Genomic DNA, 56,234 nt, shown 5'->3' with positions numbered 1-56,234 from the left:
AGGCACGCCCCTGGTCGGCCCTCGCGGACAGTGACTGCAAAATGGCGTTCTGAGCGTCCTGTTCCAGCCTCTGCAAGGGGCCGGGAGGAGGGCTTGGTTCTCCTGCCCGGACGATGACCGGCTGCCCGCCGCCCAACCTGTGGTCGAAGCCACCGAGTAGCGTTTCCAGCGTCTGTCCCGACATTTCGGCTCTGGCGGCGGTCGGATTGAGGTGGACAGCGATCGCGTTGACGGCGAGCATCGCGGACTGCATCACATAGAAATCCTTGCCCTCCGAGTCCTCGGTCTCGACGGACTCCGCCCACTCTTGGAACTCTTCGATGGCGTCGGCGAGTTCCCCTTCATCGGCTTCACCGGACAGAGAACTCCAGGCAAGTTCGAGGAACTGCGCGAACCATTCGCGGTCCGCGTCGTCCACCAATTCTTGATAGATGGCGCTGCCACGTTCTGCGCAAGCCGCCGCAAAGACGTTCAACGTGACCTCGTCGGCAGATTGAAGCGACTGGTAGACAGCTACGTTACGAGTCACAACGAGCACCTTCGCTATTTGGTCCAGAACAATGTGTAGGGCGAGTTCTGCGGCATGTGGCCTCGGATTCCCTCCCCGCCGATTTCGATCCCGCGCACGTCGATCTGTGGCAGGCATATGTCGTTGCAGAAGTTGCGCGAAGCCGCTCCATAGACCGCATGCTCGTTGGGCCCGAGCGAGTTGAGTATACCTTCCTCGGCATGGCCGGATGCCTGCACGAACTCCTCACCCGGCTTCAGCGTCCAACTCGAAGGCATCGGCCCTGATCCATTGATACCGATCCGCTTGACAAATTGCTTTGTCTCGGAGTTGAAAACACCGATCACCGCCGTCGTTCCCTTGACGTCGGCCATGAAGTAGTCGTTGCGGACGGACTGTAGTTCTTCGGCACGGTCCAGGGCCAGCAGCGCGTCATCTCTCGTGCCCGGACTGCAGGGACTAAGCCCCAGTGGGTCGATCCATGAGAACGGATTCCCCACGTACGCGAAAGGATTCGGCCCCGGAGTGAGCCCCAATGGATCGGATGTGACGTAGCGAGCAGTCTCCGGATCGTAGTACCGAAAGTAGTTGTAGTGGAGCCCGGATTCGGGGTCGTAGTATTGGCCCGGAAAGCGCAGCGGAGTATACGCGGTGCTGTCTGCCCGCCAGACTGTCTTTCCCCATACAGTGCTACGGGCATGCCAGGAAATCTCCCCGTTCTCGTCCACCAGCGCGGTGGGCGTACCGACCAGATCGGTGACGATGGCGAAGAAACGAGAATCGATCTCCTCCTGATCGACGCCGGCAGCGCATATCCGCTCCGTCTGGGACACCGGGCGTGTTCCCTGGTGCTCCCAGGTCAGGGTGACTGTGTTGGGGTCGTCTCCGACCGTGTACGACGTCTGCTCACAGAGGGTCGCACCGTCCCAGGTGAACGCCGTCCGCTCGACCGGGCCCTCGGCGTCGGGGCGGAAGAGCTGCTTGGCGATACGACGGCCAAGCGGGTCGTACACATAACGCCAGAGCGATCCGTCCGGGGTTCGCACCGAGAGCAACCGGTCCTCGGCATCCCAGTCGTACCGCCATGTGTCGGGCTTGCGGGACAGCCGGGTCCGTTGCTTCAGGACGACGCGCCCCTGTGCATCGTGCTCGTACCGGACGCGACCGGCCCGGGTGACGCGCGTTCCCTCGTACTCACGAAGCCCGGTCGCTTCATGACCGGGGTGCTGCGCAGGCCAGTCGGCCGAAACCTGATTGCCTGTCGCGTCGTAGGCATAGGTCTCGGACCAGTTGTGGGCGTCGACGCCCGTGATCCTTCCGGTCTCGTCCAGGTCGAAGCGGTGAGTGCCGGCCAGCAGATCGTCGACGCGCACGAGGACGTCATCGCTTCTGTATGTGTATGTATGCCGTTGGATGAGCCGGGCGTCGCCCGTCGTGATGGATTGATCCTTCAGGCGTCCCCGGGGATCAAATTCTCTGGTCATTGCGAGAAAATTACCGATGAAGCATGCTGTTTCCCTGCCCACGGCATCGTAGTCAAGACCGATTGACTTGTCGGCGACGTAAAGTTCAACCCGCCTACCCGCAGCATCATACAACCAGGAACTGCTGACACCGGATGGAGTGACACGGGAAACGCGACGGCCCAGCACATCGTAACCGTAAACCGTTGCACGACCATCCGCCGACTCGACAGCCAGGCGGCCAGCCGCATCATATTCACGCCTCAGTGTGACGTCGAACGTTTCAGCGGAGATCAATCTCCCTGCAGAATCGTACCCATAGCGAGTGACAGTCTCGTCAGCACACTTGGTGACCGTCTGCCCCAACTGGTTTCGTTCGAAGTGAACTTCCTGGCCCGCGGCGTTGGTACGCCTCACAAGACGGCCAGCCGGATCATGCGCGTAAGAGATGCAGGCCCCGTCGAAGTCCGTTTCAGAAATCAGCCGCCCGGCCGAGTCGTAGCGGTATTCCCAGCGACGCCCTTGAGGATTGGTCACTCCTGTGAGCCGCAAAGCGGAATCATAATCGAACTCGTAGCGGAAGCCACCAGGATCCGTGCGAGCACTCATCAAATCGAAGTGCGAGTATTCGTAAGCGCTCTGCGCGCCCTGGGCGTTCACATGACGCAGCAGATTGCCTTCACCGTCGTATTCCCATTGCTCTTCGGCATCACCGGAAACACGTCGAGCGAGTCGCCCCTCCAAGGTCCAGTACAAGAAGGTCGAATGTCCGAGTGGATCCGTCATCTCCACCGGCCGACCGAAGGCGTCGTTCTTCCGGGAATATGAATTACCCAGTGGATCCTCGATACGGACAGGAGATCCGACAGCACTGCATTCGATCCGTGTGACTTCGCCCAGACCGTTGGCGATACTTGTGGGCCGGCCTTGACGGTCGTAGGTGTAACTGGTTACGACGCCAGTGGGATCGACAACCGCTGTGCAGTTCCCTCTGTCGTCGTACTCCCGCAACCACGTGTTGCCGTCCGGGAGTACGACTGCGCTCGGCTTTCCGCACGCGTCGTACGTGTAATTTGTGGTCGACCCGTCAGGATGCGCAACAGAAGTCGGCCGGCCCCACTGGTTGTTGACGAAGCGAGTCTGATTGCCCAGCGCATCGGTGACCGAACTCAGATGGCCGTGCTCGTCGTACGAGGTGAACGTTCTGTTCCCGAGCGGGTCCTTCTCAGCGACCACGTCACACCTGCCGTCGACGACGAAGGTCGAGACCGATCCCTCAGCGTCGGTCCACATGGTCACCGAGTGACCCGGCCACGATTCGTCGGCACCGTTGTAGCTGAACGAACCGGTGAGGTGGCCGGCGACGCCGCCCTGGGATATGCATCGGTCCTGCTCGTCGTACGCATAGCTGTAGCGGCTGTTGTTGGTGTCCGTCCAGGAGCTGATTCGCAGGCGTTCGTCGTAGGTGAATCTCAGCGGCAACCCGGAAGAATTGGTGACATCGGTGAGGTTGCCGTCGGTGTAGGCGTACCGCTTGACCACTACGTCCGTGCCGTCGTCACCGGCGCCGACCAGGCTCAGAGAGGTGATCCGTCCCTCTTCGGTGGCGAAGCACAGGTGATAGCCCCCGCTGTGCCGGACGGAGAGAGGGGTGCCACGCCCGTCGTAGTCGAAGTCGATGGTGTGGGCGTTGCGATCGACGATACGGGTGAGGAGGGCTACGCCGTCGTTCAGGCGCGCGAAGTCACGTGTGAGTCCGGCAAGGGGCTCCTCGATCCTGTATCCGCCGTCGGCCAGACGCTTCAATGGCCATCGGGGTCCTGCGCTCGGGAATTGCTCGGCGTCCGTGTCCTGTGGATGGTCGTAGTGGAGCAGAAGCCCGTCTTCCGTGACGAAGACAATGCCGTCCTCGTCGGCCTCCAGGCGCTGATCGACGGTTGAGCTCCACGAGGGGCCGAACCACCAACCCGTGTGGTAGTCGGACGCGACGCGGCGCGAGAAGACAAGCGGCAGGATGCCGGGAAGTTCGATATCGGCCTGCCCCAGGAACATGGCGCCCGTAGCGACGTCCACAGGGTCGCCGCAGCCCTTGATCCTGCTCTTGAGACGGCTGAACGCCCCTTCCGCGCCTTCGGAGAGCATTCCGCGGGCGTTCTTGCCGAGCCCGCGGACGGCGAGGCTCATGGCCTTCATGCCGCCGCGGAGGTTCTTCATCTCCTTCAGCCCCTTGGCGAGTTTGCCGAGGCTGGTGATGCCCTTGCCGCCGGGTATGCAGTCCAGCGCGGCGAACGCCACATCCCACAGGGAAGCTTGGCCTTGGGAGTATTTGTAGAGGGTGTCCGCGAGTACCACGAGTGCGGCGACGAGGACGATCGCGCCGAGGATGGGCCCGCCGATGATCATCGCGATGATGCCGACGACGGCGACGACGACTTTGCAGACGGTGACGATGGTGTCCCAGTTGTCCTCGAACCAGTGGCCGACGTCCTGCCACCAGTGCCGGTTCGGGATCCCGGCGTCGGAGGCCTCGTCGATCTTCCGCTTCGCCTCACCGGCCGCGTCGTCGCGCATCTTCCGGGCGTCCTCGGCCATCTTCTTCGCGGCGTCGAGGGCGTTCTGCGCGGTGGTGACGTCCGACTGGGCCTGGGTGTGCGCGGACTTCGCGCTCTGCACGTCCCGGGTGGCGGCCCGCACCTTGCCCTCGTCGGGCTTGTCGGCGTCCGACTTGCTGCCGGTGGGGTCGTCCTTGTACTTGTCCGCTTCCTTCGTCGCCCGGGTGACCCACGAATCGGCGGAGGAGAGCCGGGACTTGGCCGAGGACAGATCGGACTGCGCCTCCTTCGCCTTGGCCAGGGCCTTGTCGGCCAGGGCCTGGGCGCGCTCCAGCTTGGGCCAGTAGTCCGCGAGGGCGTCACCGCACAGCTCGTAGGACTTCTTCAGCTTCTTCAGGTTCTTCGGGACGTCCTTGAACTGCTCCTTGAACACCTCCGCCGACTTGCCCGCCCACTGGAGCAGGGTGTCCTCGCCGGCCATGCCCTTGACCAGGCCGAGCGCGTCGGAGACGTCGTCGGCGAAGGAGTGCAGCTGCGTGGCGAGGGTACGGACACGCTGCGGGTCGCCCGGGGTCGGGTCCCGGTCGAGGTCGAGTGGATGCCAGTCCGCCGGCCGGTAACCCGCCATGATCCCGCAACCCCCGTCGCGTACGCCCCGTCAACAAACCTGTGCACACGCGAACTTACTAGGAACGGCCGTTCGAGGTGAAGCCCGGCGGGTCAGGCTCGCAACGCGATCGGAGGGTAGGCGAGAGCCTCTGCTTCAGTTCCTCCAGAAGCGCGGCGTGTTCCCGCTCGGGAGGCGCGCGTGCAGTCCTGGCCGTCCGTTCAGCGGTGGTGGCGTCCGCGCAGGGTCCGTCGGACGTCCTCGACCGCGTCCGTGCACCGCAGCCACCAGTACTCCAGCTTGTCCCGCACCGTCAGGTACACCCGTCGGCGCTTGAACCAGGGCGGCAGGTCCCCGTACGGCACGAAGGTCAGGGTGTCCCTGATGGGGTACTCGGCGACGCCGCCGAGGCCTTCGGACCGCAGGGCCGCGAAGAGTTCCGGGGTCAGGCGCCCGTTGAGCCGTGCGGCGTGGCCGGTCGCGACGAAGGCGTACACCCGCTCCCCCTGGTCCGGGAGTTTCATCGCCCTCACGATCCGGGGCGACGCCTCCTCCAGCGGGCAGTGGAACGCCAGCCCGATCACCGCCGTACCGAGATGGTCCTCGCCGCGTTCGAACGCGGCGTCCCACTCCGCGGGGTCGTCGAGCCCCAGCAGACCCTCGCCGGTCTGCCACGCCGTCTCCCACCCCACAGGCTCAGTCCGCGAACCGGAACGTCGACGTGATCGCGTCGAAGATGTCGAAGAAGGAGTCGGCGAGGTCGAGGACCTGGCTGCTGCCGGCGACCAGGGCGACCTTGCCCTCCTGGCCGGGGACCGGGATGAACGTCTGCATGAGGACCGCGCGGATCGTGCGGCCCAGGCTGTCCTCGGGGACCGGGATGTCCTCGATGCCGTGGGTGCGGGCGGCGGGGCCGACGCCGGGGATGTCGACGGTCGTCACCTTGCGCCAGGAGTCGCCCTCCCGGTGGGCCTCCTTGGGGGCGAGCTGGGCGGCGATGGCGGCGGGGTCGTTGGAGAGAGGGGCGCCGTCGCGCGTACGGCCGCCGACCAGCGACACCGTGACCGAGCCGGTGATCGGGGTGTCGCCCCCGAAGCTCTCCGCCATGCAGCCGCAGTACATCGCGCCCGACTTCCACGCGTCGGCCGCGGACTTGCGCAGAAAGCCGACGTACGTGTCCCGGTACTGCGCCAGCTCCGGGTGCTGGGCGATCCGCTCGTTCACCATCCGCCGGATCGAGTCGTCCCGCGACTCCGGCCGCACGTCGAACTCCCACCACGACTCCGGCACCTTGATCCGGAAACCGCCGCGTTCGATCGTGAGCGTCTCCATGTAGCGGGCCATGCTGTACGCCACCCCTCCCCCGATGATCTGATATACGGTGCGGCCCAGACTACGAGACGCGCGAACGGGGGACGGTCACGTGGGCAACGGCAAGAGCGATCTCGCCATACCGCTGAGCGAGCTTGAGGACTACGGCCGCAAGCTGCGCTCCATCAAGGAACGCCTCAACCACACCAAGAAGATGTTCGAGTCCTACAAGGACGACGTCGGCAGCGGCACGGTCTACGACGCCCTCGACGACTTCGAGTCCAACTGGCACGACGGCCGCGAGGACATCACCAAGCAGATCGATTCGCTCGCCGACATGTCCGACACCGTCGTCCGCGAGTTCAAGAAGCTGGACGACGACCTCGCGAAGAAGGCGAAGGACGCGGTCCGGCAGGAGGGCCCGCAGCAGCAACCGGGCGGCGGCGGGAACAAGGCGGAGTAGCCCGCCTTCTCCGGGGACAGCCTGACGGCATGCAGGACACCGCACTGCTCGTCATCGACATGCAGCGCGCCATGCTGAGGGACGCCCAAGACGGCGAGGCGTGCCTGGAGCAGGTCGCCCACCACAACGCGATCTTCTCGGTCATCCGGTACGCGGGGCGGTCGGTCACCGTGGCTCCGGCGGCGGAGGTCCGCTTCGACGCCTCACCGGCCGTCTGAACGGCCGGCGTCGGCCATGTTCCACGCCCGCGGCAGTTCACCGCCGCAGAAGACGCAGACGAAGTCGGCCTCCCGGACGATGTTGTGCTCCGCGCAGGCCGGGCAGCGGCGGAACACCACCTCGTGGGTGAAGGCGCCGGGGCCGCGGAGCGGGATGCCGTCGAGTGCGCGGGCCACGGCGGTCCACGACGTGACGTCGGGGCAGTAGCCCGTCGACTGGTTGCTGACCTCGCCGACCGCCCACTCCCCCGCCTCGCGTACGAAGGTGATCTCCCCGGCGCCGAGCACGGCCGCGCCGCCCGCGCAGGCCACGTGCTCGCTCCGGCGAGGGGCCAGTCGCAGCAGCCCGTCGAGACCGACGACGTACGTGAACGGCTCTGCCAGCTCCGCCGGTGCCTGCCGTCCGGCCCACGCCTCGAAGTCGGCCACGGAGGCGATCCGGGTGCCGGGGCCCGTGGATCGCCGTGCCGTGACGGCGAGTTCGGCCGGGCCGACATAGCGGTAGCCGCGCTCCGGCGGGCCGCCGCCGAGCAGCTCCTCCAGCGTCCGGTCGTACGACCGGAGCCCCGCCTTGACCTGGTCCTCAGTGGACGAGTCCGAGCGGAGCACCGAAGGCAGCCGGGCGACTCGCCACATGCGGTGGACGTGGTGCGGGGTGACCTTTCCGGCCGGGTCCGCCAGGTCGCAGGCGGCGGTGAGGATCTCGATGACCTGGGGTGCGCCGGTAGCAGCGTCCGTACCCGCGTCGAGGGCTACCCCCGCCAACATGTCCAGGAACTCGGTCAGTTGGAGGTCGGCCGCCATGCGGCACATGCGGCGTACGACCGACGGGGACGGGTCGTACAGGCTCTCGGTCCCCGTCACTCCGGCGGACCAGAGGACGAGGAGCGGCGCGGACAGGTCGTAGTCGCGGAAGTAGGCCATCTCGTCGGCGATCGCCGTCGCCTCGTCGCGGTCGAAGGCGCAGAGCGCGCAGACCGCGGCGAAGAGCCGGTCCCACTGCCGCCGCCTGCCCGCCAGGAACGCGCCGACCGAGACGTCGGCGAACGACCAGGTGCCGGTGGCGTTCAGCGCACCCACGGCCACGACCGCTCCGAGGGGTGCGAACAGCTCGCGGGCGTACCTCACTCGCCGGCGGCGGCTGCGTGGGAGAGGAAGGCCGCCCAGGTGGCGGGCGGGAAGGCGAGGTGGGGGCCGCGGGAGGGGGCCGCGGTGTTCTTGGAGTCGCGGACGTGGACGGTGGCGGGGCCGAGGGCGACTTCGACGCAGGAGTCGCCCTCGCTGCTGCTGCTGTAGCTGCTCTTGAACCACGTCAGACCGGAGGCGTCCTCGGCCGTGGTCTTGCGGATCATGTCTCCCCCAGCAGTTGTTCGATGAAGGCCGTCGACTCACGCGGCGTGAGCGCCTGCGCCCGGATGATGCCATACCGCAGTTCAAGGATACGGAGCTGCTTCGGATCGGACACCGGTCGGCCGTTGGCCACTGCCGGCGAACGCCCCACCGCCGAGCCGTCCTCGGACTTCAGCACCTCGATTCCGCCGGCCAGCCCCGCGTGCTCCTCACGGTCCATGGGCATCACCTGAAGCTCGACGTTCCGCAATTGCGCCGCCTCCAACAGGTGTTCCAGTTGCTGCCGGAGCACCGCGCGCCCGCCGAGCGGTCGCCGAAGCGTCCATTCCTCCAGGACGAAGCTGAGTTCGGGCGCCGGGTCCCGCTCGAAGACGGTCTTACGGGCCACGCGCGCGGCGATGAACCGCTCCACCTCGTCCCCGGTGTACGCCGGGCGACGCATCAGCAGCAGCCCGCGGGCGTATTCGGGGGTCTGCAACAACCCGTGGATGTTGAGCGGGTCGTAGAGCTGGAGCTCCACCGCCCTCGCCTCCAGCTGCGCCAGGTCACGCACCTTCTTGGGGTACCGGACCCGCCGTACGTCCTCCTTCATCGCCGAGAGCAGCCCGCCCGCCCCCAGCACCTCGTCCGCCCTGTCCAGGTACTCCGGCCGGGGAATCCGCTTCCCACCTTCGATTTTGTAGACCATGTCCTCCCCGTACCCGACCTCCACCCCGAACTCGGCGGCCCGCATCCCCACCGCCTCCCGCCGCAGCTTCAGCTGGCGCCCGACGGTCGCGATGACCGCGACGCCCCACTCGTCATCGGGATCCACCTCCCAACCCGGCTCGTCCGCCTCGCTCCTGAGCCGCCCCACCGCGCCGTCCACGCTCATCCCGCCACCCCTCCGTCGTACGACCGTGCCTCGACGACGCCCTACCCGTACGACCGCGTCCGACAGCCCGGACAACGCCGGACAAGCAGCGGACAGTGACCGTACGCAACGACTCCGTCACTGTTCACGGTAGGCGCAGGCGGCCACGCTGAGTGACGTGAACCAGGAAATCTCCACCCCCCTCGACTGCCCGATCCGCAACTTCAGCGTGCTGCTGTCACCCACACGCAGAGGAGCCCGGCTGGCACGGCTGCTGGCGACCGAGCAACTGCGGTCGTGGGGACTGCCGTCGGAGGATGCGGCGCACGTCGTCGCGGAACTCGCGGCCAACGCGGCGACGCACGGGCGGACGGCGGGCCGTGGTTTCCGGCTGTTGATGTACGTCGTCGGGAACACTCTCCGCATCGAGGTGACGGACACCTGCGAGGAGCGCCGCCCCTGCCTGCAACTCCCCTCCGGGGAGAACGAGAACGGTCGCGGACTGGTGATCGTCGAGGCCCTCGCCGACCGCTGGGGCGTCTCCCTCGGACCGCGCCCCCGCAAGACCGTCTGGGCCGAACTGACTGTCACGCGGTCCGCCGCGAGGCGGTGACGCCCGCCGCCAAGCAGCCGCGTCCGCTCCCCTTCCAGGACTGCGACGACCACGACACCCTCACCACCTGGCCGACCCGCGCCGCCACGGCCACCACCACGGCCGACCTCTTCGATCAGCCCAAGCAAAAGGACGGGTTAATTCCAGGTTTTTCGAGATGAACAATCTCCGGAAATGCGGTGAGCAGAAACCTGTGAATTTCCCTCGCTGATCATTTTCAAACCCTGTGACATTTCCAAACCCCGGCTTTACCATCGCCCAATGCGTATTTCCGAGGTCGAAGCCGCCAACGCCCGGATGCTGGCCCACGCGCCGTCGGTCAGGCCGGTTGCCACCGGGGACATCATCCGCGTGCACCGCAAGAAGTTCCCGTACCGGGGGTACGTGGAGATCGAGTCGCCGTACTGTCCGCCGTTTGTGATGTTCTGCGTGAACGACGATGCGGTGGCCATGGACACCCTGTGGAACGGCACGTTCGGCTACGAGCCCGGCACGCTCGCCGCCTGGTCGCGGCTGGCCGCGCAGAGCTCGACCATCGCGGACGTCGGCGCCCACGTCGGCTACTTCTCGATGATCGCCGCGCATGCCAACCCGAAGGCGAAGGTGCACTCCTTCGAGCCGGTCGACCAGATCCACGCCCGGCTCTCGGTGAACGTCCGCTCCAACGGCGTCCAGAACATCAAGCTCCACCAGGCCGGCGTCTCCAGCGAACCCGGGTGGGCCGACATCAGCGTCCGTTTCTCCGGGAACCTGCTCTCCACCGGCTCCACCCTGGAGCGCGGCGCCCCCGACGCCGAGCACAAGCGCATCCGGCTGCTCACCCTCGACGAGGTGTTCGCGGAGACCAAGCTGGACCTCGTCAAGATCGACGTGGAGGGGCACGAGATGTCGGTGCTGCACGGGGCCCGGCAGGTGCTGAAGCGGGACCGGCCGACCCTGGTGATGGAGGCCCTGGCCGACGCCTCCCTCGACGACCTCATCGCCGAGTTCGAGCCCCTCGGCTACGACGTCCACTGGATCGCCGAGCACGACGGTGCCCTGGTGCCCTGGAACGAACCCCGGCCGCGGCACACCCGCAACCTGCTCTTCGCGCCGCGGGACTGAGCCTCGCCGCACTGAGGCTGTCCCCACCCCCGGCCCACCCGTCTGCCGGATGGTCGGGGCCGGTCGGCGTCCGGCACCGTGAAGGACGGAAACGTCACTCGCGTGCAGGGGGAAGGACGCCATCGTGCGCAACACCGTCGGGACCACAGCAGCTCTCCTCGCCCTGGCCCTGGCCGCACCGGCCGCGGCGGCGGCACCGGCCACCCCGGCCGCCACGGCCACCGCGACCGCCAACGGGCTGTGGCGCATGGACGGGTACGGGACCGTGCTCGCCATCGACGGGCGGGGGGCGCAGGAGTACCAGACGACCGCCGTCAGCTGCCTGAAGGGGTACTTCGCCACGGCGGCCCGGACACCGGGGACGTACGACGTCGAAGGTGCCGTGCTCACCGTGCGGCCCGCCCCGGACGGGGCACACGCCCGCTTCGGGGCCGACGTCGCCGTGGGACACCGGCAGCTGCGCCGGATCGGCTCCCTGCCCGCCGCCTGCACCCGCCCGCCCGCGGCCGACGACCCTCGCGCCGCCTTCGACGTCTTCTGGCAGTCGTTCGAGGAGAACTACCCCTTCTTCGCCGCCAAGGGGATCGACTGGCACGCCGTACGCGACCGCTACCGGCCCCTGGTCCACCAGGACACCACCCGGGCCCGGCTCTTCGACATCTTCAGCCGCATGATCACCCCGCTGCACGACGCGCACGTCCTCGTCCTGGACGGCGACCGCCACTACGGCGTGCCCAGGCCCGGCACCGTCGTCCCCACCGAGGAACTCAACGACAAGGTCAAGAAGTTCGTCGTCGCACGCGACCTCGCCCAGGCCGTCCACCGGCAGGACTTCGCCGGCGGCCTCATCACGTACGCCGACCTGAAGCAGCGGGGGCTCGGCTACCTCCGGATCGCGAGCTTCGACGGGTACGACCGCGACGACCCCTCGTACACCGCCCAGCTCGCCGAACTCGACCGGGCGCTCGACACCGTCCTCACCCCCGCCCGCACCCGCGCCCTCCGCGGCCTGGTCATCGACCTCCGCCTCAACGGCGGCGGCTCCGACGCCCTCGGCATCCGCATCGCCGAACGCCTCACGGACACGCCGTACGTCGCCTACGCCAAGCGCGCCCGCAACGACCCGGGGGACGCGACCGCGCACACCCGCCCCGAGCCGATCCCGGTCACGCCGTACCACGGCCCCCGCTACACCGGCCCGGTCGCCCTCCTCACCGGCGGCTCCACCGTCAGCGCCGGCGAGACCTTCACCCAGGCCCTGATCGACCGGCCGGGGCGTACGGTCCGGATCGGGCAGGCGACCCAGGGCGTCTTCTCGGACGTCATGACCCGCGCCCTCCCCAACGGCATGGCGGTCTGGCTCCCGAACGAGGAGTACCTGACCCGGACCGGCACGACCTTCGACGGGACCGGGATCCCGCCGCAGATCACCGAACCGGTCTTCACGGACGAGGAGTTCACGAAGGGACGGGACTCGGCGTTCGACCGGGCCGTGGAGCTGCTGCGGTCCGCCCGCTGATCAGCTCGCGGCTACAGCCGCCGGCTCTCCGGCGGCCCCAGATACGTCGGCGTCAGCCCGCCCGTGTCGAGGACCAGCCGCTGGACCACCACCGTGGGGTCCACCGACCAGAACGTCAGGCGGTGGACCCCGGAGGACGCCAGGGTGTGGCGGGTCGCCGTCCGGTTGACGTGGTCGGAGGTGTTGCGGGCCCACACCGAATTGAGCAGGCCGTCGTCCGCGCCGGCGGTGATGTCGACCCGCTGGGGTTCGCCGTCGTCGAAGGACAGGGCGTAGTGGAGGCCCGCGCCCGTCGGCAGCGCCGGGTTGCGCGGGGACAGGTACGCCCACACCGTCACCTCGCCGGCCGACAGCAGGCTGACCTCGTACTCGAGGCGGGGCCAGGAGTCCGGGGAGTCGCCCCAGCCGCCCGTCACCGGCCACGCGGTCATCCCGGCGCCGGTGCGGCCGATCCCGTCCAGCCGGCGCCACTCCCCCACCGACCGGTCGTAGTGCTCCGCGTCGATCGCCAGATAGCCACCCGCGTCGACGAAGCCCCGCAGGCCACGGGCCGACGGCCGTTCGGCGACGCACCCCACCGTCACCGACTCCCCCGCCCCGCCGACCGTCAGCACCCCGGTGGACCGGCCCGCCGGAGCCCGCGACCAGTCCACCCGCACCTCGACCCTGACCTGCTCCGTCACCCGCCCCCGCGGGCGGTCCACCGTCAGCCACGGCACCGACGCCGTCACCCGGTAGTCGAAGGGCGTACGGCCCCGGTTGAAGATCTCGACGTACTGCTGCGGGCGGGTCCGGTACGGGCTGAACGGGGGCAGGGTCATGGATCCCCCGTCGGGGTCCACCGACACCCCGAGGCCCGCCGCCTCCGGCACCTCGATCCGTCGTACGGCCGGGAACAGGACGTCCGGGAGGGCCACGTTGTCCTTCTCGGGCTGCTGCCACGGCGCATTGGGGCCGTACCGGTCCACGTCCCCGTAGTCGATGTGCGGCTGGATCTGGAAGCCCCGCCATTTGCCGCCCGCCACCTGCGAGTCGAAGCGGTCGGCGAGGGCGAGGTCCCGGTCCAGGGCCTGTTCGGCCTGTGCGGCGAGGGCGTTCGTCGCGGCTCTGCCCTGCCGTGCGTAGAGCAGGTTCGTGAACTCGGCCGCCCGCAGCGCGTACAGGTTCGCGGTCGCCGTGACCTCGTACCCGACCAGTTCGAACCACGCGTCCTGGGCGGCCGGCGGGAGCCGCCGGGCGATCCGCGTCGCCCGGCGGCCCAGCTCCTGCCACTCCCGCGTCACCCGTTCCAGTTCGTCGTGGCCGAAGAAGAAGGGTGTCTGCCGGTCGTCGTAGACGACCTGGCCGTCGTCCGCGAGCGTGATCCGGCGGTTCAGCAGTTCCGGCTTGCGGCGTGCCTGCAACCGGCCGTAGCGGGCGAGGAGTTCGGCGATCTCCGGTGCCGCCGCCGCGCCGAAGTTCTGGCAGGCGTAGCGGCGTTCCCACTCGGCCAGCCGCTCGAAGGGCCAGCGGTCCGGATTCCAGGCGTAGCCGAGGAAGAACTCCGTCGGGAGTTCGTTCCCCTTGAGATCGCCGACGTTGGCCACCCACAGGCCGTGGTTGCCGTAGGCGTGCGCCTGGTGGAGCTGGTCCCAGACGTTGCGGAGGTTGGCGGTGTCGACCCACTTGTAGTTGCGGCCGGCTCCGACGTAGTCGAAGTGGTAGTACAGGCCGTATCCGCCGTCGCGCGGCTCCTGCGGGGAGGGGTGCTTGCGGATGTTGCCCCAGTTGTCGTCCGTCAGGACGACGGTGACGTCGTCGGGCGCGCGCAGCCCCCGGTCCCAGTAGCGCTGGACCTCCTTGTAGAGGGTCCACACCTGCGGGGTCTCGGCGGCCGGCCTCCCGGTCACCTCCTCGATGATCCGCCGCTGGTCCGCGATGATCTCCTGCATCAGCTCGATGCCGTCGCCGTCGGGGAGGCCGGTGTCGCCGTTGCCGCGCATGCCGAGGGTGACCACGCCCTCGAAGCCCTGATCGGCCATGCGCTGGATGCCGGCCCGCCAGTAGGCGCGGATCGCCTCGGCGTTGCGGAGGTAGGACCATTCGCCGGTGCCGCCGTAGGGGTCGGTGCCGGCCGTCGCGTGGCGGTTCCACTCCTCGATCCCCCGCATCATGGGCGCCTCGTGAGACGTGCCCATGACAACGCCGTAGGAGGAGGCCGTGCGGTGGTTCTCCGGGTCGTCCTCCGCGAACGCCCGCCCCCAGACGGCCGGCCAGAGGTAGTTGCCCTTCAGGCGGAGCAGCACCTCGAAGACCTTCGCGTAGAAGTCCGCGGTGAAGCCGCCGGGGTAGCCGGGAGCCTTGCCCGGGCCGAAGTACGCCGGGGCCCAGGTGCCGAGCGCCGGGTTCTCGTCGTTGACGAAGAAGCCGCGGTACTTCACGGCCGGGGTGCCCTGGGTGTGGCGGCCGGGCCGCACCCACACCTCGTCGCGGTGGACCGGGGGCACGTCGTCCCACCAGTGCCAGGGCGAGACGCCGATGCCGTACGAGACGTCGTACGCCCCGAAGATCGTGCCGCGCGGGTCGCTGCCCGCGATGACGAACGCCTGGTCGACGCCGGGCAGCGGATGGTCGACCACCGTCTGGAGCGAGGTCTCCCAGCGGCCCCGGATCCCCGTCACGTCCAGCCTGCCGGAGGCCACCAGGCCGTCGATCAGCGGGCTGCGGCCGATCGTGCCGACGAGGACCGCGCGGCGGGCGATCGTCGCGGCCGGCCGCACCCCGGTCACCCGCTCGATGTCGTCACGGAGGTCACCGGCCACCCGTACGACTCCGGGGTGGTCGTCGGCGCTCACCACGACCGGGGCACCGACCAGCGGGAACGCCCCGCCGGTGAAGGAGATGTACGCGCCGGGGTCGGTCGCCCGCGGTGCGCCGTCGCCCCCGGCCCACGCGACGCCCGACGACAGCACGGGCACGGCGGCCAGCCCCGCACCCAGGACGGTCCTACGACGCACGGACATGCCTCAGCCCTCCACCCGAATTTGGTCAGCGGCATGACAAATAGTGGGGCGAGGGGTCCCCGGTGGGAACGGGTCGTACGCGACGAATACTTTCGAGGCGGTGGTGTCGGACCGGGCCGGTAGCCTCCGGCCATGACGACCCGTACGACGCCGCCTCGCCCCCTGGACATCACCGCGGTCTTCCCCGAACTGGCCCCGCTCGCCCGCACCGCGGTACGCCTGCATCCCCGCGCCGGTGCACCCACCGCGGCCGGCAGTTCCGTCGGCGGACCCCTGCTGTGGCCGGCCGAGGAGCCGTGGCCGACCTGTCCGGAGCACGCGGGTCCCTGGCAGCACGGTGTGGCGCCGGACGATGTGCACGTCGGCCGGCGGGTCCTGCGCGAGGCCTGGGCCCGGCCGCGCGCCGAGGGCGCCGACCTGCTGACCGAGGAGGAGCGCGCGCTGGTCGACCGGGGAACCGAGCCGTACCGGACCGCCCTGGACGGGCCGGTGCCGCTGGTGCCGGTCGCGCAGATACGTGCCGCCGACGTGCCGGGGCTGCCCCGGCCCGAGGGCACCGATCTGCTCCAGGTGCTGTGGTGTGCCTTCGACCATCCCGAGGACGACTACTCGCCGAGGGTCGAGCTGCGCTGGCGCAGGGCCGCCGATGTCGTGACCCCGCTCGCCGCTCCCCCGCGGCCCGCCGTCATCGGCAACGACGACTACCTGCCCGAGCCGTGTGTGCTGCACCCCGAGACCGTCACCGAGTACCCGGCCCCGCACGAGCTGCCCGAGGAACTGGCGGACCGGATCCACGCGTGGGAGGCGGGCATCGAGGGGGACGAGGGCATCGAGGGCGAGGATGAGGAGCCGGAGGTGTGCTACCAGTACGACCTGGCCGTCGCCCCGGGATGGAAGCTCGGCGGACACGCGCCCTGGAGTTTCTCCGACCCGTTCCCCATGGCCTGCGCCGAGTGCGGCGCCGGGGTGCGGCCCCTGCTCACCGTCGACGGCACCGAGTGGGACGGCGGCAGCGGCAGCTGGGCACCGGTCGAGGACGCGGGGTACACCGGCTACCACTTCCTCGGACCGGCGCTGGAAACGCAGATCACCATCGGGCGCAGCTACCGCCTCCAGGTGTACGTGTGCGAGGCGTCGTACGACCATCCCCCCGTGCAGAACATGCAGTGAGTTCCTGCCGGAGCAGCGAAAAGGCCCGTACGACCGGAGTCGTACGGGCCCCTTCGGACCTGCCTGGTCAGCCCTTGCGGGCCGAGATCACTTGTTGATCTTGGTGACCTGGCCGGCGCCGACCGTGCGGCCACCCTCACGGATGGCGAACTTCAGGCCCTCTTCCATGGCGATGGGCTGGATGAGCTCGACCTTCATCTCAGTGTTGTCGCCCGGCATGACCATCTCGGTGCCCTCGGGGAGGGTCACGACGCCGGTCACGTCCGTGGTACGGAAGTAGAACTGCGGACGGTAGTTGTTGAAGAACGGCGTGTGGCGGCCACCCTCGTCCTTGGACAGGATGTAGGCCTGCGCCTCGAACTCGGTGTGCGGGGTGACCGAGCCCGGCTTGATGATGACCTGGCCGCGCTCGACGTCCTCGCGCTTGATGCCACGGAGGAGCAGACCGACGTTCTCACCGGCCTGGCCCTCGTCGAGCAGCTTGCGGAACATCTCGATGCCGGTGACCGTGGTGGTGGTCTTCTCGGTCTTGATGCCGATGATGTCGACGGTCTCGTTGACCTTGAGGACACCACGCTCGATACGACCGGTGACGACGGTGCCACGACCGGTGATCGTGAAGACGTCCTCGATCGGCATCAGGAACGGCTTGTCGACGTCACGCTCGGGCTGCGGGATGGCCTCGTCGACAGCGGTCATGAGGTCCAGGACCGACTGGGTCCACTCGGGGTCACCCTCGAGCGCCTTCAGCGCGGAGACCTTGACGACCGGCAGGTCGTCGCCCGGGAACTCGTACTCGGAGAGGAGCTCACGGACCTCGAGCTCGACGAGCTCCATGATCTCCTCGTCGTCCACCATGTCGGCCTTGTTCAGGGCGACGACGATGTACGGAACGCCGACCTGGCGGGCCAGGAGGACGTGCTCCTTGGTCTGCGGCATCGGGCCGTCGGTGGCGGCCACGACCAGGATCGCGCCGTCCATCTGCGCGGCACCCGTGATCATGTTCTTGATGTAGTCCGCGTGACCGGGGCAGTCGACGTGCGCGTAGTGACGGGTCTCCGTCTGGTACTCGACGTGCGCGATGGAGATCGTGATACCGCGCTGACGCTCCTCGGGCGCCTTGTCGATGTTGTCGAACGCGGTCGCCTCGTTCAGGTCCGGGTACGCGTCGTGCAGCACCTTGGTAATGGCGGCCGTGAGGGTCGTCTTACCGTGGTCGATGTGACCGATGGTGCCGATGTTGACGTGCGGCTTAGTCCGCTCGAACTTCGCCTTCGCCACTGGGGTCCTCCTGGGAGTGGTTCTGTACGCCTGGGTTCAGTCGGCGCCAGGTGATCTTTGCTGTTGGGTCCCGGGCCCCGGGTCGTTCCGCCACGAATGCGGAGGAACGACCCGTGAGGCTCCGGGGTCAAGCCTAAGGCGTGAGTGCACGCCGCGTTGAACGCGGTACTTACTCGCCCTTGGCCTTCGCGATGATCTCCTCGGCGACGTTCCGCGGAACCTCGGCGTAGGAGTCGAACTGCATGGAGTAGCTGGCCCGGCCGGACGTCTTGCTGCGCAGGTCGCCGACGTAACCGAACATCTCCGAGAGGGGCACGAGGCCCTTCACGACGCGGGCACCGGCCCGCTCCTCCATGGCCTGGATCTGACCACGGCGGGAGTTGATGTCGCCGATGACCTCACCCATGTAGTCCTCGGGCGTGGTGACCTCGACGGCCATCATCGGCTCCAGGAGCACGGGGGACGCCTTGCGCGCGGCCTCCTTGAAGGCCTGCGAACCAGCGATCTTGAAGGCGAGCTCGGAGGAGTCGACCTCGTGGTAGCCACCGTCGATGAGCGTGACGCGGACGCCCGTCATCTCGTAGCCGGCCAGGATGCCGAACTGCATGGCCTCCTGCGCACCGGCGTCGACCGAAGGGATGTACTCCTTCGGGATACGGCCACCGGTCACCTTGTTCACGAACTCGTACGACGCGTCGCCGCCCTCGATGGGCTCGATCGCGATCTGCACCTTGGCGAACTGACCGGTACCACCGGTCTGCTTCTTGTGGGTGTAGTCGACGCGCTCGACGGCCTTGCGGATCGTCTCGCGGTACGCGACCTGCGGCTTGCCGACGTTGGCCTCGACCTTGAACTCACGGCGCATGCGGTCGACCAGCACCTCGAGGTGCAGTTCGCCCATACCACCGATGATGGTCTGGCCGGTCTCCTCGTCCGAGTGGACCTGGAAGGAGGGGTCCTCCTCCGCGAGACGCTGGATGGCGACACCCAGCTTCTCCTGGTCACCCTTGGACTTGGGCTCGATGGCGACCTGGATGACCGGCGCCGGGAAGTCCATGGACTCCAGGATCACCGGCTGCTTGTCGTCGCACAGCGTCTCACCGGTCGTGGTCTGCTTCAGACCCATGACGGCGATGATGTCGCCGGCGCCCACCGACTCGATCTCCTCACGCTTGTTCGCGTGCATGCGGTAGATCTTGCCGATGCGCTCCTTCTTGCCCTTGACGGAGTTCAGCACGGCGCTGCCGGACTCCAGGCGGCCCGAGTAGACCCGGACGAAGGTGAGCTTGCCGAGGTGCGGGTCGCTCATGATCTTGAACGCCAGCGCGGACAGCGGCTCCTCGTCGGACGGCTTGCGCTTGACCACGACCTCCGGGTCCTTCACGTCGTGGCCTTCGATGGCCTCGACGTCCAGGGGGGAGGGCAGGTAGCGCACGACCGCGTCGAGCAGGGGCTGAACGCCCTTGTTCTTGAACGCGGTACCGCAGAACACCGGGGTGACGGTGACGCCGTCGGACTTGCCGGACGCGATGGTGATACGACGGATCGCGGCGTACAGCTGCTCCACGGAAGGCTCCTGGCCCTCCAGGAACAGCTCCATGATCTCGTCGTCGTTCTCGGCGACGGTCTCGACGAGCTTGCCGCGGTACTCCTCGGCAGCCTCGGTGTGGGTGGCCGGGATGTCGACGACGTCGTACATCTCGCCCTTCTCCGCCTCGGCGGACCACACGAGCGCCTTCATCGTGACCAGGTCGACGACGCCCTTGAAGTCGGCCTCGGCACCGATCGGGAGCTGCATGACGATCGGCTGAGCGCCCAGGCGGTCAGAGATCATGTCGACGCAGCGGTGGAACTCGGCACCGGTCCGGTCGAGCTTGTTGACGAAGCAGATACGCGGAACGCCGTAGCGGTCCGCCTGACGCCACACCGTCTCGGACTGCGGCTCGACACCGGCGACGCCGTCGAACACCGTCACGGCACCGTCGAGCACGCGCAGCGAACGCTCCACCTCGACGGTGAAGTCGACGTGGCCCGGGGTGTCGATGATGTTGATGGTGTGGTCGACGTCTTCGAGCGGCCAGTGACAGGTGGTGGCAGCAGAGGTGATCGTGATGCCACGCTCCTGCTCCTGCTCCATCCAGTCCATGGTGGCAGCGCCGTCGTGGACCTCACCGATCTTGTACGACACACCGGTGTAGAACAGGATCCGCTCGGTGGTGGTCGTCTTGCCCGCGTCGATGTGGGCCATGATCCCGATGTTGCGGACCTTGGCCAGGTCAAGTGAAGTGGTAGCCATAAGGCTTCGGTCTTCTCTCGGTCTCGATGGGGGGAGCGACTACCAGCGGTAGTGCGCGAAGGCCTTGTTGGACTCGGCCATCTTGTGCGTGTCCTCGCGCTTCTTGACGGCCGCACCGAGGCCGTTCGAAGCGTCGAGAAGCTCGTTGAGCAGACGCTCGGTCATGGTCTTCTCGCGACGGGCGCGGGAGTAGCCGACGAGCCAGCGCAGCGCGAGGGTGTTGGCGCGACCGGGCTTGACCTCGATCGGAACCTGGTACGTCGCACCACCGACACGGCGGGACTTGACCTCGAGGGTCGGCTTGATGTTCTCCAGCGCGCGCTTCAGCGTGATGACCGGGTCGTTGCTGGTCTTCTCGCGCAGGCCCTCCATGGCGCCGTACACGATGCGCTCGGCGGTGGAGCGCTTGCCGTTCAGCAGCACCTTGTTGATCAGGGAGGTGACAAGAGGAGAACCGTAGACCGGGTCGATGATGACCGGGCGCTTCGGGGCGGGGCCCTTACGAGGCATTCTTACTTCTCCTTCTTGGCGCCGTAGCGGCTGCGGGCCTGCTTGCGGTTCTTGACACCCTGGGTGTCAAGCGAGCCGCGGATGATCTTGTAGCGAACACCGGGCAGGTCCTTCACACGGCCGCCGCGCACGAGCACGATGGAGTGCTCCTGCAGGTTGTGTCCCTCACCCGGAATGTAAGCGGTGACCTCGATCCCGCTGGTCAGACGCACACGCGCGACCTTACGCAGGGCCGAGTTCGGCTTCTTCGGGGTGGTCGTGAACACACGCGTGCAGACGCCCCGGCGCTGAGGGGAGCCCTCGAGTGCGGGGGTCTTGTTCTTCTCGACCTTGTCCTGCCGGCCCTTGCGGACCAGCTGCTGGATCGTAGGCACTACTTCTCCGGTTTCTGTGTGCCGATGGTGAAGCTAACCTGGAACGTCGCCGACCCACGCGGTCGGGTGTGTCGGATTCCGCAGACCTTCTGCCGCAAGGCAGAAGGGGGCGCGGATCGCGGTGGCCGCTTCGTCACTCCGGTGCGGTTTGAAGGCACGCACGAGGGTCAGGGCACACCCCAGGCACAAGGTCTGAGCGTACCCAGCGCAATCACTCCGGTCAAAACAAAAGGACGGGGACCGGTTGCGGGGGGCGTGAGCTGGGGTTTTGAGACGCCTTCCGATATACCACGGAGACGAACGACACGCGAACGGAGAGCGGCGCGAGCTGCCCCCGATCGGATTCACAGCTGTGCGACGCTGATCAGATCTTCTGATCGCCGGGCTCCTGCAACGCGCCCCCTGGGGGCGCGGGGAACTGCGCGACCAGCCACGACGGACCCGCAGCCGCCCGACGACCACGCACGGCACTGCGCACGGCGTTCTTCAGGGGGATTCACGCATGAGCACAGCTCAGAGCGACACCGCGACCACGGCCGAGCCGGCGCCGCGACTCCGCCTCCCCCCGGCCGCCCGCCCCTACCTCCCGCCCCTCGCCCTGTACGGCGCCGCCAAGCTCACCGGCCTCCTCGTCTTCGCCTGGCTGCTGACGTCCGCCGGTGACTACCGCACCAAGGACCCCCGCTTCGGCGGCGGCGCCCACTGGTGGGACGTCCTGTCCACCTGGGACGGCTGGTGGTACCTCCAGGTCGCGCAGAAGGGCTACCACCCGCAGCCCCTCCAGCCCCTCGCCCCGGGCGGCCAGTTCAGCGCCGAGCAGAACTCGGTCGCGTTCTTCCCCCTGTACCCGGGCCTGGTCCGGGCCGTCTCGGAAGTCACCGGCCTCGGCCTGTTCGGGGCGGCGATCCTCGTCTCGGTCCTGTGTTCCTTCGTCGCGGCGGCCGGCATCTACGCGGTGGTCTCGCTGCTCGCCGGCGCCCGGGCCGGCACCATCGCGGCCGGCCTGTGGGCGGTGGCCCCCGCCGCCGGCGTCGAGTGGGCGGTCTACACGGAGTCCCTGTTCGTGGCGATCGCCGCCTGGACCTGCCACGCGGTGCTGAAACGCCGCTGGGTGACGGCGGGCCTGCTCGCCTTCCTGTCCGGCCTGAGCCGTCCCACCGCGGCCGTGCTGATCGGCGCGGTCGGCCTGGCGGCGCTGGTGACGCTGGGGCGCCGGGACAGCCGACAGGAGCAGGGCGTCGCGGCCCCGCTGTACGCGGCGGTCGCCGCACCCCTCGGCCTGCTCACCTACATCGCCTGGGTCGGCTGGTCGATGGGCGACCCGGGCGCGTACTTCTCGCTCCAGCGCGAGGCCTGGGCCCACTACTTCGACTTCGGTGCCTACACCCTGGACGTACTGCGGAACGTGGCGGTGGGGCACGGCGACTACCTCTTCGCCTACTCGGTCCCGGACCTGATCGCCGTGCAGGTGGTGGTGGCGCTGCCGTTCCTCGTCGCGCTCCTGCTGCGGAAACGGCCGCCCCTTGTGCTGACGGCGTACACCCTCGCCTCGATCGTGACGATCCTCGGCACCCAGCAGATGTTCGGCAACACCCCGCGCTACCTGCTCCCCGTCTTCCCGCTGCTGCTGGCTCCGGCGGCGGCGATGGCGCGGCTGAGGTGGCCGAGCCTGCTGGTGTTCTTCTCGACGGCCGCGGTGGCGTCGGGGTGGTACGGGCACTATGTGATCTTCGAGCTGGGGATCCCGTAGGCCGGGCGAGCTGCCCGGCCTACGGGATCCCCTACCGGATGTCCGCCACGGGCTCCGCTACGGGCGGCGGGCGGCCGTGCGTTCCGCCGCGAAGACGTCCTCCAGGCGGAACAGCGCGGCCCGGCCCGCCTTGCCGGCGGCCGTGAGGTGGCCGAGCTGGACCCATTTGCGGATGGTCGCCGGGGCGACGCCGGCCTCCTGGGCGGCGAGGGGCCCGGGAATGAGGGTGGGTGAACCCTGGGTCGCCTTCACCGGTGGCTCCACTCCCCCTCGTCCCAGGTATGCCGGTAGGCCGGGTCGTCGTGGCAGCCGCAGTCGGGGTCCGTGCACCGGCAGGCCGGGTTGACACAGAGGACGGCGGCGCGGTCCGGGAAGGCGCGCAGCGAGACGGAGTCGCACCAGGGGCAGCGCCCGGAGACCCGGACGACGGTCTCGGTGTCCCCCAGGGCGCGGGCGCAGCGCCGGGCCATCCGCCGGATCTCGTCCCGGACGTGGGCGGCGAGGACGGGGTCGGCGGCGATGCCGTCGAGGAGCCCGGCGATCCGGCGCAGCCGCTCGGGCACCGAGGCGCGGCGGACCCGCGGCAGCCCGAGCCGGTCCCGCACCGCCTCCTCCAGCTCCACGACCCCGTCGGTGATGTCGCGGATGGTGTCGGAGATGTGCAGCCGCAGCGGCGCGGCGCCGTGACCGGGGGCGACGAGTCCGTGGGCCTGCTGGAGCAGCAGCGCCTCGGCGCGCTCCTCCCGGAGCCGGTCGGCGAGGTCGGCGGGGGGCGGGGCGGGCACGGCCCGGTGGGCCCCGGCGGAGCCACGCCCGGGAGCGAGCTCGACGGCCAGCTCGGGGAACTGCCGGAGGAGCAGGCCGATCCAGAGGGCTGCGTTGTCGGCGGCGTTGTCGGCCGTGTTGTCGGCGGCGTTGTCGGCGGCGCGGTCTCCGGAGGGTGGGCGGGCAGGGGTCGTACGACGGTCGGGCAGACGGTCAGGCAACGGAGCCTCCGCGGCGCAGCGCGCCCTGGACGACCGGGCTCCGCACGGCCGGGTTCCGCATGGCCGGGCTCCGCATGGCCGGGAGGAGGTGCGCGGGGATCTCCACGGGACGCCCGCGGCGCCACAGCCGGCCGCCGCAGACACCGTCGAACCAGTTGGCGGCGGGGGCGACGGCCTCCTCGCAGTCGCGCCGGACCGGGCAGCGGGCGCAGGCCCGCAGGGCGGGTGCGGCCTCCTTGACCTTCTTCGAGAAGACGACCCGGGGCGGGAGCCCGGCGCAGGCGGCTGTGGCCTGCCAGGCGGGTGGTGGGCATGAGCTGCCGGTGACGGTGACGGTCATGGGGCCTCCCAAGGTGGCTCCGGTGGGGCTGGTGTGAGGCGAGCGCCGTCCAGACTTACAGATTGCGCGCGCGCTCGCAACAAATATGCCAGCGACCCTTTCGGGAGATCACGGGAAGACCGCGACCACTCGGGCGCCGCGCGAACGCCGGACGACGCCAAATCCCCCCGTATTGCACAGATTTTCCTCAGTGCTTGCACGAGAGCACGTAATTCCGTGCGCGCAAGCAAGCTAAACTTGCTGCCCTCCACAGGAAGCGAGCCCTCACATGACCAGCCAGGATCTGGACGCGTTCGCCGCGTGGGTCGAAGACCTGATGCGCGACCGCGGCTATGACATCGACAGTCCACGCGGCGGCGGCAAGTCGCGGATAGCGGACGAGGCGGGGGTGCACCGGGCCGCCGTGACCCGCCTGCTGCAGCGCCAGAGCATGCCGGACCTGGAGACCACACGCCGGCTCGCCCGCGTCCTGGGCGTCCAGGTCCGCGAGATGCTCATCCGCTCCGGCCGCCTGACGGCGGAGGAACTGGCGGACCCGCACGACTACTTGACCTCCCCGGCGGCGAGCGCGGAGTTCGCCCGCCGGCCGACGCTGGAGGAGGTGGCGGACCTGCTCGGGGTGCCGGCCGACCGACGGGAGATGTTCGTGCGGGTGGTGGAACAGTTCCTGCCCAACGACGCACACGACCAGCCGGTGGACGCGACGACGACCGCGGACTGAGCCCCCGCTTCACACCCCGCTTCCTTCTCCGGACGCGCCATCGACGACACCCGTGGGCCGACGGGTGTTTCTTCACGGGGGTGGCGCAGCCCGTCCCGCCGAGACCGAACCAATGCCCCCACCCGCTCTGCCGGCCGGCCCCTCCGAGCGGCCCCTTCCTACCGGACGCCGCCCGCCCCGCTCACTCGTCCCGGCGCCGGCCCGAGCCCCGCTCCTCCAACTCGTCGGCGAGGGCTCTGGCCCTGTCGGAGAGCCGGATACCGGGCGCATCCGCGGACTCCTGCTGATCCCGCTCCCCGGCGCCGTCCGCCCGACGCCCCTTGTCCCGGCCGCCGCCCGGAGCATCGCGCTTCAGCGGAGGCACACTGGGCCGCCCGTTCCGCCGCACGACCGAACGCCGTTCGGCCGCGGGTACCACGCGCTTGTCGCGCACCTCGCGCGCGGACGGCAGACCGTCCGCTCCGGGCCCGGCATCCGTACGGGCGTCGGCGTCACCCGCCTCAGCGATGTCAGCCGCGTCGGCGGCTCCGTGGGCACCCCCGTCCCAGGGCCTCGCGTCCGCGACGGACCGCTCCCGCTCCCCGCGCTGCTCTACCCGCGTCAATTCGGACGGCGGCTGCAGGAGTTGGAGATAGGGCAACGGAATGACCTCGCCTCCGTACTCCCGCTCCCGCTCGCCCCGCTCGCTCTCCGGTCGTCGGGCGCGGCGCGGCTGCCGCCCGGTCCGGGCATCCTCCTGCCCCTGTACATAGGCGGCGGTGATCCGCTGTTCGTACGCCCGCCGTACGGCCGGAAGCCGCTCGTCGACCACATCGGCCCAGCCGGCGCTGTAGGCGGCCATCTCGCGCCGGTCGAGCTCGGCGCGCGGAAGGATCACCAGGTCCCGGGGCCCGTAGTCGAGGCTCAGGACCAGCTCGGAGACACGAGCGATCAGATGTGGCAGATCGGGGGCCTGTTCGAGCCAGTCGATCACGTGCCGTTGCCGCGCGTTACCTGCGTCCGCGTCCCCGTCCACCCCATAGGCCTTGCTCTCGTCCCTGCCCCATCGCGCCCCCCGCGCGAGGACGGCCGCCCTGTGGCCGTCCACCGTCGTATGACAGGCCCTCAGGTCCGTTGTCAGGCCGCACCGTTCACCTTCGATTCACCGACGGGAGAACGGCCGGATCCTACTCCACGGATCTGACACAACATCCACTGCGCTCCTGCATCGCCGCAGGTCCAGACCGGTCAGTAACGGAGAGTGAAACAAATCGACTTCGGCAAACACGGAGCGACACCATGAGATTACTCGTACACTAGTTCGAACAGGCGCTCGAACGCGTCCGTCGCGCACATCTGCACCACCAGCCCAGCGGACAGACCGGAAAGCAGGCCGACATGGCGACTGGCACGAGCAACTTCCCGCATCAGCCGATCGACACCTACACCCGCCTCGCCCACCTCCTGCACTTCCCCGCGCCCGACCGCGAGGCACTGCTCGACCGGCTGTACGAGGAACTGCTCACCCGCGAGTCGAAGGCCTACGCGGCCGGCTGGACGGACGCGCTGACGGAGGCCCGCCGAGCCCGTCGCTGATGCGCGGCCCGCACGAGGACCACGCGCCGCACCGCCCCCGCCCCACCCCGCTAGACACCGGCCCCCGCCCCGCTCGGCGCGGCCCCCCGCCCCGCGACACCACCTCGACCAGCCGCAGCACCCTCCCGCCGCCAGCCGACGGGCCGCTGCCGACCGGCGGTCGGACCGCCCCCGCGTCGACCACAGCCGCCCGCCCCGGACGCGGCGCGGGCCGCGAGCCCCCGCGCCTCGGGCACGGACGCACAGCTCCCCGGCGACGGGCCCGGCACAGAGTCCCCCGCGCCCCGCACGAACGGCGCCCGGCCTCGGAAATCCCCTACTTGTTGCGTGCGCGCTCGCAACGTGTCACAGTTGGTGCAGCGGCGGAGCTGTGCCCACGACGGGACGGCAGCCCGCCGCAGCCCCCTGGGCACACCCATCGACACACCAGGTATCCCTCCGCGAAGGGAGGTCACCCCGTGGCCGATCCGACGGTCACCTTCCCCGATGTCGAGCGACTCGTCGTCGACTTCCTGACCGACCGCACCGAACTCGCCGCCGCCACCGTGGACAACGTCCCGCCGAGTGGATTCGACGGCACCCAGCAGGTCGTCCTGGTCTCCCGCGCCGGCGGGGCCTGGATCGACGACCAGCACCTTGACCAGCCCCTGGTCGACTTCGAGGTCTACGGCCCCGACAAGACCACCGCGCACACCCTGGCCCTGCTCGTCCGCTCCGCCGTCCTCGCGCTGCGTGGGACGGCGTACGGCACCGCGCACGTCACGGAGGTGGTCGAGGCCGACGGCCCGCGCTGGCTGCCGGACTGGAACCGCTCGGCGGCGAACCGCTACTACGCGACGGTGCGGCTGCACGTCCGCCCCGCCTGAGCCACCGGTTCGAAGGCCCTTCCCAGCGGGCCGGATCCGGCCCGCTCCCCCGAACAGGCCCCGCCGGCAGGACCGTACGGCGGGGCCTTCGCCATGCCCCGGCACGGCACAGCGTCGCAACGACGCGACAACCAACCCACTCAAAGGAGTTACGCATGGCAGGCAGCAACGCCAACGAGATCCGCGTCGCCGGTACCGGCCGCATCCTGGTCGCCCCGGTCGGCACGACCGCGCCGACCGATGTCAGCACCGCGTGGGCCGCCGGCTGGAAGGACCTCGGCTACACCTCCCAGGACGGCATCAAGCTGGCGAAGAAGGACAAGCTCGACCCGGTCGAGACCTGGCAGTCGGTCTCCCCGGCCCGGTTCATCTACTCGGACCGCGACCTGACCGTGAAGTTCCAGCTGCTCCAGCTGAACGAGGACACGCTGCCGTTCTTCATGGGCGGTGACGCGGTGGCGGAGACCGCCGCCAACTCCGGGATCTACAAGTACGACCTGTCGGCCGACCCGAAGTTCAACGAGAAGGCCCTCGGCATCGAGTTCTCCGACGGCACCGACGTCACGTACCGCTTCGTCGTCGCCCGGGGCCAGGTCACCGAGACCGAGGAGCTGTCGCTGACCCGCACGGCCTCCATCAAGCTCGGCGTCACCTTCACCGCACTGGCCGTCGACAACACCAAGCCGCTGGCGACCTTCCTGATGAAGGACCCGTCGTACTCGACCGCCTCCTGAACCATCCCCTCCCCCACGGGCGGGCCGAGGCCTCCCCACCTCGGCCCGCCCGCCCCACCCGCCCCACCCGCCCCGACCGCCCCGACCGCCCCGACCGCCTTCCACCGCACAGGAGTCGCCCCATGCCCTTCGACGTCAGCGCCGCCCGTGCCCAGCGCCAGGAGGCGCTCGGCCGGACCTGGTCCTTCACCGTCGACGGTGACACCTTCACCCTCCCGACCGAGCTCACCCGCAGGACGGCCCGCGCCCTGCGGGAGCTCGACGACAACGACGTGGACGGCCTGCTGCAGGTGCTGCTGGGCGACGCCCAGTTCACCCGCTTCGACCGCCTCGACGTCACCATGCAGGACATCGCCGCCGTCCTGGAGGCGTACGGCAAGGAGACCGGGCTCGGCCTGGGGGAAGGCTGAGCCTCGGCGAGTTCGTCGACGAGCACGCCGAGGCGCTGGAGGCGGACCTGCTCCGCCACTACGGCGTGGACCTGCTCGACTGGCATCGCGGCCGGCTCTCCGCCCGCCGGCTCGCGGTGCTGGTCAGCCATCTGCCACGCGACAGCGCGACCCAGCGCGAACTGCACGGAGAGGCGGCCGACTGGTCGGTCACGGACCACCTGCTCGCCGCCGTCGTCGACCAACTCGCCGAGGCGAACTGGATGTTCGCCACCGTCAACCGGGACGAGGACGCGGAACCGCTGGAGTACCCCAAGCCGGTCCCACGGCCGCGGTCGGAGCGGGCCCTTCCCGAACCCGGCCCCGAGGCCACCGCCGCCGCCGAGGTCCGCAACCCCAGCCCCGCCGAACTGGCCCAGTTCTTCAACTGACCGCCGGCATACCGAGATCGCCATCGCAGGAGTGATGCACGATGACCCTCACCACCCCGCTCAGCAGCCTCCCGTACCCCCAGCCCACCGACACCGCGAATCTCCCGCTGCACCTCCAGTCCCTCGCCGAGGGCATCGACAGCCGGACGATCCTGCGCTACTCGACGGCCGCCGACCGGGACACGTACGTCACGACTCCGGTGGCCGGAATGGTCGCCTGGCTGTCCACCCCCGGCACCCTCAGCTACTACACGGGCTCGGCATGGATCGCGCTCGGCGCCTGGAACACGTACACGCCGACCTGGACGGCCACCACCACCAACCCGTCCATCGGCGACGGCACGCTGACCGGCAAGTACGCGGTGGTGGGCAAGGTCTGCCACTTCACGACGCTGGTCACCTTCGGGGCGGCGACGACGTACGGCAGCGGCAACTACAGCTTCGGCCTGCCGGTCACGGCGGGGGCGCTCGGCGGGCTGCCGCAGTTCCAGGGAGTGGCGGCGGTCGCCGGAGGCCGCGCGCTGATCTCGTGCCAGCCCGGAGCGACCACCGGCGCGACGGCGTACACCCTCTGGGGCCCGGCCTCCGCGTCGAGCTCCGCCGCCACCCAGCTCGGCAGCGGCGGAGTGCTCGGTACGGCCTACGTGAGCGGCAACGTCATCCGCATCGGCGGGACGTACGAAGTGGCCTGAACCGCCCCTGTTTTCGCCCTCCGGCTCACAGGTGCGCGGAGTATCCTTCCACACCCCGTACATCTGTTCGATTTAAGGTGTCCGGGGATCCGGACGGCACGGAGTGACGGGGGCCTCATGGCAAGGGACGAAGACACGGCACAGGAACAGTGCGACACCGAGGCGACCGCGGAACTGCGGCACGTACTGGCAGCCCACTTCAAAGGCCGCCCCCTGCCGCCGGACCTCGTGATCACCACGCGCACGGAAATCGAACAGCGGGAGTTCAGGGCGTACGGCAAGGGCTGGCGGGACCGCGGCGAACACGACGAGCGCCGGCGAGCGGAGGCAACGGGAGGAACGGAGGCAACCGGGGCGACGGGGGCAACCGGGGCCAAGATCCGCCGCCCCTCCCCCACCGAAGCGACGGTCCTCCCCTTTCCGCACCCCTCCGGACCCACCTCGGCCCGCCCGCACCCGAATGACGAACGGCGCTGAGGACGCCGAGGAGCCCATGGATCAGTACGTCAGCACGTAGAGCACGAGAATCGGCACGATCGTCGCTTCCACGGCCAGCAGCCACCCCAGCGAGTGCCACGCTTCGGAACGCGAATCGAGCTCCGCCCGAGTACGGACGCGTCGCCACGGCGAGGCAGGGTCGTACACGAGAAGGGTCTCCTCGCCGGGCGTGCCCAGGCTCCTGGTGCGGAGCGGCGACTTGTACATCACTTCCCGGCCCGATTCCGTCACGAATTCGAAGCTGGTCGAGTAACTGTCCTCGGAGACGAAGACGTTTCTACAGCAGCCGACGACCTCTTTCCCTACGCGCCTCAGCCGTCGCTCGACCCACAACGGAATCAAGCCGAACCAAAAAATAAAGGGTATTGGAAAGACGGCCAAGCCGACCAGAACCCACCCCAATGTGTCCACTGGAGGAGTGTGCCACACCCCGACACCGGGCTACAAGCAAAGCAACCGCATGGGAGACAGGCATGGCAGCCACACCGGCGAAAAGCGGAAATGACAGCGTCGGGTACTTCTGGACGAAGGACGAAGCGGACAAAGTAAAGCACAAGCTCAACGGCTTGAGCACTTCGGTCGACATGCTGAAGGTGTCCGCCGGGTTCGCAGCCGTCGGCTTCACACCGCTCAAGATCGACGGAGCCTTCTTCAAGGTGGACGAGAAGGGGATCACGATCGGCGGGCGCCAGAGGTACACCTGGCCCTACACGCGTGACGCAAAAGAAAAACTGGAGCAGAAGCTCACCAGAACGGGCGAGAAGGCGGAAAAGGCCTACGGCGAGGCGGAGCGCGCGGTGGGCATGGCCAAACGCCTGCAGGGTCAGTCGGGCGGCGCGAACTGGGCAGCCGCAACGGAGACCAAGAACGCGGAGAAGGCCAAGAAGGAACTCGACAGGACATTCACCCAGATGAAGAAGACCGACCAGGCCATCAAGGAGATGGAGGAGGAAGCCGGAGAAAAGAAGAAGCTCATCGAAAAGCAGAGTGAAGCCACCGCGAAGACGCTCGCGACAATGGATTCGAGAATTTCCAGCCTGCAGACGAAAATGCGCGAACTGGCAGCCGTGGCGGCCGGTAGCTGATGCACCCCAGCGGGACAGTACCCGGGAGTTTCCATGAGTATTCAGTCATCCTTCGACAAGGCGACGCAGAGCATCGTCCGGTTCCGTGACGCGGTGAGCAGGACATCCTCTGCACTGCCCCGTATGCAGCAGGAGTCCCAGCGGGCCGGTTCCGCGGTCGGCGGGCTGGCGAGGACCGCCAACAACAGCACATCGCTCAACAAGTTCAAGACCGGCTCCGACCAGCTCTCCACCTCTCTCACCAGGCTCAGGACCTCCGCCACCCAGAGCGGCGGCGGGCTGGACAAGGTCAAGTCCGGGGCCGGCGGTGCCGACGGCGGACTCGGCAAGGCCCGCACCGGCACCGACAGGCTCAAGTCGTCCTTCGACAAGCTCAGGTCGGCCGCCAAGGGCGCCCACGGTGAGCTGAAGAACGTCAAGGGCCAGGCCGACGCCGTGGAGACCTCCGTCGGCCGGGCCGCGAAGAACGCCGAGACCGGCGGCAAGTCGATGGGCAGCCTCGGCAAGGGCCTCAAGGGCGCCTCCCTCGCCCAGAAGGGGCTCAATCTCGCCATGTCGGCGAGCCCCTTCGGCCTGGTGATGACGCTGCTGACCCCGCTCATCGCCCAGTTCGTCAACATGGACAAGATCACGGCCCTGCTGCAGAAGGGTGTCTCGTACGCCATGAAGCACATCGGCACGGCGGTCGGCAGCCTGGCGAAGAACGCCGGTCCGCTGCTCAGGGGGCTCGGCAACGCCATGCTCGCCCCGATGACCGGCCTCGCCACCGCCCTGAACGGCCTGCTCGGCGCGCTCGCCGGCATCCACATCTCCATCCCCGACTGGGTCCCGAAGTTCGGCGGTCGCTCCTTCGGCTTCCCCCGCCTGAGCGTCCCCGTCCCCCACCTCGCCACCGGCGGCATCGTCACCGCCCGCAGCGGCGGCACCCTCGCCCTGCTCGGCGAGGCCGGCGAGAACGAGGCGGTCATCCCGCTGTCCAAGCTGGAGCGCATGCTCGGCCACGGCGGCGGCCTGCGCACCCTCACCGCGGCCGTGGAGAAGCTCGCCGAGCGCCCGGTCGTCGTCCAGGTCGACTCCCAGGAGATCGCCCGCGCGGTGTTCCTCGGCCGGCGCCAGCTCGCCCGCCGGTAGGGCCAGTCGAACCAGGAGTCCCCGCACGCACGCCGACGGCCGGCCCGTCGGCTTTTTTCATGCCCTCCGCCAGGAACCTTCAGGAGTCCCCATGGGAAACCTCTGGATCGGCCGCCCCGGCTCCATGACCGAGATCGACCAGGCAGCCAAGTCCTTCGACCGCAGTGCCGACCTCGGCGTCAGCGAGTTCAAGTCGCTCGGCGGCCGGGTCACCGTCACCCGCAACCAGGCCCCCGTCCGCCGCCTCAAGCTGTCCTGGGACCTGCTCGCCCCGGCCCACGCCCGCGCCCTGGACCGCCTCGCCCGCCGGGTCGACGGCTCCGGGCCGGTGTACGTCTTCGACCCGGCCGCCGGCAACGTCCTCACCCCCGTCCAGGCCCTCGGCCGCGGCGTGTCCGGCGCCACCGACATCACCGGGCTCGCCCAGTGGTTCCGTACGACGTCCACAGGCACCGTCGCCGAGAGCACGACGGCCGCCGGAACCTTCGCCTTCACCGCCGCCGACACCACCAGCGCGGTGGCCTGGCGGTGCACCGCGACCGCCGGGACCTTCCCTGTCGCCCCCGGTCTCACCGTCTCCTTCCGCGCCCCGACCGCGATCGCCGCGCTCGGCACCACGGCCAAGGTCGGCATCGACTACAAGAAGGCCGACGGCACCGTCATCGGCTCGTCCACCGCCTACGGCCCGCTCGTCACCGGCACGGCCCCCGCGGACGCGGTCTACGCGACCCCGACCGCCACCCCCGGCGCCGCCGGCACCTACTCCCTCGCCGGAGCCTGCCTCACCTACGGCGGCACCGCCGAGGACGGCGTGCCCGGCGACGGCCTTCCCCCGCTGGCGGTCACCGGCTACAGCGACGCCCCCGGCCGCCCGCTGCCGTACCGGAACATCGGTCTCGACCTGGTGGAGGTGTCCGGTGCAGCAGGCTGACGCCACAACGACCGCCGCGCTCGCGGCCGGTGAGCGCACGACCGCCCACAGCACCCGGCTCGGCGGCACGGACGTCTCCACGCAGGTGCAGTCCTGGCAGCTGGAGCGGTCCTACGCCACCGATCTGCCGCCCGCGATGCGGGCCTTCGCGGGATCGTCCGCGGCCCAGCTCCAGCTCCAGGTGTCCGGCAGGAACGGCACCCCGGCGCCCACCCTGTACGCCCCCTGGGCCGACCGGACCACCGGGGACGTCGCCCGCCCGGGCCAGTCGGTGGTCCAGCGCGGCAGCGTGGGAAGCGGTGCCGCGCTGCCCGCCTTCCGGGGCACCGTCCGTGCCCGGTCCGCGCAGGCCGGCACGGACACCGTGCAGCTCACCGCACTGGACGGCGCCGAGCGGCTGCGCGGCCCTGCGCTGCTGCCGAAGCCGTACGCCGGATTCCGGCTGGGCCGCCCGGTGGCCACCGCGACCTGGTGCGTGGACGAGCTGCTGCGCCAGGCGGGCGTGTACTCCAGCCCGCCGCCCCGCTACCCGGACTTCGCCGAGGGCCAGCCGCTCACCCTCGTCCACGCCACCCTGCACGGCGGCTTCGCCACCCCGTACGGCCAGCCGGAGACCCTGCCCGAGGCGGACCAGTACACCTGGACGCGGGACAGTGCCCCGCACGCGATGGCCCTGCTGCCGCTGGTGACCGGCGTCACCGCGAGCTGGTTCCCGCGCTCCCGGGTCACGGTGCCGGGGAGCCGGCTGCTGCTGGAGGCCTGGGTCAATCCCGCGACCGGGCCGGGCGACACGGTCCGCATGGACCTGGTGCTCGACCGCACCGGCGGTGCGACCGGCACCCTGCGGCTCCAGGTGAACTTCGCGACCGGGCAGCTCACGGTCGGCTCGGGCACCACCGACGGCGCGTTCCTCAACGCCAACTGGAACAACATCACCTCCGTGCAGGCGCTCAAGGGCGTCTGGCACATCGGTGTCTTCATCGACACCGTCACCACGGGCACCACCGTCTACCCGACCGTGCAGCCCCGGCTGACCGGCCCGGACGGGACGGTGTTCATCGGGTCGCTGTACACGATCACCAACGACTACGGGATCCAGCCGGCCTCCGAACTGCGCGAGCTGAAACTCGTCACCGACCTCGCCGTCGAGGGCATCCAGCTCACCAGCGGGCTCACCGGCATGCCCAATGCGTCGGTCTTCGACCAGTCGGGCACGTGGACGAAAGCCGTCGAACTGGACGACGCGGTGCTGCCGTTGTACTCGGTGCCGCGGGTGTCCGGTTCGCAGTGGGAGGTCGTCGGACAGATCGCCAAGGCGAGCATGTCGACCGCCGAGTTCGACGAGCGGGGCGTCTTCCGCTGGCGCAACCACACCCGCTTCGCCACCGCACCGACCGCCGCGGACCTCACCCTCACCTCGGTACGGGACATCGCCTCGCTCACCCTCACCGAGGAGATCGACGCCTGCCGCAACTACGTCAGCCAGCCGGCCAAGATCTGGGAGGACTTCGGCGTCGACTCGGGCACGACGTACTCCGACACCGTCGTGCGGACGGTCCCGGCGAACGGCACGCTGACGGTGTCGTACGTCATGGCGGACGAGGAGTTCGACATCGGCCCGCCGAGCACCGACGACGACTCGGTCACCACCGCCGGCAGCCAGGTGCGGTTCGCCACCACCAGGGCCGGCAGCACGGCGGTCAAGGGCGCGGTCGACGTCCTGACCCGCCGCGAGGACGGCTACCTGGTGGTCCGGTTCACCAACCGCACCGCCCAGGCCCTGTACACGGCGAAGAAGGACGGCACCGGGTCCGTCTACCTGGAGACGCTCAAGCCACGGGCGGATCCGGAGGACCGGTCGGCCGTCGCCTACGTGGCGGGGACGGCCAGCGAGCGGTTCTACGGCCGTCAGGAGCACACCGGCGACAGCACCGACTGGATCCAGGACCTGTCCTCCGCCCAGGCCATCGCCGACACGCTGTACGCCGCCGGGGCCTACCCGGTGCCGGTCATCGGGGACGTCGAGGTGCTGTACGACCCCCGGGTGCAGCTCGGGGACGTGATCAGGCTGACCGACGCCTCCGGCACCCTCCTGGACACCCTGGCCTGGGTGATCGGCATCAGTACGACGGCAGCAGCCGACGGCGGTGTGCAGCAGATCCTGACGCTGCGCGGCACCAGGCCCAACGGCACCCCCGCCGACAACGGGCTGACCCCCGACGCCCCCGCCGCCCCGCCCGTGGTGGTCCTGTCCACGTACGCGGCGGTCACCGCCGCCTTCCCGACCCTGTCCGCACTCACCGCCTCGGGCCTCACCTGGGGCGAGATCATGGAGTCCGCGTATGTCTGAGACGGCCGCCGATCCCGTCCCCGTCACCCTCGACGACGAGCAGCTCGCCCGGCTGGCGACCGCGGTCGCGGCCGGACTGGCCGAGTACCTGGCACCGGGGCCCCGGACAGCGGCGCCCACGGAGGTGACCGAGACCGTCACCGAACCGCCGGAGGACGGGGAACCGACCGACCCCGAAGCAGGCGACGGCGCGGACACCTCCGCTCCCACCGAGGAGGTCCCGCTGCCGGCGGACTCCGCGACGGAGACGGCGCCCACCGACCCCGCGTCCGCGGAGGAGTAGCCCTCCGCCCCGCCCCACCTCGCCCCGAGACCTCACCCCGAGCCGGTTCCGGCCGGGGTTTTCTCATGCCCGCATCCAGACCGGAAGGCACCCCATGGCCACACCCCTCTCCGCCGACGCCCTCCTGTCGGCCCTCGGAGCCGAAGGCGTCACCGTCGTCGAGCACGACGGCTGGCGCACCCACAACAGGGCCGGACACGGCGCCTGGGGCCCGGTGAACGGCGTGATCATCCACCACACCGTCACCTCCGGCACCGGCACCTCCGTCAGCATGTGCTTCAACGGCCGCTCCGACCTGCCCGGCCCGCTCTGCCACGGCGTCATCGCCAAGGACGGCACGGTCCACCTCGTCGGCAACGGCCGCGCCAACCACGCCGGCAGCGGCGACGGCGACGTCCTGAAGGCCGTCATCGCCGAGCGCCCCTCGCTGCCCGCGCCGAACCGGAACGACACCGACGGCAACGTCCACTTCTACGGCTTCGAGTGCGTCAACCTCGGCGACGGCAAGGACCCCTGGCCCGACGTCCAGCTGGACGCCATGGTCCGGGCGTCGGCCGCGCTGTGCCGGGCGCACGGCTGGAGCGCCCGGTCGGTCATCGGCCACAAGGAGTGGACGAACACGAAGATCGACCCGCGCGGTTTCGCCATGGCCGACTTCCGCAGCCGGGTCGCGGCCCGCCTCGCGACGCAGGCGCCCTCCCCCGGCACCCCCGCCCACCAGCCCTTCCCCGGTGCCCAGTGGTTCAGGAAGAACCCGAAGTCGGCGATCGTCACCGCGATGGGCAAGCGGCTGGTCGCGAGCGGCTGCTCGGCCTACGCGTCCGGCCCCGGCCCCCAGTGGACCGACGCCGACCGGGCGTCGTACGCGAAGTGGCAGCGCAGGCTCGGCTACACCGGCTCCTCGGCCGACGGCTGGCCCGGGGCGAAGTCCTGGTCTGCGCTCCAGGTCCCCTACGTGAAGGAGGTCTGACCCGTGACGGAACCGACCCGGCGCACCCTGCGCACCGTCGTGCAGACGGCCGTCGGCCTGTGCGTCCTGCTGCCGGCGGTCGTCGACGCCGCCGGCGTCCCGGACACCCTGCCCTGGGCCGCCGGCGCGCTCGCCGTCGCCGCCGCGGTCACCCGGGTGATGGCCGTGCCCGCCGTACAGGCGCTGCTGCCCTCGTGGCTGCGGTCGGGGGGAGCCGATGACCGACCCTGATCCGAACGACCCGATCACCGTCGCCCTGGAACTGGAGCGGCTGCGGGGCACGCTGGAGGCCGGGTTCGCCCGCGTCGACGGCGCGCTCGCGCTCCTCGTCCAGCGCAGCGACCAGACCGACAGGCAGCTCGCCGACCACGAGCAGCGGCTGGACGCCCTGGAACGGACCCGGTGGCCGCTGGCGAGCATCGGCGCGCTGGCCGCCGTGTCGGCGGTGGTCGTGACGGCGCTGGAGATCACCGCGCGCTGAGACAACGCCGAAGGGCGGTCACCCCGTACGAAACGGGGTGACCGCCCTTCAGGACTTCAGGACTTCAGGAACAACTACTACTGGTTGTACGGACCGTAGTCGTAGTCCTCCAGCGGAACGGCCTGGCCGGAGCCCGTGCCGAACGGCGAGTAGTCGATGTCGTCGTAGCCGACGGCCGAGTACATCGCGGCCTTCGCCTCCTCGGTCGGCTCGACCCGGATGTTGCGGTAGCGGGACAGACCCGTACCGGCCGGGATGAGCTTACCGATGATGACGTTCTCCTTCAGACCGATGAGGCTGTCGGACTTGGCGTTGATCGCCGCGTCCGTCAGGACTCGGGTCGTCTCCTGGAAGGAGGCCGCGGACAGCCACGACTCCGTCGCCAGCGACGCCTTCGTGATACCCATCAGCTGCGGACGGCCGGAGGCCGGGTGACCGCCCTCCTGGACCACACGACGGTTCTCGTGCTCGAACTTCGAGCGCTCGACCAGCTCGCCGGGCAGCAGCTCGGCGTCGCCGGACTCGATGATCGTCACGCGGCGCAGCATCTGCCGGATGATGATCTCGATGTGCTTGTCGTGGATCGACACACCCTGCGAGTTGTACACCTTCTGGACCTCGCCGACCAGGTGGACCTGGACGGCACGCTGACCCAGGATGCGCAGCACGTCGTGCGGGTTGGTGGCACCCACGGTGAGCTTCTGGCCCACCTCGACGTGCTCGCCCTCGCTGACCAGGAGACGGGCACGCTTGGAGATGGGGTAGGCCATCTCGTCGCTGCCGTCGTCCGGGGTGACGACGATCTTCTTGGTCTTCTCGGTCTCCTCGATCCGCACGCGGCCCTGGGCCTCGGAGATCGGGGCGACACCCTTCGGGGTACGGGCCTCGAAGAGCTCGACGACACGCGGCAGACCCTGGGTGATGTCGTCACCGGCCACACCACCGGTGTGGAAGGTACGCATCGTCAGCTGGGTACCGGGCTCACCGATGGACTGGGCGGCGATGATGCCGACCGCCTCACCGATGTCGACCAGCTTGCCGGTGGCCAGCGAGCGGCCGTAGCACATGGCGCAGGTGCCGACGGCGGACTCGCAGGTCAGGACCGAGCGGGTCTTGACCTCGGAGACGCCACGGGCGACCAGCTCGTCGATGAGCACGTCACCGAGGTCGGTGTTGGCCGGGGCCAGCACCACGCCGTCGACGACGATGTCCTCGGCCAGCGCACGGGCGTACACGCTGGTCTCGACGTTGTCCGCCTTGCGCAGCACGCCGTCCGCGCCGACCTCGGCGATGTGCAGCTTGAGGCCGCGCTCGGTGCCGCAGTCCTCCTCGCGGATGATGACGTCCTGCGAGACGTCCACCAGACGACGGGTCAGGTAACCCGAGTCGGCGGTACGCAGGGCGGTGTCGGCCAGACCCTTACGGGCACCGTGCGTGGAGATGAAGTACTCAAGGACGGACAGGCCCTCACGGAAGGACGCCTTGATCGGACGCGGGATGGTCTCGTTCTTGGCGTTCGACACCAGACCACGCATACCGGCGATCTGCCGCATCTGCATCATGTTTCCTCGGGCACCCGAGTCAACCATCATGAAGATGGGGTTCGTCTTGGGGAAGTTCTCGTTCATCGCCTCGGCGACCTCGTTGGTCGCCTTGGTCCAGATCGCGATGAGCTCCTGAGTGCGCTCTTCCTTGGTGATCAGACCGCGCTCGTACTGCTTCTGGACCTTCTCGTCCTGGGCCTCGTAGCCGGCGACGATCGCCTTCTTGGCCTCGGGGACGACGACGTCGGAGATGGCCACGGTGACACCGGAGCGGGTGCCCCAGTAGAAGCCGGCCGCCTTCAGGTTGTCGAGCGTCGCCGCCACGATGACCTTGGGGTAGCGCTCCGCCAGGTCGTTGACGATCTCGCCGAGCTGCTTCTTGCCCACCGAGTAGTCGACGAACGGGTAGTCCTCGGGCAGCAGCTCGTTGAAGAGCGCGCGGCCCAGGGTGGTGCGCAGCCGGAAGGTGTCACCGGTCTGGTACTCCGGCTCGCCCTCCTCGACGGCCGGCGGGGTCCAGCCGCGCGGCGGGATGGTGCCCACCGGGAAGCGGATGTCGATCGCCGACTGCAGGGCCAGCTCGCCGGCGTCGAACGCCATGGTCGCCTCGGCCGTGGAGCCGAACGCACGGCCCTCGCCCTTGGTGTCACGGAGTTCGCCGTCGGTGGTGAGGAAGAACAGACCGAGGACCATGTCCTGGGTCGGCATCGTCACCGGACGGCCGTCGGCGGGCTTGAGGATGTTGTTCGAGGACAGCATCAGGATGCGGGCCTCGGCCTGCGCCTCCGCGGACAGCGGCAGGTGCACGGCCATCTGGTCACCGTCGAAGTCCGCGTTGAACGCGGTGCAGACGAGCGGGTGGATCTGGATGGCCTTGCCCTCGACCAGCTGCGGCTCGAAGGCCTGGATGCCGAGGCGGTGCAGGGTGGGCGCACGGTTCAGCAGCACCGGGTGCTCGGCGATGACCTCTTCGAGGACGTCGTACACGACGGTACGGCCGCGCTCCACCATGCGCTTGGCGGACTTGATGTTCTGCGCGTGGTTCAGGTCGACCAGGCGCTTCATCACGAACGGCTTGAAGAGCTCCAGCGCCATGGCCTTGGGCAGACCGCACTGGTGCAGCTTCAGCTGCGGGCCGACGACGATGACGGAACGCGCCGAGTAGTCGACTCGCTTGCCGAGCAGGTTCTGACGGAAACGACCCTGCTTGCCCTTGAGCATGTCGCTCAGGGACTTCAGCGGGCGGTTGCCGGGACCGGTGACCGGGCGACCACGACGACCGTTGTCGAAGAGGGCGTCCACGGCCTCCTGGAGCATGCGCTTCTCGTTGTTCACGATGATCTCGGGCGCACCGAGGTCGAGAAGCCGCTTCAGGCGGTTGTTGCGGTTGATGACACGGCGGTACAGGTCGTTCAGGTCGGAGGTCGCGAAGCGGCCACCGTCCAGCTGCACCATCGGGCGGAGGTCCGGCGGGATGACCGGCACGCAGTCGAGCACCATGCCCTTGGGGCTGTTGCTGGTCTGCAGGAACGCGGAGACGACCTTGAGGCGCTTGAGCGCACGGGTCTTCTTCTGGCCCTTGCCGGTGCGGATGATCTCGCGGAGCTTCTCGGCCTCCTCGTCGAGGTCGAAGGACTCCAGGCGCTTCTGCAGCGCCGCGGCACCCATCGAGCCGTCGAAGTACGTGCCGAAGCGGTCACGCAGCTCGCGGTAGAGGAGCTCGTCGCCCTCCAGGTCCTGGACCTTGAGGTTCTTGAAGCGGGTCCACACCTCGTCGAGGCGGTCGATCTCGCGCTGCGAACGGTCGCGCAGCTGCTTCATCTCACGCTCGGCACCCTCGCGCACCTTGCGGCGCACGTCGGCCTTGGCGCCCTCGGCCTCCAGCTCGGCCAGGTCGCTTTCCAGCTTCTTGGCGCGGGCCTCCAGGTCGGCGTCCCGGCGGTTCTCGACCTGCTGGCGCTCCACGGAGACGTGCGCCTCCAGGGAGGGCAGGTCGCGGGTGCGGCGCTCCTCGTCGACGAACGTGATCATGTACGCCGCGAAGTAGATGACCTTCTCGAGGTCCTTGGGAGCCAGGTCGAGCAGGTAGCCCAGCCGGCTCGGGACACCCTTGAAGTACCAGATGTGCGTGACGGGCGCGGCCAGCTCGATGTGGCCCATCCGCTCACGGCGCACCTTGGCGCGGGTCACCTCGACGCCGCAGCGCTCACAGATGATGCCCTTGAAGCGGACGCGCTTGTACTTGCCGCAGTAGCACTCCCAGTCCCGGGTGGGGCCGAAGATCTTCTCGCAGAAGAGCCCGTCCTTTTCCGGCTTGAGGGTGCGGTAGTTGATCGTCTCGGGCTTCTTGACCTCGCCGTGGCTCCACTGACGGATGTCGTCCGCGGTGGCCAGGCCGATCCGGAGCTCGTCGAAGAAGTTGACGTCGAGCACTATGCGTCAATCCCTCTCAGGGTTGTGAGTCTTCAGGTCTGAAACGGGGGCCTGGGGGTCGGCGGGCCCTGATGGCTCAGGGCCCGCCGGACTCCCGTCAGACCTCTTCGACGCTGCTCGGCTCGCGCCGGGACAGGTCGATGCCGAGCTCCTCCGCCGCGCGGAAGACGTCCTCGTCGGTGTCACGCATCTCGATGGACATACCGTCGCTGGACAGCACCTCCACGTTCAGGCAGAGCGACTGCATCTCCTTGATGAGGACCTTGAAGGACTCGGGGATGCCGGGCTCGGGGATGTTCTCGCCCTTGACGATGGCCTCGTAGACCTTCACGCGGCCGGTGACGTCGTCGGACTTGATGGTGAGCAGTTCCTGGAGCGCGTAGGCGGCGCCGTAGGCCTCGAGGGCCCACACCTCCATCTCGCCGAAGCGCTGGCCACCGAACTGCGCCTTACCACCCAGCGGCTGCTGGGTGATCATCGAGTACGGGCCGGTCGACCGGGCGTGCAGCTTGTCGTCGACCAGGTGGTGGAGCTTGAGGATGTACATGTAGCCGATGGAGATCGGGTCCGGGAACGGCTCACCGGAGCGGCCGTCGAACAGCCGCGCCTTGCCGGTCGGCTGCACCAGGCGGTCGCCGTCGCGGTTCGGGATGGTGTGCTGCAGCAGACCCGCCAGCTCGTCCTCGCGGGCACCGTCGAAGACCGGGGTCGCGACGTTGGTGCGCGGGGCGACCTGGTCGGCGCCGATGGCCTGGAGCCGCTGGGCCCAGTCGTCGGCGAGACCGGAGACGTCCCAGCCGCGGCTGGCGAGCCAGCCGAGGTGGATCTCCAGGACCTGTCCCGGGTTCATTCGGGACGGCACACCGAGCGGGTTGAGGATGATGTCGACCGGGGTGCCGTCCTCCAGGAACGGCATGTCCTCGATCGGCAGGATCTTGGAGATGACACCCTTGTTGCCGTGCCGGCCGGCGAGCTTGTCGCCGTCGGTGATCTTGCGCTTCTGCGCGACGTAGACGCGGACCAGCTGGTTCACGCCCGGCGGCAGCTCGTCGCCCTCCTCGCGGTCGAAGACGCGCACACCGATGACCTTGCCGGTCTCGCCGTGCGGCACCTTCAGCGAGGTGTCACGGACCTCACGGGCCTTCTCACCGAAGATCGCGCGCAGCAGGCGCTCCTCCGGCGTCAGCTCGGTCTCACCCTTCGGGGTGACCTTGCCGACCAGGATGTCACCGGCGATGACCTCGGCGCCGATGCGGATGATGCCGCGCTCGTCGAGGTCGGCGAGGACCTCCTCGGAGACGTTCGGGATGTCCCGGGTGATCTCCTCGGGGCCGAGCTTGGTGTCACGGGCGTCGACCTCGTGCTCCTCGATGTGGATCGAGGAGAGGACGTCGTCCTGCACGAGGCGCTGCGACAGGATGATCGCGTCCTCGTAGTTGTGACCCTCCCACGGCATGAACGCCACGAGCAGGTTCTTGCCCAGCGCCATCTCGCCGTTCTGGGTGGCGGGACCGTCGGCGAGGACCTGGCCCTCGATGATCCGGTCGCCCTCCAGGACGATGACCTTCTGGTTGACCGAGGTGCCCTGGTTGGAACGGGCGAACTTGGCCAGGCGGTACGTGATGTACGTGCCGTCGTCGTTGGCGGTGGTGATGTAGTCCGCGGAGACCTCCTGGACCACACCGGGCTTCTCGGCCTTGACCACGTCGCCGGCGTCGACCGCGGAGCGGTACTCCATGCCGGTGCCGACGAGCGGGGACTCGCTCTTGATCAGCGGCACGGCCTGGCGCATCATGTTCGCGCCCATGAGGGCACGGTTGGCGTCGTCGTGCTCCAGGAACGGGATCATGGCGGTCGCGACCGACACCATCTGGCGCGGCGAGACGTCCATGTAGTCCACGTCGTCACCGGCGACGTAGTCGACCTCGCCGCCACGGCGGCGGACGAGGACACGGGCCTCGGAGAAGCGCATGTCGTCGTTGAGGCCGGCGTTGGCCTGCGCGATGACGAAGCGGTCCTCCTCGTCGGCGGTCAGGTAGTCGACCTCGTCGGTGACCTGGCCGTCGACGACCTTGCGGTACGGGGTCTCGACGAAACCGAACGCGTTGACCCGGCCGTAGGAGGCGAGCGAGCCGATCAGGCCGATGTTCGGGCCTTCGGGGGTCTCGATCGGGCACATGCGGCCGTAGTGCGACGGGTGCACGTCACGGACCTCGAAGCCGGCCCGCTCACGGGAGAGACCACCCGGGCCAAGAGCCGACAGACGGCGCTTGTGGGTGAGACCCGACAGCGGGTTGTTCTGGTCCATGAACTGGGACAGCTGGCTGGTGCCGAAGAACTCCTTGATGGAGGCGACGACCGGCCGGATGTTGATCAGGGTCTGCGGCGTGATCGCCTCGACGTCCTGCGTGGTCATGCGCTCGCGGACGACGCGCTCCATACGGGCCAGGCCGGTACGGACCTGGTTCTGGATGAGCTCGCCGACGCTGCGCAGACGACGGTTGCCGAAGTGGTCGATGTCGTCGGTCTCGACGACGATCGTGCCACCGCTGTCGCCGACCGTCTCGGTCTCGCCCGCGTGCAGCTTGACCAGGTACTTGATCGTCGAGATGACGTCCTCGACGGTCAGCACACCGGCGTCCAGCGGGGCGTCCGCGCCCAGCTTCTTGTTGACCTTGTAGCGGCCGACCTTGGCGAGGTCGTAGCGCTTCGGGTTGAAGTACAGGTTCTCGAGCAGCGTCTGCGCGGCCTCACGCGTGGGGGGCTCGCCCGGACGCAGCTTGCGGTAGATGTCGAGCAGCGCGTCGTCCTGGCCCTGGGTGTGGTCCTTCTCCAGGGTGGCGCGCATGGACTCGTACTCGCCGAACTCCTCGAGGATCTGCTCGGTGGTCCAGCCGAGCGCCTTGAGCAGCACGGTGACCGACTGCTTGCGCTTGCGGTCGATGCGGACACCGACCATGTCGCGCTTGTCGATCTCCATCTCCAGCCAGGCACCCCGGGAGGGGATGATCTTGGCGGAGAAGATGTCCTTGTCGGACGTCTTGTCGATGGACGAGTCGAAGTAGACACCGGGGGAACGGACCAGCTGCGACACCACGACACGCTCGGTGCCGTTGATGACGAAGGTGCCCTTGTTCGTCATGAGCGGGAAGTCGCCCATGAAGACCGTCTGGGACTTGATCTCACCGGTCTCGTTGTTGGTGAACTCGGCCGTGACGAAGAGCGGGGCGGCGTACGTGAAGTCGCGCTCCTTGCACTCGTCGATGCTGTTCTTCGGCGGCTCGAAGCGGTGGTCGCGGAACGTCAGCGACATCGACCCGGAGAAGTCCTCGATCGGGGAGATCTCCTCGAAGATCTCCTCCAGACCGGACTTGGTGGGGACGTCCTGACCGGACTCCAGAGCCTCCTCGACCCGACTCTGCCAGGCGGTGTTGCCGAGCAGCCAGTCGAAGCTCTCGGTCTGCAGCGCGAGCAGGTTGGGAACCTCGAGAGGCTCCTTGATCTTTGCAAAGGAGATGCGCAGCGGGGCGGTGCTGGCGCCGTTGTTCATATTCGCGTTCGAGGCAGTGCGCGAGGCGGCCAAGAGGGGGTCCTTCCGAGGGCTCGGACTCACTACGCGCTCCCCGGTCCCTTCCCGGACACAGAGACAGAAACCCCAGTTCAGAGGAGGTTCGGTCGTCGGCATTCGGGTGAGGGCAGACCCCTGGTGACGGGCAGGGGAAGGCTAACAGGCAGCGCAAAGGGTCAGTGTAGCCACTTGGCACACTGATGTCCAGTCCCCATTTTCTGAGACCCTCTTCATCGTCAACGCCTGCGTCATGCCTGCCCTCAACGCACGTTGATACTGCCCTCTTCGTCGCCGATCCATGCCTCGGATTCGGACCGTTCTGGCGACGCGTCCTGAGAATTGCGCGCTGCGTGCGGTTCGTCAAGGCCCCTCTGCGCAAACCCGGTGCGCCGGAGACACGACGAAGATCACCATACCCCCCGCCGTCACAGGTGCAAGGCAACCGAGGTCGGCCTCCCGGGAACGCCGAAGAGCGACCACCCGGATGGATGATCGCTCTTCGCGGTCTGCGCGTTACAGCCCCCGAGGGGGTGTTTCAGCACACAGAGGTCTGGACGACCTCGGAGGTGTTACTTGACCTCGACGGAGGCGCCGGCGCCCTTGAGGGACTCGGCGGCCTTCTCGGCGGCGTCCTTGGCGACCTTCTCGAGGACGGGCTTCGGGGCGCCGTCCACGAGGTCCTTGGCCTCCTTCAGGCCGAGGGAGGTCAGCTCACGCACGACCTTGATGACCTGGATCTTCTTGTCGCCGGCACCGGTGAGGATGACGTCGAACTCGTCCTTCTCCTCCTCCTGCGGGGCGGCGGCGGCCGGGCCGGCCGGGCCCGCGACGGCAACCGCGGCGGCGGCGGTGACGTCGAACTTCTCCTCGAACGCCTTCACGAACTCGGAGAGCTGGATCAGGGTCATCGTCTCGAACTCGGCGAGCAGTTCGTCCTGGGTGAGAGCCACGATGGCTTTCCTTCCACTAATTCGGCTGGTGCCGTATGTACATGTCTGGCGGGCGTACGTTCGGCCCGCTACGACCGTTGCCTGCGGCGGGCTGCCTCAGGCGGCGGTCATTTCGCGAGCCGAGTTACTCGGCACCGCCCTGCTCGTCCTGCTTGGCGCGAAGCGCGTCCACGGTGCGGACGAGCTTCGACGGGAGCGCCTGGAAGACCTGAGCAGCCTGCGTCTGCTTGCCCTTCAGGGCGCCCGCCAGCTTGGCGAGCAGAACCTCGCGGGACTCGAGGTCCGCAAGCTTCTTGATCTCGTCGGCGGACAGCGCCTTGCCGTCAAGGACACCGCCCTTGATGACGAGGTTCGGGTTGTCCTTGGCGAAGTCACGAAGACCCTTCGCCGACGTCACCGGGTCACCGGTGATGAAGGCAACCGCCGTCGGACCGTTGAACAGGTCGTCGAGCGTGGAGATCCCGGCCTCGTTGGCCGCGATCTTGGTCAGCGTGTTCTTCACCACGGCGTACTGGGCGTCGTCACCGAGCGACCGGCGCAGCGTCTTGAGCTGCGCCACGGTGAGACCCCGGTACTCGGTCAGCACGGCGGCGTTCGAGCTGCGGAACTGCTCCGTCAGCTCGGCTACCGCGGCAGCCTTGTCGGGCCTTGCCATAGAGCGTCGGCCTCCTTCCGGGTGATGAGGACCGCTCAGAAGGGGCTGGGGAAAACGAAACGCCCCGGCGCAGGCGCACGGGGCGTAGCTCGACCGAAATCACATACGCGACGCATGCGGCTCCGGGAGCACTTCCACAGTCACCTGCGCGGGTCGTCCGCGGTTCAGCGGATCCTTCGGCCACCGCACACTCTTACGAGCACACGGCAACGACCAGCGGTCTTTGGCTTCTCCGAAAGAGTACGGGACCTGTGCACTGTCGAGCAAATCGGCCCCTGCCGCCGACCGCTCAGGAGGTCAGGCCGGTCGCGCCCTGCTTCTTGAGCAGCGACTTGAAGTCCTCGGTGTCGCCGGCCGGGGGCTTACGGGCGCTGACCTTCACGCCGTAGTCGCTGTAGTGCGCGGTCTGGGTCATCGTGCCGGTCGCCGTGGCGGCCTTCTCGGTCTTCTTGACCAGCAGGTCCTGGTCGTTGACCCAGATGTCGACGGTCTCGGTGGTGACGCCGGCCTGGGTGAGCTGCTTCTTCAGGGCGGCCAGCTGGTCCGCCGTGAGGCTGCTGCTCCGCCCGGCCAGGTCGGCCACGCCCACGGTGCCCGCGTAGTGGGTGGTGGCCTGGCCGTCGACCGTCTCCGCGCCGACCTTGCGCACGTCGCCGGAGGCCAGCAGCATCTGCACCGACTTGTTGGGCGTGGTGTTCTGCATCTGGTCCTTGAGCAGGGCGCCCGACCCGCCGGCGACGGAGGCCAGGTCGCCGTACCCGTACCGGATCCAGTGCCTGCCGCCCGTCTGCGCGGCGAACGTGTCGCTCATCTTCGCGTAGTAGGCGTCGGGCAGGTAGCGGGCCTCCATCGACGTCGTACCGAGCTTGCGCATCAGCTCGGCCGTGCTGCCGCCGGTGTAGGTGATGGTGACGGTGCCGGATATGCCGTCGTCCCAGGCGAGGCTGCCGTCCGTCGTCATGGACAGCAGCGAGCCCATGGTCGTGGTGGAGCGGACCCGGGCGGAGTCGGCCTTGTCGGTGGACTTCTCCGCGGAGCGCAGCGCGGCGATGGGGCTGACCCTGGTCGCGGCGCGGGCCCCCGCCTTGTCCTCCTTGCCGGAACCGCCGGAACCGCCGGAACCGCCGGAACCGCCGGAACCGCCGGAACCTGCCGAGCCCCCGGAGCCCCCCGCTGAGCTGCAGGCGGCCACTCCGGTCAGCGCGACCGCCACCGCGACCGCGACGGCCGTACGACGCACTCGCCTGCTCTTCATCCCACCCACCCCCATGAAGGTCCCGTCCCCCGGTCCCGTACCCCGACGCTAACCCAGGGCACCGACAACGCGCGGGGAGTCGCTCAAACATCAGGACGGGCCCCGCAACCTCTCGGTTGCGGGGCCCGTCCTGTTGGTGTCGCGTCCCTGACGCGGCTACCAGACCGAGCGCGGGGCTCAGACGGCGGCCGGGTCCTCCTCGTTGAGGAGGTTGCGGGTGCGGTTCGGGTCGACCGGGATGCCGGGGCCCATGGTGGTGCTGACCGCGGCCTTCTTGATGTAGCGGCCCTTGGCGGCGGACGGCTTCAGACGGAGGATCTCCTCCAGCGCGGCGCCGTAGTTCTCCACCAGCTTGTCGTCCTCGAAGGACGTCTTGCCGATGATGAAGTGCAGGTTCGAGTGCTTGTCGACGCGGAACTCGATCTTGCCGCCCTTGATCTCGGTCACAGCCTTGGCGGTGTCCGGGGTCACGGTGCCGGTCTTCGGGTTCGGCATCAGACCACGCGGGCCGAGGACGCGGCCGAGGCGGCCGACCTTGCCCATGAGGTCCGGGGTGGCGACGACGGCGTCGAAGTCCAGACGGCCCTTCGCCACCTCGTCGATCAGTTCGTCGGCGCCGACGATGTCGGCGCCCGCGGCACGCGCGGCCTCGGCACGGTCACCGGTCGCGAAGACCAGGACCCGGGCGGTCTTGCCGGTGCCGTGCGGGAGGTTCACGGTGCCACGGACCATCTGGTCGGCCTTGCGCGGGTCGACACCCAGGCGGAAGGCGACCTCGACGGTGCCGTCGAACTTGGTCGTGGAGGTCTCCTTGGCGAGACGGACGGCCTCGAGCGGGGCGTACAGCTTCTCCCGGTCGATCTTCTCGTCCGCAGCGCGGAGAGCCTTGCTGCGCTTGCTCACAACTTGCTCCTGTGTGTTCCGAAGGAGTCGTGGTGTACGGGCCGAGCAGGCCCTACCACGGTGGTTCTACGAAGGTGGGGTTCAGCCCTCGACCGTGATGCCCATGGAACGGGCGGTGCCGGCGATGATCTTCGACGCGGCGTCCAGGTCGTTGGCGTTCAGGTCGGGAAGCTTCGTCTGGGCGATCTCCCGGACCTGGTCCTGGGTGATCTTGGCGACCTTGGTCTTGTGCGGCTCGCCGGAGCCCTTCTCGACACCAGCGGCCTTGAGGATCATCTTCGCGGCCGGCGGGGTCTTGGTGACGAAGGTGAAGGAACGGTCCTCGTAGACCGTGATCTCCACCGGGATGACCCAACCGCGCTGCGACTCGGTCGCGGCGTTGTAGGCCTTGCAGAACTCCATGATGTTGACGCCGTGCTGACCGAGCGCGGGGCCGACCGGCGGGGCCGGGTTCGCCGCACCGGCGTTGATCTGGAGCTTGATGAGCCCCGTGACCTTCTTCTTCTTGGGAGGCATAGCTCTCCGGGTCCTTTCATTTCGGGTCCTGCCTACGCGAGGGGACCAACCCGAACGCAGGCATACCGCACAACGATAACGGGTATGGATGCGCGGCCAAAAACCGAGCAGGTCAGGGGCCGGGAAAAGGCGCCTGACCTGACACGGACGTCAATCGGGGAGCCCCGAAAGGGGCGCTGGGGGTACCCCCGGCCGAAGGCTGGGGGAGGAACTGCGCGAACAGCCCCCACCGGCCCGCTGCTGAGGTACTACCTCAGTTCTTCTGGATCTGGTCGAACGACAGCTCCACCGGCGTCTCACGCCCGAAGATCTCCACCAGACCCTTGACCTTCTTGGAGTCCGGGTTGATCTCGTTGATCGTCGCCTGCAGCGTGGCGAACGGACCGTCGGTCACCGTCACCGAGTCGCCCACCTCGAAGTCCAGCACCTGGACCTCGACCTTGCGCTGCGGAACCGGCTTGCCCTCGGCCTCCGCCGCCTCGCGCGCCGCCTTCTCCTCGGCCTCCGGCGCGAGCATCTTGACGATCTCGTCCAGAGTCAGCGGGTAGGGGTCGTACGCGTTGCCGACGAAGCCGGTGACGCCGGGGGTGTTGCGGACAACACCCCAGGACTCGTTGGTCAGGTCCATGCGGACGAGCACGTAACCGGGCAGCTTGTTCTGCTTGATGGTCTTGCGGTCGCCGTTCTTGATCTGGACGACCTCTTCCTGCGGCACCTCGGCCTGGAAGATGTAGTCCTCGACGTTCAGCGAGACGGCGCGCTGCTCAAGGTTGGTCTTCACGCGGTTCTCGTAACCGGCGTACGTGTGGATGACGTACCACTCGCCGGGGAGCAGCCGCAGTTCCTCGCGGAGCGCCTGGACGGGGTCGACCGGCTCGGCGGGCTCTTCCTCGACGACGTCCTCGACCTCTTCGGTCTCGTCGGCGTCCTCGTCCTCCACCGCGTCCTCGTCCTCGACGTGGACGGCGGTCTCCTCGGCCGGCTCCCCCAGTTCGGCCTCGGCAGCCTCGAACTCGTCCTGCTCGTCCGCGCCCTCGACGATGTCCAGCTCGTCTTCGACGGCCTCTTCGGGCTCGACGGCCTCGACGGCGTCGTTCAGGTTCGGGTCAGACACGATGGCTGCTTCTTCCTGGATACATAGGGGTGGAACATGCGAAAACGGGCGCCGGTACCACGGCGCCCTTCGCTCTGTGCTCAGCCGAAGACGTACTTGGCCGCGTGGTTGAGTCCATAGTCAATCACGGTCACCAGAGCGATCATGATGGCGACGAAGAAGATCACCACGGTGGTGTACGACGTCAGCTGGTTTCGAGTCGGCCAGACGACCTTGCGGAGCTCCGCGATGATCTGGCGGTAGAAGGTGGCAAGGCGCTTCAGCGGACCCTTCTTGGCCCGCTTGCCGCCCTTGCGGCCCTTCTTCTTGGACTCCTGCACCTCGTCGGCATCAGGCGTGTCGATGGAGCCCACGGCGTCCGTCATTCGTCCTCACCTGGTCCCGGGTCATGGCCGTGCCGCGCCCGGTTTCTGGAGCCGCACGGCGGTGCAATGCTTGTACGTACATGCGCACACATCCTGGCGGTGTGTGTAGCAGGGCCGGAGGGACTTGAACCCCCAACCGCCGGTTTTGGAGACCGGTGCTCTACCAATTGAGCTACGACCCTTTGCTGTGTCCCCAACGTACCGCATCCGACCGGGTGCCCGGTGTGCACCTGCTCAGGCACGGCTGCTGAAGGCCAACGAGTGGAGAGTGTACGTGGTCCGCGGCGCCGCGTCGAACAGAAAGTGGCAGTCCGGGCCGACCGTACGGAAGATCGTCCTGGCCCGGGGGCGGATCCGCACGCTTGTTCATGGTTCGGCCCGTAGTTGTTCAGTCCGTGAAACCGGCGTGCCGGGCAGGTTTCCGGTCTGAAACGATGGGCCCCATGAGCGCTGCAACCCCTCCCACCGAGCGCCGGGTCTCCGCCCGAGTCGGCGCGATCTCCGAGTCCGCCACCCTCGCCGTGGACGCCAAGGCCAAGGCCCTCAAGGCCGCCGGACGCCCGGTGATCGGCTTCGGCGCCGGTGAGCCCGACTTCCCGACGCCGGACTACATCGTCGAGGCCGCCATCGAGGCGTGCAAGAACCCGAAGTACCACCGCTACACCCCGGCCGGGGGCCTGCCCGAGCTGAAGACCGCGATCGCCGCGAAGACGCTGCGGGACTCCGGCTACGAGGTCGACGCCTCCCAGGTCCTCGTCACCAACGGCGGCAAGCAGGCCATCTACGAGGCCTTCGCCGCGATCCTCGACCCGGGCGACGAGGTCATCGTCCCCGCCCCGTACTGGACGACGTACCCGGAGTCCATCCGCCTGGCCGGCGGTGTCCCGGTCGAGGTCGTCGCGGACGAGACCACCGGCTACCGCGTCTCCGTGGAGCAGCTGGAGGCGGCCCGCACCGAGAAGACGAAGGTCGTGCTCTTCGTCTCCCCGTCGAACCCGACCGGCGCGGTCTACACCGAGGCCGAGACCGAGGCGATCGGCCGCTGGGCCGTGGAGCACGGCCTGTGGGTCCTCACGGACGAGATCTACGAGCACCTGGTCTACGGCGACGCGAAGTTCACCTCGCTGCCGGCGGTCCTGCCCGAGCTGCGCGACAAGTGCATCGTCGTCAACGGCGTGGCGAAGACGTACGCCATGACCGGCTGGCGGGTCGGCTGGGTCATCGGCCCCAAGGACGTCGTCAAGGCGGCCACGAACCTCCAGTCCCACGCCACGTCCAACGTCTCCAACGTGGCGCAGGTCGCCGCCCTGGCCGCCGTCACCGGTGACCTGGACGCCGTGGCGAAGATGCGCGAGGCCTTCGACCGGCGCCGCCAGACGATCGTCCGGATGCTCAACGAGATCGACGGCGTGGTCTGCCCCGAGCCCGAGGGCGCCTTCTACGTCTACCCGTCGGTCAAGGCGCTGCTCGGCAAGGAGATCCGCGGGAAGCGCCCGCAGGACTCGGTCGAGCTGGCCGCGCTGATCCTGGAGGAGGCCGAGGTCGCGGTCGTCCCCGGCGAGGCCTTCGGCACGCCCGGCTACCTGCGCCTGTCGTACGCGCTCGGCGACGAGGACCTCGTCGAGGGCGTGAGCCGGATGCAGAAGCTGCTGGCCGAGGCCAAGGACTGACGTTCTTCCCGAACCCCCGCTCCACGCGCGCGTACGGGCCGCTCCCTCCGGGGAGCGGCCCGTTCTCGTTGCGTTCTCGTTGCGTTCTCGGGTGGGTTCCCGCGTGGGTTCCCGCGTGGGTTCCCGCGTGGGTTCCCGCGTGGGTTCTCGTGTGCGAGCAAGGCCACTAATGGGGAATCGGCTACCGGTACGGCGGTCGCGTACGGCAGGATCCTGGAATGGAGCACGTACGTGATGTCTCTGAGCTGCCGAAAGCTCATCTGCATCTGCATTTCACCGGTTCGATGCGGCCGGGAACCGTCCTGGAACTGGCCGACAAGTACGGCGTACGCCTCCCCGAGGCGCTCACCGAGGCCCTGACCAGCGGCGAACCACCGAGACTGCGGGCCACCGACGAACGGGGCTGGTTCCGCTTCCAGCGCCTGTACGACGCCGCGCGCTCCTGCCTGAGAGAGCCCGAGGACATCCGGCGCCTGGTCCGGGAGGCCGCCGAGGAGGACCTGAAGGACGGCTCGCGCTGGCTGGAGATCCAGGTGGACCCGACCTCGTACGCCCCGCGCCTGGGCGGTCTGATCCCGGCCCTGGAGATCATCCTGGACGCGGTCGAGACGACCTCCCGGGAGACCGGTCTCGGCATGCGCGTCCTGGTGGCCGCGAACCGCATGAAGCACCCCCTGGACGCACGCACGCTGGCCCGGCTCGCGGTCCGGTACGCGGACCGGGGCGTGGTCGGCTTCGGGCTGTCGAACGACGAGCGGCGGGGCATGGCCCGGGACTTCGACCGGGCGTTCCACATCGCGCGCGAGGGCGGCCTGCTGGCGGCCCCGCACGGCGGCGAGCTGACCGGCCCGGCGTCGGTCCGGGACTGCCTGGACGACCTGAACGCCTCCCGGATCGGGCACGGCGTGCGGGCGGCGGAGGACCCGAGGCTGCTCAAGCGCCTGGCGGACCGGGAGATCACCTGCGAGGTGTGCCCGGCCTCCAACGTGGCCCTGGGCGTCTACGAGAAGCCCGAGGACGTCCCGCTGCGCACCCTCTTCGAGGCGGGCGTCCCGATGGCCCTGGGCGCCGACGACCCGCTCCTGTTCGGCTCCCGGCTGGCCGCGCAGTACGACATCGCGCGCGTGCACCACGCCTTCACCGACGCCGAACTGGCGGAACTGGCCCGCCAGTCGGTCCGGGGTTCGGCGGCACCGCAGGACGTGCAGGCCGGGCTCCTGGCGGACATCGACGCCTGGCTGGTCGCCCCGGTGTCCTGATTCCCGGTGTTCCCGGTGTTCCGGGTACTCCCGGTCACGCACCGGTGGCGGAGAGCCCGCCGAGCAGAGTGCGGGCGATGCGCGCGGCGAACGCGTCGACCGGCGGGCGCTCGCCGGTCTCCGTCGCCTCGTAGGAGAAGACGCGCTGGACACAGGCGCCGAGGAGCAGGGCGGCGGCGGCTGACGTGTCGGCGTCGGCCCGGATCCGGCCGTGCGCCTTCTCGGCGCGCAGGTAGCCGTCCAGGGCCCTCATCGGCACGTGCGGTCCCGCCCCGATGGTGCGCAGCTTGTCGTCGAGCTTCCGCTTGAGCTGCTGCTCGGCGTAGAGGGAGGCGGCGATCGGGAAGCTCGCCTCGTAGAAGAGGGCCGCCTGACGGGCGATCTGGGTGAGGTTGTCCTCCAGGCTGCCCCGGCCGGGTTCGACGGTGAGCTCGCCGAGCAGCGGGAGAAGCCGCGGCAGCCGCTCGGTGAGCACGTGCACGAACAGCTCTTCCTTGCTGGGGAAGTACTTGTAGAGGGCCGCCTCGGAGCAGCCGGCCGCCCTGGCGATCTCCTTGGTGGTGGCACGGGCGAGCCCGACGGTGCCCATCAGCTCGTGAGCGGCGTCGAGGATGCGGACGCGGGCCGGTTTCTGCTCCATGGCATCCAAGGATCACATGCCCCTTCCTGCGGCTTCGCCGGACTTCCCCGAAGGGCCTTGACTGGTGAGTGAATACTTACCCACTCTAGGAGGAGACACGGGTGAGTGAATACTCACCCACCACCTTTCTGCTGTGCTGGAACGGGAGCAGTCATGAATCTCACTGTGTTCGGCGCGACCGGCGGGATCGGCCGGGAGCTGGTCCGTCAGGCGCTGGCGTCCGGCCACCGGGTCACGGCGGTCGTCCGCGACCCCGCCCGGCTGACCGTGACCGGCTCCGGCCTGGAGGTGGTCCGCGCTGACCTCACCGACCCCGAGGTGATCCGCCCGGCAGTGTCCGGCCGGAACGCGGTCCTGTCCGGCCTGGGCCCGCGCAGCCGCGGCGACGCCGGCGTCGCCGCCCGGCTGACCCGCACGGTCCTGGCCGCCATGGAGGCGGAGGCCGTACGACGGCTGGTGGTGGTCAGCGCCGCCCCGGTGGGCCCGGAACCGGACGACGGCCTCCTGGACCGCTCCATGCGCGGTCTGGTCTCCGCCGTCCTCAAGCCGGTCTACGACGACCTGCGCGAGATGGAGGCCGAACTGTCCCGCAGCGGCACCGACTGGACGTCCGTACGCCCGCCGCGCCTGCAGGACAAGCCGCTGACCGGTACCTACCGCACGGTGGTGGGCGGCTTCCCGCGCAAGGGGCGCTTCATCGCGCGGGCGGACGTGGCCCACGCGATGCTCGCGATGGTCGAGGACGTGGGGACCGTGAAACAGGGGGTGGGGGTGGCCTACTGAGCCGCCGGCTCGTGGCGCCGACCTCGCTAGAGGCTCACCCCGACGGTCACCGGCTCGTTGACCAGGGTCACGCCGAAGGCCTCCCGGACCCCGGCGACGACCTCCCGGGCCAGCTCCAGCAGCTCCTCGGTCGTGGCCCCGCCCCGGTTGGTCAGCGCCAGCGTGTGCTTCGTGGAGATCCGGGCCGCGCCGCTGCCGTACCCCTTGGCGAACCCGGCCTTGTCGATCAGCCAGGCCGCCGAGGTCTTGGTACGCCCGTCCCCCGCGGGGTAGGCGGGCGGCTCGGCCGCGTCGCCCAGCCGCTCGCGCACGCGCGCGTGGAAGGCGGCGAACTGCTCGTCCGTGAGGATCGGGTTGGTGAAGAAGGATCCCGCCGACCAGGTGTCGTGGTCCTCGGGATCCAGCACCATCCCTTTTCCGGCGCGCAGCTTGAGCACGGCCTCGCGGGCGTCGGCGAGCGGCACCCGGTCCCCCGGCTCCGCCCCGAGCGCCCGCGCGGCCTCCGCGTACCGCACCGGCGCCGACAGCCCGCCCGCGTCCTCGAGTCCGAACCGGACGCGCAGGACGACGTACCGCTCAGGGTCGGCCTTGAACCTGCTGTGCCGGTACGAGAACGCGCACTGCTCGTTGGCCAGCGTCACCGTCTCGCCGGACCGCCGGTCGTACGCGACGACCTCGGTGACGGTCGAGGAGACCTCCTGCCCGTACGCCCCCACGTTCTGGATGGGCGTGGCCCCCGCGGACCCCGGGATGCCGGCGAGGCACTCGATGCCCGCGAGGCCGGCTTCGACGGTGCGGGCGACCGCGTCGGTCCACACCTCACCGGCCGCCAGTTCCAGCGTCGTACCGCGCAGTTCGAAACCGGTGGTGGCGATGCGCAGGGCGGTGCCGTCGAAGCCCTTGTCGCCGATGACCAGGTTCGATCCGCCGCCGATGACCAGCAACGGGGTCCCGCTGTCGTCGGCCGCGCGGACGGCTGCGATCACCTCGGCGTCGGTGGTCGCGGTGACCAGCCGGGCGGCGGGGCCGCCGAGCCGGAAGGTGGTGAGGGGGGCGAGGGGGGCATCGTGGAGTTCCTGCACGGGCCCAAGACTACGAGACGCCACCGGCGGCCCCGCCGCCACGAGTCGCACGCGCGCGTGGGGCCCCGTTTCCGGTGGAAACGGGGCCCC

The 56,234-nt window shown here is 69.1% G+C and carries 54 protein-coding genes and 1 tRNA gene (1 of these 55 running past the window's edge); 26 read left to right on the top strand and 29 right to left on the bottom strand.

The features are described from left to right. The 4 genes from AB0D74_RS46185 to AB0D74_RS46170 all read right to left on the bottom strand — a co-directional run. Positions 1 to 529, bottom strand: the 5' portion of a protein-coding gene (locus AB0D74_RS46185) for a hypothetical protein (RefSeq protein WP_362601085.1). The gene continues 119 nt to the left of window position 1, outside the view; the window shows 529 of its 648 coding nt (coding positions 1-529); its start codon is at positions 527 to 529; its stop codon lies off the left edge, out of view. Between the two features lie 14 nt (positions 530 to 543). Continuing rightward, complete coding sequence (locus tag AB0D74_RS46180; RefSeq protein ID WP_362601082.1) at positions 544 to 5,151, bottom strand: RHS repeat-associated core domain-containing protein; 4,608 nt, start codon at positions 5,149 to 5,151, stop codon at positions 544 to 546. 200 nt (positions 5,152 to 5,351) lie between these two features. Beyond that, entirely contained in the window at positions 5,352 to 5,822 is a 471-nt protein-coding gene (locus AB0D74_RS46175; RefSeq protein ID WP_362601079.1) for a hypothetical protein, read from the bottom strand. Positions 5,823 to 5,826: 4 nt separating this feature from the next. Continuing rightward, the gene (locus AB0D74_RS46170; RefSeq protein WP_362601129.1) at positions 5,827 to 6,474 is read right to left on the bottom strand and encodes a hypothetical protein; all 648 of its coding nucleotides are present in this window, start codon (positions 6,472 to 6,474) and stop codon (positions 5,827 to 5,829) included. 79 nt (positions 6,475 to 6,553) lie between these two features. On the opposite strand from AB0D74_RS46170, the gene AB0D74_RS46165 reads away from it, so the two are divergent. Both AB0D74_RS46165 and AB0D74_RS46160 read left to right on the top strand, forming a co-directional pair. Further along, complete coding sequence (locus tag AB0D74_RS46165; protein ID WP_362601076.1) at positions 6,554 to 6,904, top strand: hypothetical protein; 351 nt, start codon at positions 6,554 to 6,556, stop codon at positions 6,902 to 6,904. Between the two features lie 29 nt (positions 6,905 to 6,933). Then, on the top strand, positions 6,934 to 7,122 hold the full coding sequence (locus tag AB0D74_RS46160; RefSeq protein ID WP_362601073.1) for a hypothetical protein: 189 nt from the start codon (positions 6,934 to 6,936) through the stop codon (positions 7,120 to 7,122). Here AB0D74_RS46160 and AB0D74_RS46155 read toward each other — a convergent pair. The 3 genes from AB0D74_RS46155 to AB0D74_RS46145 form a co-directional block, all read right to left on the bottom strand. Then, positions 7,108 to 7,656, bottom strand: a complete 549-nt coding sequence (locus AB0D74_RS46155; protein WP_362601127.1) for a hypothetical protein — start codon at positions 7,654 to 7,656, stop codon at positions 7,108 to 7,110. The two genes, AB0D74_RS46160 and AB0D74_RS46155, sit on opposite strands and share 15 nt — an antisense overlap. Positions 7,657 to 8,246: 590 nt before the next feature. Beyond that, positions 8,247 to 8,474, bottom strand: a complete 228-nt coding sequence (locus tag AB0D74_RS46150; RefSeq protein WP_362601070.1) for a DUF397 domain-containing protein — start codon at positions 8,472 to 8,474, stop codon at positions 8,247 to 8,249. Next, the gene (locus AB0D74_RS46145; RefSeq protein ID WP_362601067.1) at positions 8,471 to 9,346 is read right to left on the bottom strand and encodes a helix-turn-helix transcriptional regulator; all 876 of its coding nucleotides are present in this window, start codon (positions 9,344 to 9,346) and stop codon (positions 8,471 to 8,473) included. Before AB0D74_RS46145 ends, AB0D74_RS46150 begins: the two co-directional genes overlap by 4 nt. Before the next feature lie 148 nt (positions 9,347 to 9,494). Here AB0D74_RS46145 and AB0D74_RS46140 point away from each other — a divergent pair, with 148 nt between their 5' ends. From AB0D74_RS46140 to AB0D74_RS46130, 3 genes are all read left to right on the top strand, one after another. Continuing rightward, the gene (locus AB0D74_RS46140; RefSeq protein ID WP_362601125.1) at positions 9,495 to 9,938 is read left to right on the top strand and encodes an ATP-binding protein; all 444 of its coding nucleotides are present in this window, start codon (positions 9,495 to 9,497) and stop codon (positions 9,936 to 9,938) included. 261 nt (positions 9,939 to 10,199) lie between these two features. Beyond that, entirely contained in the window at positions 10,200 to 11,042 is an 843-nt protein-coding gene (locus tag AB0D74_RS46135) for an FkbM family methyltransferase (protein ID WP_362601063.1), read from the top strand. 247 nt (positions 11,043 to 11,289) lie between these two features. Continuing rightward, complete coding sequence (locus AB0D74_RS46130) at positions 11,290 to 12,561, top strand: S41 family peptidase (protein WP_362601122.1); 1,272 nt, start codon at positions 11,290 to 11,292, stop codon at positions 12,559 to 12,561. An 11-nt stretch (positions 12,562 to 12,572) separates the two neighbouring features. Here the strand turns inward: AB0D74_RS46130 and AB0D74_RS46125 are convergent, their stop codons facing one another. Beyond that, entirely contained in the window at positions 12,573 to 15,563 is a 2,991-nt protein-coding gene (locus AB0D74_RS46125) for a glycosyl hydrolase 115 family protein (RefSeq protein ID WP_362601060.1), read from the bottom strand. Between the two features lie 132 nt (positions 15,564 to 15,695). On the opposite strand from AB0D74_RS46125, the gene AB0D74_RS46120 reads away from it, so the two are divergent. Beyond that, positions 15,696 to 16,733, top strand: coding sequence for a hypothetical protein (locus AB0D74_RS46120; RefSeq protein WP_362601057.1), 1,038 nt, complete (start codon positions 15,696 to 15,698; stop codon positions 16,731 to 16,733). An 87-nt stretch (positions 16,734 to 16,820) separates the two neighbouring features. On the opposite strand, the gene tuf is transcribed toward AB0D74_RS46120, so the two are convergent. The 4 genes from tuf to rpsL form a co-directional block, all read right to left on the bottom strand. Next, complete coding sequence (tuf, locus tag AB0D74_RS46115; RefSeq protein WP_362601054.1) at positions 16,821 to 18,014, bottom strand: elongation factor Tu; 1,194 nt, start codon at positions 18,012 to 18,014, stop codon at positions 16,821 to 16,823. 169 nt (positions 18,015 to 18,183) lie between these two features. Next, positions 18,184 to 20,310, bottom strand: coding sequence for an elongation factor G (gene fusA, locus AB0D74_RS46110; RefSeq protein WP_362601050.1), 2,127 nt, complete (start codon positions 20,308 to 20,310; stop codon positions 18,184 to 18,186). A 39-nt stretch (positions 20,311 to 20,349) separates the two neighbouring features. Further along, the gene (rpsG, locus tag AB0D74_RS46105; RefSeq protein WP_005481264.1) at positions 20,350 to 20,820 is read right to left on the bottom strand and encodes a 30S ribosomal protein S7; all 471 of its coding nucleotides are present in this window, start codon (positions 20,818 to 20,820) and stop codon (positions 20,350 to 20,352) included. Between the two features lie 2 nt (positions 20,821 to 20,822). Next, positions 20,823 to 21,194: a 30S ribosomal protein S12 gene (gene rpsL, locus AB0D74_RS46100; RefSeq protein ID WP_003948652.1), complete on the bottom strand. Its 372-nt coding sequence runs from the start codon at positions 21,192 to 21,194 to the stop codon at positions 20,823 to 20,825. Positions 21,195 to 21,696: 502 nt separating this feature from the next. Here rpsL and AB0D74_RS46095 point away from each other — a divergent pair. Then, on the top strand, positions 21,697 to 22,944 hold the full coding sequence (locus tag AB0D74_RS46095; protein WP_362601047.1) for a glycosyltransferase family 39 protein: 1,248 nt from the start codon (positions 21,697 to 21,699) through the stop codon (positions 22,942 to 22,944). Positions 22,945 to 23,001: 57 nt separating this feature from the next. On the opposite strand, the gene AB0D74_RS46090 is transcribed toward AB0D74_RS46095, so the two are convergent. The 3 genes from AB0D74_RS46090 to AB0D74_RS46080 all read right to left on the bottom strand — a co-directional run bounded on the left by AB0D74_RS46090 (position 23,002) and on the right by AB0D74_RS46080 (position 24,270). After that, positions 23,002 to 23,196, bottom strand: a complete 195-nt coding sequence (locus AB0D74_RS46090; protein WP_362601044.1) for a hypothetical protein — start codon at positions 23,194 to 23,196, stop codon at positions 23,002 to 23,004. Next, positions 23,193 to 23,810 (bottom strand): hypothetical protein, encoded by a 618-nt coding sequence (locus AB0D74_RS46085; protein ID WP_362601119.1) that lies wholly within the window; start codon positions 23,808 to 23,810, stop codon positions 23,193 to 23,195. The genes AB0D74_RS46090 and AB0D74_RS46085 overlap by 4 nt, the downstream gene beginning before the upstream one ends. A 112-nt stretch (positions 23,811 to 23,922) precedes the next feature. Then, complete coding sequence (locus tag AB0D74_RS46080; protein WP_362601042.1) at positions 23,923 to 24,270, bottom strand: WhiB family transcriptional regulator; 348 nt, start codon at positions 24,268 to 24,270, stop codon at positions 23,923 to 23,925. Positions 24,271 to 24,538: 268 nt separating this feature from the next. Here AB0D74_RS46080 and AB0D74_RS46075 point away from each other — a divergent pair, with 268 nt between their 5' ends. Continuing rightward, complete coding sequence (locus AB0D74_RS46075) at positions 24,539 to 24,991, top strand: helix-turn-helix transcriptional regulator (RefSeq protein WP_362601038.1); 453 nt, start codon at positions 24,539 to 24,541, stop codon at positions 24,989 to 24,991. Between the two features lie 181 nt (positions 24,992 to 25,172). On the opposite strand, the gene AB0D74_RS46070 is transcribed toward AB0D74_RS46075, so the two are convergent. Further along, a complete protein-coding gene (locus AB0D74_RS46070) occupies positions 25,173 to 26,078 on the bottom strand; it encodes a hypothetical protein (protein WP_362601035.1) in 906 nt (301 codons plus the stop codon). Positions 26,079 to 26,368: 290 nt separating this feature from the next. Between AB0D74_RS46070 and AB0D74_RS46065 the strand changes: the two genes are divergently transcribed. The 7 genes from AB0D74_RS46065 (at position 26,369) to AB0D74_RS46035 (ending at position 30,155) form a co-directional block, all read left to right on the top strand. Further along, positions 26,369 to 26,566 carry a hypothetical protein gene (locus AB0D74_RS46065; protein WP_362601032.1) on the top strand — a complete coding sequence of 66 codons (198 nt, stop codon included), beginning with the start codon at positions 26,369 to 26,371 and terminating at the stop codon, positions 26,564 to 26,566. Positions 26,567 to 27,024: 458 nt separating this feature from the next. Then, on the top strand, positions 27,025 to 27,432 hold the full coding sequence (locus tag AB0D74_RS46060; protein WP_362601029.1) for a hypothetical protein: 408 nt from the start codon (positions 27,025 to 27,027) through the stop codon (positions 27,430 to 27,432). Between the two features lie 155 nt (positions 27,433 to 27,587). Further along, a complete protein-coding gene (locus tag AB0D74_RS46055) occupies positions 27,588 to 28,166 on the top strand; it encodes a phage tail protein (protein ID WP_362601026.1) in 579 nt (192 codons plus the stop codon). Between the two features lie 122 nt (positions 28,167 to 28,288). Next, on the top strand, positions 28,289 to 28,576 hold the full coding sequence (locus tag AB0D74_RS46050; RefSeq protein WP_362601023.1) for a hypothetical protein: 288 nt from the start codon (positions 28,289 to 28,291) through the stop codon (positions 28,574 to 28,576). Between the two features lie 65 nt (positions 28,577 to 28,641). Continuing rightward, positions 28,642 to 28,986: a hypothetical protein gene (locus AB0D74_RS46045; RefSeq protein WP_362601020.1), complete on the top strand. Its 345-nt coding sequence runs from the start codon at positions 28,642 to 28,644 to the stop codon at positions 28,984 to 28,986. Positions 28,987 to 29,027: 41 nt separating this feature from the next. Next, positions 29,028 to 29,678: a hypothetical protein gene (locus AB0D74_RS46040; protein ID WP_362601017.1), complete on the top strand. Its 651-nt coding sequence runs from the start codon at positions 29,028 to 29,030 to the stop codon at positions 29,676 to 29,678. A 117-nt stretch (positions 29,679 to 29,795) separates the two neighbouring features. After that, complete coding sequence (locus tag AB0D74_RS46035; RefSeq protein ID WP_362601013.1) at positions 29,796 to 30,155, top strand: hypothetical protein; 360 nt, start codon at positions 29,796 to 29,798, stop codon at positions 30,153 to 30,155. 21 nt (positions 30,156 to 30,176) lie between these two features. Here the strand turns inward: AB0D74_RS46035 and AB0D74_RS46030 are convergent, their stop codons facing one another. Further along, complete coding sequence (locus AB0D74_RS46030) at positions 30,177 to 30,587, bottom strand: hypothetical protein (protein ID WP_362601010.1); 411 nt, start codon at positions 30,585 to 30,587, stop codon at positions 30,177 to 30,179. A gap of 62 nt (positions 30,588 to 30,649) precedes the next feature. Here AB0D74_RS46030 and AB0D74_RS46025 point away from each other — a divergent pair, with 62 nt between their 5' ends. The 8 genes from AB0D74_RS46025 to AB0D74_RS45990 all read left to right on the top strand — a co-directional run bounded on the left by AB0D74_RS46025 (position 30,650) and on the right by AB0D74_RS45990 (position 37,407). Further along, positions 30,650 to 31,261, top strand: coding sequence for a hypothetical protein (locus AB0D74_RS46025; protein WP_362601007.1), 612 nt, complete (start codon positions 30,650 to 30,652; stop codon positions 31,259 to 31,261). A 33-nt stretch (positions 31,262 to 31,294) separates the two neighbouring features. Continuing rightward, positions 31,295 to 32,392, top strand: a complete 1,098-nt coding sequence (locus tag AB0D74_RS46020) for a hypothetical protein (RefSeq protein ID WP_362601005.1) — start codon at positions 31,295 to 31,297, stop codon at positions 32,390 to 32,392. A 91-nt stretch (positions 32,393 to 32,483) separates the two neighbouring features. Then, a complete protein-coding gene (locus tag AB0D74_RS46015) occupies positions 32,484 to 33,323 on the top strand; it encodes a hypothetical protein (RefSeq protein ID WP_362601002.1) in 840 nt (279 codons plus the stop codon). Beyond that, on the top strand, positions 33,310 to 35,673 hold the full coding sequence (locus tag AB0D74_RS46010) for a hypothetical protein (protein WP_362601000.1): 2,364 nt from the start codon (positions 33,310 to 33,312) through the stop codon (positions 35,671 to 35,673). Before AB0D74_RS46015 ends, AB0D74_RS46010 begins: the two co-directional genes overlap by 14 nt. Next, positions 35,666 to 35,956, top strand: coding sequence for a hypothetical protein (locus AB0D74_RS46005; protein WP_362600998.1), 291 nt, complete (start codon positions 35,666 to 35,668; stop codon positions 35,954 to 35,956). The genes AB0D74_RS46010 and AB0D74_RS46005 overlap by 8 nt, the downstream gene beginning before the upstream one ends. Before the next feature lie 94 nt (positions 35,957 to 36,050). Continuing rightward, the gene (locus AB0D74_RS46000) at positions 36,051 to 36,926 is read left to right on the top strand and encodes a peptidoglycan-binding protein (RefSeq protein WP_362600995.1); all 876 of its coding nucleotides are present in this window, start codon (positions 36,051 to 36,053) and stop codon (positions 36,924 to 36,926) included. A gap of 3 nt (positions 36,927 to 36,929) precedes the next feature. Beyond that, entirely contained in the window at positions 36,930 to 37,157 is a 228-nt protein-coding gene (locus AB0D74_RS45995; protein ID WP_362600992.1) for a hypothetical protein, read from the top strand. Then, a complete protein-coding gene (locus AB0D74_RS45990; RefSeq protein WP_362600989.1) occupies positions 37,144 to 37,407 on the top strand; it encodes a hypothetical protein in 264 nt (87 codons plus the stop codon). The genes AB0D74_RS45995 and AB0D74_RS45990 overlap by 14 nt, the downstream gene beginning before the upstream one ends. A 77-nt stretch (positions 37,408 to 37,484) precedes the next feature. On the opposite strand, the gene AB0D74_RS45985 is transcribed toward AB0D74_RS45990, so the two are convergent. The 10 genes from AB0D74_RS45985 to AB0D74_RS45940 all read right to left on the bottom strand — a co-directional run bounded on the left by AB0D74_RS45985 (position 37,485) and on the right by AB0D74_RS45940 (position 50,892). After that, entirely contained in the window at positions 37,485 to 41,384 is a 3,900-nt protein-coding gene (locus tag AB0D74_RS45985) for a DNA-directed RNA polymerase subunit beta' (RefSeq protein WP_362600986.1), read from the bottom strand. Positions 41,385 to 41,481: 97 nt separating this feature from the next. Beyond that, a complete protein-coding gene (rpoB, locus tag AB0D74_RS45980) occupies positions 41,482 to 44,967 on the bottom strand; it encodes a DNA-directed RNA polymerase subunit beta (protein WP_362600984.1) in 3,486 nt (1,161 codons plus the stop codon). A gap of 554 nt (positions 44,968 to 45,521) precedes the next feature. Continuing rightward, entirely contained in the window at positions 45,522 to 45,905 is a 384-nt protein-coding gene (gene rplL, locus AB0D74_RS45975) for a 50S ribosomal protein L7/L12 (RefSeq protein WP_362601116.1), read from the bottom strand. A gap of 121 nt (positions 45,906 to 46,026) precedes the next feature. Then, positions 46,027 to 46,557 carry a 50S ribosomal protein L10 gene (gene rplJ / locus AB0D74_RS45970; protein WP_362600981.1) on the bottom strand — a complete coding sequence of 177 codons (531 nt, stop codon included), beginning with the start codon at positions 46,555 to 46,557 and terminating at the stop codon, positions 46,027 to 46,029. Positions 46,558 to 46,846: 289 nt separating this feature from the next. Then, complete coding sequence (locus tag AB0D74_RS45965) at positions 46,847 to 47,812, bottom strand: hypothetical protein (protein WP_362600978.1); 966 nt, start codon at positions 47,810 to 47,812, stop codon at positions 46,847 to 46,849. A gap of 177 nt (positions 47,813 to 47,989) precedes the next feature. Next, positions 47,990 to 48,715 carry a 50S ribosomal protein L1 gene (gene rplA / locus AB0D74_RS45960; RefSeq protein WP_362600975.1) on the bottom strand — a complete coding sequence of 242 codons (726 nt, stop codon included), beginning with the start codon at positions 48,713 to 48,715 and terminating at the stop codon, positions 47,990 to 47,992. 81 nt (positions 48,716 to 48,796) lie between these two features. After that, a complete protein-coding gene (gene rplK / locus AB0D74_RS45955) occupies positions 48,797 to 49,231 on the bottom strand; it encodes a 50S ribosomal protein L11 (RefSeq protein WP_362600972.1) in 435 nt (144 codons plus the stop codon). Between the two features lie 253 nt (positions 49,232 to 49,484). Continuing rightward, on the bottom strand, positions 49,485 to 50,345 hold the full coding sequence (nusG, locus tag AB0D74_RS45950) for a transcription termination/antitermination protein NusG (RefSeq protein WP_362600969.1): 861 nt from the start codon (positions 50,343 to 50,345) through the stop codon (positions 49,485 to 49,487). Positions 50,346 to 50,425: 80 nt separating this feature from the next. Continuing rightward, a complete protein-coding gene (gene secE / locus AB0D74_RS45945; protein ID WP_093499675.1) occupies positions 50,426 to 50,710 on the bottom strand; it encodes a preprotein translocase subunit SecE in 285 nt (94 codons plus the stop codon). A 109-nt stretch (positions 50,711 to 50,819) separates the two neighbouring features. Beyond that, positions 50,820 to 50,892, bottom strand: a tRNA-Trp gene (locus AB0D74_RS45940). A gap of 261 nt (positions 50,893 to 51,153) precedes the next feature. Between AB0D74_RS45940 and AB0D74_RS45935 the strand changes: the two genes are divergently transcribed. Further along, positions 51,154 to 52,380 (top strand): pyridoxal phosphate-dependent aminotransferase, encoded by a 1,227-nt coding sequence (locus tag AB0D74_RS45935; RefSeq protein WP_362600964.1) that lies wholly within the window; start codon positions 51,154 to 51,156, stop codon positions 52,378 to 52,380. Between the two features lie 218 nt (positions 52,381 to 52,598). After that, a complete protein-coding gene (locus AB0D74_RS45930) occupies positions 52,599 to 53,639 on the top strand; it encodes an adenosine deaminase (protein WP_362600961.1) in 1,041 nt (346 codons plus the stop codon). Between the two features lie 34 nt (positions 53,640 to 53,673). On the opposite strand, the gene AB0D74_RS45925 is transcribed toward AB0D74_RS45930, so the two are convergent. Further along, positions 53,674 to 54,279: a helix-turn-helix domain-containing protein gene (locus AB0D74_RS45925; RefSeq protein WP_362600958.1), complete on the bottom strand. Its 606-nt coding sequence runs from the start codon at positions 54,277 to 54,279 to the stop codon at positions 53,674 to 53,676. A 153-nt stretch (positions 54,280 to 54,432) separates the two neighbouring features. Here AB0D74_RS45925 and AB0D74_RS45920 point away from each other — a divergent pair, with 153 nt between their 5' ends. After that, complete coding sequence (locus AB0D74_RS45920) at positions 54,433 to 55,062, top strand: NAD(P)H-binding protein (protein ID WP_362600955.1); 630 nt, start codon at positions 54,433 to 54,435, stop codon at positions 55,060 to 55,062. A gap of 26 nt (positions 55,063 to 55,088) precedes the next feature. Here AB0D74_RS45920 and AB0D74_RS45915 read toward each other — a convergent pair whose 3' ends face one another. Then, positions 55,089 to 56,144, bottom strand: a complete 1,056-nt coding sequence (locus AB0D74_RS45915; protein ID WP_362600952.1) for a UDP-N-acetylmuramate dehydrogenase — start codon at positions 56,142 to 56,144, stop codon at positions 55,089 to 55,091. Positions 56,145 to 56,234 lie beyond the last annotated feature (90 nt).

The sequence above is a fragment of the Streptomyces sp. NPDC048278 genome, assembly GCF_040652195.1.
In the GTDB taxonomy this organism is placed as follows: Bacteria; Actinomycetota; Actinomycetes; order Streptomycetales; family Streptomycetaceae; genus Streptomyces.
Note: the sequence above shows the minus strand (reverse complement) of the source record. Positions and strands in the feature narration are given on the sequence as shown.

Excerpts from the sequence above, each read along its gene's own strand:
- AB0D74_RS46180 (WP_362601082.1), bottom strand. The coding sequence starts at position 5,151 with ATGGCGGGTTACCGGCCGGCGGACTGGCATCCACTCGACCTCGACCGG.
- AB0D74_RS46170 (WP_362601129.1), bottom strand. The coding sequence starts at position 6,474 with ATGGCCCGCTACATGGAGACGCTCACGATCGAACGCGGCGGTTTCCGG.
- AB0D74_RS46160 (WP_362601073.1), top strand. The coding sequence starts at position 6,934 with ATGCAGGACACCGCACTGCTCGTCATCGACATGCAGCGCGCCATGCTG.
- AB0D74_RS46150 (WP_362601070.1), bottom strand. The coding sequence starts at position 8,474 with ATGATCCGCAAGACCACGGCCGAGGACGCCTCCGGTCTGACGTGGTTC.
- AB0D74_RS46145 (WP_362601067.1), bottom strand. The coding sequence starts at position 9,346 with ATGAGCGTGGACGGCGCGGTGGGGCGGCTCAGGAGCGAGGCGGACGAG.
- AB0D74_RS46135 (WP_362601063.1), top strand. The coding sequence starts at position 10,200 with ATGCGTATTTCCGAGGTCGAAGCCGCCAACGCCCGGATGCTGGCCCAC.
- AB0D74_RS46130 (WP_362601122.1), top strand. The coding sequence starts at position 11,290 with ATGGACGGGTACGGGACCGTGCTCGCCATCGACGGGCGGGGGGCGCAG.
- AB0D74_RS46125 (WP_362601060.1), bottom strand. The coding sequence starts at position 15,563 with ATGTCCGTGCGTCGTAGGACCGTCCTGGGTGCGGGGCTGGCCGCCGTG.
- AB0D74_RS46120 (WP_362601057.1), top strand. The coding sequence starts at position 15,696 with ATGACGACCCGTACGACGCCGCCTCGCCCCCTGGACATCACCGCGGTC.
- fusA (WP_362601050.1), bottom strand. The coding sequence starts at position 20,310 with ATGGCTACCACTTCACTTGACCTGGCCAAGGTCCGCAACATCGGGATC.
- rpsG (WP_005481264.1), bottom strand. The coding sequence starts at position 20,820 with ATGCCTCGTAAGGGCCCCGCCCCGAAGCGCCCGGTCATCATCGACCCG.
- AB0D74_RS46095 (WP_362601047.1), top strand. The coding sequence starts at position 21,697 with ATGAGCACAGCTCAGAGCGACACCGCGACCACGGCCGAGCCGGCGCCG.
- AB0D74_RS46080 (WP_362601042.1), bottom strand. The coding sequence starts at position 24,270 with ATGACCGTCACCGTCACCGGCAGCTCATGCCCACCACCCGCCTGGCAG.
- AB0D74_RS46075 (WP_362601038.1), top strand. The coding sequence starts at position 24,539 with ATGACCAGCCAGGATCTGGACGCGTTCGCCGCGTGGGTCGAAGACCTG.
- AB0D74_RS46065 (WP_362601032.1), top strand. The coding sequence starts at position 26,369 with ATGGCGACTGGCACGAGCAACTTCCCGCATCAGCCGATCGACACCTAC.
- AB0D74_RS46055 (WP_362601026.1), top strand. The coding sequence starts at position 27,588 with ATGGCAGGCAGCAACGCCAACGAGATCCGCGTCGCCGGTACCGGCCGC.
- AB0D74_RS46050 (WP_362601023.1), top strand. The coding sequence starts at position 28,289 with ATGCCCTTCGACGTCAGCGCCGCCCGTGCCCAGCGCCAGGAGGCGCTC.
- AB0D74_RS46040 (WP_362601017.1), top strand. The coding sequence starts at position 29,028 with ATGACCCTCACCACCCCGCTCAGCAGCCTCCCGTACCCCCAGCCCACC.
- AB0D74_RS46035 (WP_362601013.1), top strand. The coding sequence starts at position 29,796 with ATGGCAAGGGACGAAGACACGGCACAGGAACAGTGCGACACCGAGGCG.
- AB0D74_RS46025 (WP_362601007.1), top strand. The coding sequence starts at position 30,650 with ATGGCAGCCACACCGGCGAAAAGCGGAAATGACAGCGTCGGGTACTTC.
- AB0D74_RS46020 (WP_362601005.1), top strand. The coding sequence starts at position 31,295 with ATGAGTATTCAGTCATCCTTCGACAAGGCGACGCAGAGCATCGTCCGG.
- AB0D74_RS46015 (WP_362601002.1), top strand. The coding sequence starts at position 32,484 with ATGGGAAACCTCTGGATCGGCCGCCCCGGCTCCATGACCGAGATCGAC.
- AB0D74_RS46005 (WP_362600998.1), top strand. The coding sequence starts at position 35,666 with ATGTCTGAGACGGCCGCCGATCCCGTCCCCGTCACCCTCGACGACGAG.
- AB0D74_RS46000 (WP_362600995.1), top strand. The coding sequence starts at position 36,051 with ATGGCCACACCCCTCTCCGCCGACGCCCTCCTGTCGGCCCTCGGAGCC.
- AB0D74_RS45990 (WP_362600989.1), top strand. The coding sequence starts at position 37,144 with ATGACCGACCCTGATCCGAACGACCCGATCACCGTCGCCCTGGAACTG.
- rplJ (WP_362600981.1), bottom strand. The coding sequence starts at position 46,557 with ATGGCAAGGCCCGACAAGGCTGCCGCGGTAGCCGAGCTGACGGAGCAG.
- AB0D74_RS45965 (WP_362600978.1), bottom strand. The coding sequence starts at position 47,812 with ATGAAGAGCAGGCGAGTGCGTCGTACGGCCGTCGCGGTCGCGGTGGCG.
- rplK (WP_362600972.1), bottom strand. The coding sequence starts at position 49,231 with ATGCCTCCCAAGAAGAAGAAGGTCACGGGGCTCATCAAGCTCCAGATC.
- secE (WP_093499675.1), bottom strand. The coding sequence starts at position 50,710 with ATGACGGACGCCGTGGGCTCCATCGACACGCCTGATGCCGACGAGGTG.
- AB0D74_RS45935 (WP_362600964.1), top strand. The coding sequence starts at position 51,154 with ATGAGCGCTGCAACCCCTCCCACCGAGCGCCGGGTCTCCGCCCGAGTC.
- AB0D74_RS45930 (WP_362600961.1), top strand. The coding sequence starts at position 52,599 with ATGGAGCACGTACGTGATGTCTCTGAGCTGCCGAAAGCTCATCTGCAT.
- AB0D74_RS45925 (WP_362600958.1), bottom strand. The coding sequence starts at position 54,279 with ATGGAGCAGAAACCGGCCCGCGTCCGCATCCTCGACGCCGCTCACGAG.
- AB0D74_RS45920 (WP_362600955.1), top strand. The coding sequence starts at position 54,433 with ATGAATCTCACTGTGTTCGGCGCGACCGGCGGGATCGGCCGGGAGCTG.